The organism is Nonomuraea sp. LPB2021202275-12-8, assembly GCF_037044575.1.
Classification (GTDB): domain Bacteria; phylum Actinomycetota; class Actinomycetes; order Streptosporangiales; family Streptosporangiaceae; genus Nonomuraea.
Map to the genome: position 1 here is coordinate 1 of NZ_JBAHWD010000027.1, position 57,671 is coordinate 57,671.

At 71.3% G+C, this 57,671-nt stretch carries 47 protein-coding genes (1 of these 47 running past the window's edge); 26 read left to right on the plus strand and 21 right to left on the minus strand.

Annotated features, from left to right (window positions below):
- On the minus strand, positions 1-468 hold the full coding sequence (locus V5E28_RS35140; RefSeq protein ID WP_336213477.1) for a pyridoxamine 5'-phosphate oxidase family protein: 468 nt from the start codon (positions 466-468) through the stop codon (positions 1-3).
- Between the two features lie 94 nt (positions 469-562).
- On the opposite strand from V5E28_RS35140, the gene V5E28_RS35145 reads away from it, so the two are divergent.
- The 3 genes from V5E28_RS35145 (at position 563) to V5E28_RS35155 (ending at position 3,677) form a co-directional block, all read left to right on the plus strand.
- Entirely contained in the window at positions 563-1,753 is a 1,191-nt protein-coding gene (locus tag V5E28_RS35145; protein ID WP_336213478.1) for an amidohydrolase, read from the plus strand.
- A gap of 77 nt (positions 1,754-1,830) precedes the next feature.
- Complete coding sequence (locus V5E28_RS35150; protein ID WP_336213480.1) at positions 1,831-2,928, plus strand: PrsW family intramembrane metalloprotease; 1,098 nt, start codon at positions 1,831-1,833, stop codon at positions 2,926-2,928.
- A gap of 122 nt (positions 2,929-3,050) precedes the next feature.
- The gene (locus V5E28_RS35155; protein ID WP_336213482.1) at positions 3,051-3,677 is read left to right on the plus strand and encodes a pyridoxamine 5'-phosphate oxidase family protein; all 627 of its coding nucleotides are present in this window, start codon (positions 3,051-3,053) and stop codon (positions 3,675-3,677) included.
- Between the two features lie 41 nt (positions 3,678-3,718).
- Here the strand turns inward: V5E28_RS35155 and V5E28_RS35160 are convergent, their stop codons facing one another.
- The 3 genes from V5E28_RS35160 to V5E28_RS35170 all read right to left on the minus strand — a co-directional run bounded on the left by V5E28_RS35160 (position 3,719) and on the right by V5E28_RS35170 (position 5,225).
- The gene (locus V5E28_RS35160) at positions 3,719-3,892 is read right to left on the minus strand and encodes a hypothetical protein (RefSeq protein ID WP_336213484.1); all 174 of its coding nucleotides are present in this window, start codon (positions 3,890-3,892) and stop codon (positions 3,719-3,721) included.
- A gap of 357 nt (positions 3,893-4,249) precedes the next feature.
- Positions 4,250-4,696 carry a carboxymuconolactone decarboxylase family protein gene (locus tag V5E28_RS35165; protein ID WP_336213485.1) on the minus strand — a complete coding sequence of 149 codons (447 nt, stop codon included), beginning with the start codon at positions 4,694-4,696 and terminating at the stop codon, positions 4,250-4,252.
- 79 nt (positions 4,697-4,775) lie between these two features.
- Positions 4,776-5,225, minus strand: a complete 450-nt coding sequence (locus V5E28_RS35170; RefSeq protein ID WP_336213487.1) for a hypothetical protein — start codon at positions 5,223-5,225, stop codon at positions 4,776-4,778.
- Positions 5,226-5,301: 76 nt separating this feature from the next.
- On the opposite strand from V5E28_RS35170, the gene V5E28_RS35175 reads away from it, so the two are divergent.
- From V5E28_RS35175 to sthA, 3 genes are read left to right on the plus strand one after another with little or no spacing between them, the layout of a single operon-like run.
- Positions 5,302-5,661, plus strand: a complete 360-nt coding sequence (locus tag V5E28_RS35175) for a hypothetical protein (RefSeq protein ID WP_336213489.1) — start codon at positions 5,302-5,304, stop codon at positions 5,659-5,661.
- A 42-nt stretch (positions 5,662-5,703) separates the two neighbouring features.
- Positions 5,704-5,955, plus strand: a complete 252-nt coding sequence (locus tag V5E28_RS35180; protein ID WP_336213491.1) for a hypothetical protein — start codon at positions 5,704-5,706, stop codon at positions 5,953-5,955.
- Between the two features lie 41 nt (positions 5,956-5,996).
- Positions 5,997-7,403 (plus strand): Si-specific NAD(P)(+) transhydrogenase, encoded by a 1,407-nt coding sequence (sthA, locus tag V5E28_RS35185; protein ID WP_336213493.1) that lies wholly within the window; start codon positions 5,997-5,999, stop codon positions 7,401-7,403.
- A 4-nt stretch (positions 7,404-7,407) separates the two neighbouring features.
- Here the strand turns inward: sthA and V5E28_RS35190 are convergent, their stop codons facing one another.
- From V5E28_RS35190 to V5E28_RS35200, 3 genes are read right to left on the minus strand one after another with little or no spacing between them, the layout of a single operon-like run.
- Entirely contained in the window at positions 7,408-8,550 is a 1,143-nt protein-coding gene (locus V5E28_RS35190) for a lactate 2-monooxygenase (protein WP_336213494.1), read from the minus strand.
- A gap of 24 nt (positions 8,551-8,574) precedes the next feature.
- Positions 8,575-9,297, minus strand: a complete 723-nt coding sequence (locus V5E28_RS35195; RefSeq protein ID WP_336213497.1) for a DoxX family protein — start codon at positions 9,295-9,297, stop codon at positions 8,575-8,577.
- 26 nt (positions 9,298-9,323) lie between these two features.
- A complete protein-coding gene (locus V5E28_RS35200) occupies positions 9,324-10,862 on the minus strand; it encodes an MFS transporter (RefSeq protein WP_336213499.1) in 1,539 nt (512 codons plus the stop codon).
- 262 nt (positions 10,863-11,124) lie between these two features.
- On the opposite strand from V5E28_RS35200, the gene V5E28_RS35205 reads away from it, so the two are divergent.
- The 9 genes from V5E28_RS35205 (at position 11,125) to V5E28_RS35245 (ending at position 24,529) form a co-directional block, all read left to right on the plus strand.
- Positions 11,125-12,825 (plus strand): hypothetical protein, encoded by a 1,701-nt coding sequence (locus tag V5E28_RS35205; protein WP_336213500.1) that lies wholly within the window; start codon positions 11,125-11,127, stop codon positions 12,823-12,825.
- A 15-nt stretch (positions 12,826-12,840) separates the two neighbouring features.
- Positions 12,841-13,737: a haloalkane dehalogenase gene (locus V5E28_RS35210; RefSeq protein ID WP_336213502.1), complete on the plus strand. Its 897-nt coding sequence runs from the start codon at positions 12,841-12,843 to the stop codon at positions 13,735-13,737.
- 64 nt (positions 13,738-13,801) lie between these two features.
- On the plus strand, positions 13,802-16,144 hold the full coding sequence (locus tag V5E28_RS35215; protein WP_336213503.1) for an AAA family ATPase: 2,343 nt from the start codon (positions 13,802-13,804) through the stop codon (positions 16,142-16,144).
- A gap of 88 nt (positions 16,145-16,232) precedes the next feature.
- Positions 16,233-17,222 carry an ABC transporter permease gene (locus tag V5E28_RS35220; protein ID WP_336213504.1) on the plus strand — a complete coding sequence of 330 codons (990 nt, stop codon included), beginning with the start codon at positions 16,233-16,235 and terminating at the stop codon, positions 17,220-17,222.
- Positions 17,219-18,133 carry an ABC transporter permease gene (locus tag V5E28_RS35225; RefSeq protein ID WP_336213505.1) on the plus strand — a complete coding sequence of 305 codons (915 nt, stop codon included), beginning with the start codon at positions 17,219-17,221 and terminating at the stop codon, positions 18,131-18,133. The genes V5E28_RS35220 and V5E28_RS35225 overlap by 4 nt, the downstream gene beginning before the upstream one ends.
- Positions 18,130-20,196: an ABC transporter ATP-binding protein gene (locus V5E28_RS35230; protein ID WP_336213506.1), complete on the plus strand. Its 2,067-nt coding sequence runs from the start codon at positions 18,130-18,132 to the stop codon at positions 20,194-20,196. The genes V5E28_RS35225 and V5E28_RS35230 overlap by 4 nt, the downstream gene beginning before the upstream one ends.
- An 18-nt stretch (positions 20,197-20,214) precedes the next feature.
- Entirely contained in the window at positions 20,215-21,900 is a 1,686-nt protein-coding gene (locus V5E28_RS35235) for an ABC transporter family substrate-binding protein (protein ID WP_336213508.1), read from the plus strand.
- 225 nt (positions 21,901-22,125) lie between these two features.
- Positions 22,126-23,688, plus strand: a complete 1,563-nt coding sequence (locus V5E28_RS35240; RefSeq protein WP_336213509.1) for a phospholipase D family protein — start codon at positions 22,126-22,128, stop codon at positions 23,686-23,688.
- Between the two features lie 13 nt (positions 23,689-23,701).
- Positions 23,702-24,529, plus strand: coding sequence for a PhzF family phenazine biosynthesis protein (locus V5E28_RS35245; RefSeq protein ID WP_336213510.1), 828 nt, complete (start codon positions 23,702-23,704; stop codon positions 24,527-24,529).
- Positions 24,530-24,539: 10 nt separating this feature from the next.
- Here the strand turns inward: V5E28_RS35245 and V5E28_RS35250 are convergent, their stop codons facing one another.
- From V5E28_RS35250 to V5E28_RS35275, 6 genes are all read right to left on the minus strand, one after another.
- Positions 24,540-25,400, minus strand: a complete 861-nt coding sequence (locus tag V5E28_RS35250) for a biotin-dependent carboxyltransferase family protein (RefSeq protein WP_336213512.1) — start codon at positions 25,398-25,400, stop codon at positions 24,540-24,542.
- Complete coding sequence (locus V5E28_RS35255) at positions 25,397-26,017, minus strand: 5-oxoprolinase subunit B family protein (protein ID WP_336213513.1); 621 nt, start codon at positions 26,015-26,017, stop codon at positions 25,397-25,399. The genes V5E28_RS35250 and V5E28_RS35255 overlap by 4 nt, the downstream gene beginning before the upstream one ends.
- Before the next feature lie 37 nt (positions 26,018-26,054).
- The gene (locus V5E28_RS35260; protein WP_336213515.1) at positions 26,055-26,810 is read right to left on the minus strand and encodes a LamB/YcsF family protein; all 756 of its coding nucleotides are present in this window, start codon (positions 26,808-26,810) and stop codon (positions 26,055-26,057) included.
- A gap of 23 nt (positions 26,811-26,833) precedes the next feature.
- Positions 26,834-27,592 (minus strand): thioesterase family protein, encoded by a 759-nt coding sequence (locus V5E28_RS35265; RefSeq protein WP_336213517.1) that lies wholly within the window; start codon positions 27,590-27,592, stop codon positions 26,834-26,836.
- A gap of 10 nt (positions 27,593-27,602) precedes the next feature.
- The gene (locus V5E28_RS35270; protein WP_336213624.1) at positions 27,603-29,102 is read right to left on the minus strand and encodes a hypothetical protein; all 1,500 of its coding nucleotides are present in this window, start codon (positions 29,100-29,102) and stop codon (positions 27,603-27,605) included.
- Positions 29,103-29,225: 123 nt separating this feature from the next.
- On the minus strand, positions 29,226-29,450 hold the full coding sequence (locus V5E28_RS35275; RefSeq protein ID WP_336213519.1) for a hypothetical protein: 225 nt from the start codon (positions 29,448-29,450) through the stop codon (positions 29,226-29,228).
- 153 nt (positions 29,451-29,603) lie between these two features.
- On the opposite strand from V5E28_RS35275, the gene V5E28_RS35280 reads away from it, so the two are divergent.
- From V5E28_RS35280 to V5E28_RS35290, 3 genes are all read left to right on the plus strand, one after another.
- The gene (locus tag V5E28_RS35280) at positions 29,604-30,173 is read left to right on the plus strand and encodes an HhH-GPD-type base excision DNA repair protein (RefSeq protein WP_336213521.1); all 570 of its coding nucleotides are present in this window, start codon (positions 29,604-29,606) and stop codon (positions 30,171-30,173) included.
- 194 nt (positions 30,174-30,367) lie between these two features.
- Entirely contained in the window at positions 30,368-32,461 is a 2,094-nt protein-coding gene (locus tag V5E28_RS35285; RefSeq protein WP_336213523.1) for a SpoIIE family protein phosphatase, read from the plus strand.
- A gap of 242 nt (positions 32,462-32,703) precedes the next feature.
- A complete protein-coding gene (locus tag V5E28_RS35290) occupies positions 32,704-34,347 on the plus strand; it encodes an RNA polymerase sigma factor (protein WP_336213524.1) in 1,644 nt (547 codons plus the stop codon).
- Positions 34,348-34,453: 106 nt separating this feature from the next.
- Here V5E28_RS35290 and V5E28_RS35295 read toward each other — a convergent pair whose 3' ends face one another.
- Positions 34,454-35,167 (minus strand): YaaA family protein, encoded by a 714-nt coding sequence (locus V5E28_RS35295; protein WP_336213526.1) that lies wholly within the window; start codon positions 35,165-35,167, stop codon positions 34,454-34,456.
- A 206-nt stretch (positions 35,168-35,373) separates the two neighbouring features.
- Between V5E28_RS35295 and V5E28_RS35300 the strand changes: the two genes are divergently transcribed.
- The gene (locus tag V5E28_RS35300; protein WP_336213527.1) at positions 35,374-36,069 is read left to right on the plus strand and encodes a GNAT family N-acetyltransferase; all 696 of its coding nucleotides are present in this window, start codon (positions 35,374-35,376) and stop codon (positions 36,067-36,069) included.
- 113 nt (positions 36,070-36,182) lie between these two features.
- On the opposite strand, the gene V5E28_RS35305 is transcribed toward V5E28_RS35300, so the two are convergent.
- On the minus strand, positions 36,183-36,416 hold the full coding sequence (locus V5E28_RS35305; RefSeq protein ID WP_336213528.1) for a DUF7455 domain-containing protein: 234 nt from the start codon (positions 36,414-36,416) through the stop codon (positions 36,183-36,185).
- A gap of 248 nt (positions 36,417-36,664) precedes the next feature.
- Here V5E28_RS35305 and V5E28_RS35310 point away from each other — a divergent pair, with 248 nt between their 5' ends.
- The gene (locus V5E28_RS35310) at positions 36,665-38,731 is read left to right on the plus strand and encodes a DNA gyrase/topoisomerase IV subunit B (RefSeq protein WP_336213530.1); all 2,067 of its coding nucleotides are present in this window, start codon (positions 36,665-36,667) and stop codon (positions 38,729-38,731) included.
- A gap of 511 nt (positions 38,732-39,242) precedes the next feature.
- Here V5E28_RS35310 and V5E28_RS35315 read toward each other — a convergent pair.
- Complete coding sequence (locus V5E28_RS35315; protein ID WP_336213532.1) at positions 39,243-39,734, minus strand: beta-class carbonic anhydrase; 492 nt, start codon at positions 39,732-39,734, stop codon at positions 39,243-39,245.
- Positions 39,735-39,874: 140 nt separating this feature from the next.
- Here V5E28_RS35315 and V5E28_RS35320 point away from each other — a divergent pair, with 140 nt between their 5' ends.
- Positions 39,875-40,234 (plus strand): hypothetical protein, encoded by a 360-nt coding sequence (locus V5E28_RS35320; RefSeq protein ID WP_336213534.1) that lies wholly within the window; start codon positions 39,875-39,877, stop codon positions 40,232-40,234.
- A gap of 243 nt (positions 40,235-40,477) precedes the next feature.
- Here the strand turns inward: V5E28_RS35320 and V5E28_RS35325 are convergent, their stop codons facing one another.
- Positions 40,478-41,041, minus strand: coding sequence for a thioredoxin family protein (locus V5E28_RS35325; protein ID WP_336213535.1), 564 nt, complete (start codon positions 41,039-41,041; stop codon positions 40,478-40,480).
- A 42-nt stretch (positions 41,042-41,083) separates the two neighbouring features.
- Here V5E28_RS35325 and V5E28_RS35330 point away from each other — a divergent pair, with 42 nt between their 5' ends.
- A complete protein-coding gene (locus tag V5E28_RS35330; protein ID WP_336213537.1) occupies positions 41,084-41,458 on the plus strand; it encodes a VOC family protein in 375 nt (124 codons plus the stop codon).
- A 64-nt stretch (positions 41,459-41,522) separates the two neighbouring features.
- Here the strand turns inward: V5E28_RS35330 and V5E28_RS35335 are convergent, their stop codons facing one another.
- Both V5E28_RS35335 and V5E28_RS35340 read right to left on the minus strand, forming a co-directional pair.
- Positions 41,523-44,573 (minus strand): glycoside hydrolase family 3 N-terminal domain-containing protein, encoded by a 3,051-nt coding sequence (locus V5E28_RS35335; protein ID WP_336213539.1) that lies wholly within the window; start codon positions 44,571-44,573, stop codon positions 41,523-41,525.
- A gap of 177 nt (positions 44,574-44,750) precedes the next feature.
- Complete coding sequence (locus V5E28_RS35340) at positions 44,751-47,240, minus strand: DNA gyrase/topoisomerase IV subunit A (protein WP_442945920.1); 2,490 nt, start codon at positions 47,238-47,240, stop codon at positions 44,751-44,753.
- A 138-nt stretch (positions 47,241-47,378) separates the two neighbouring features.
- Here V5E28_RS35340 and V5E28_RS35345 point away from each other — a divergent pair, with 138 nt between their 5' ends.
- Both V5E28_RS35345 and V5E28_RS35350 read left to right on the plus strand, forming a co-directional pair.
- Positions 47,379-48,194, plus strand: a complete 816-nt coding sequence (locus V5E28_RS35345) for a TauD/TfdA dioxygenase family protein (protein WP_336213543.1) — start codon at positions 47,379-47,381, stop codon at positions 48,192-48,194.
- A 193-nt stretch (positions 48,195-48,387) separates the two neighbouring features.
- Positions 48,388-50,475, plus strand: coding sequence for a RecQ family ATP-dependent DNA helicase (locus tag V5E28_RS35350; RefSeq protein WP_336213545.1), 2,088 nt, complete (start codon positions 48,388-48,390; stop codon positions 50,473-50,475).
- Here V5E28_RS35350 and V5E28_RS35355 read toward each other — a convergent pair whose 3' ends face one another.
- Positions 50,476-53,205 carry an ABC transporter substrate-binding protein gene (locus tag V5E28_RS35355; RefSeq protein WP_336213547.1) on the minus strand — a complete coding sequence of 910 codons (2,730 nt, stop codon included), beginning with the start codon at positions 53,203-53,205 and terminating at the stop codon, positions 50,476-50,478.
- Between the two features lie 61 nt (positions 53,206-53,266).
- The gene (locus V5E28_RS35360; protein ID WP_336213548.1) at positions 53,267-54,160 is read right to left on the minus strand and encodes a carbohydrate kinase family protein; all 894 of its coding nucleotides are present in this window, start codon (positions 54,158-54,160) and stop codon (positions 53,267-53,269) included.
- A gap of 169 nt (positions 54,161-54,329) precedes the next feature.
- Here V5E28_RS35360 and V5E28_RS35365 point away from each other — a divergent pair, with 169 nt between their 5' ends.
- Both V5E28_RS35365 and V5E28_RS35370 read left to right on the plus strand, forming a co-directional pair.
- On the plus strand, positions 54,330-57,041 hold the full coding sequence (locus tag V5E28_RS35365) for a bifunctional acetate--CoA ligase family protein/GNAT family N-acetyltransferase (protein ID WP_336213550.1): 2,712 nt from the start codon (positions 54,330-54,332) through the stop codon (positions 57,039-57,041).
- A 97-nt stretch (positions 57,042-57,138) separates the two neighbouring features.
- On the plus strand, positions 57,139-57,671 hold the 5' portion of the coding sequence (locus tag V5E28_RS35370) for a DUF5998 family protein (protein WP_336213551.1). The gene runs 58 nt beyond the window's last position; 533 of the gene's 591 nt are visible here — the first part of the coding sequence; it begins with the start codon at positions 57,139-57,141; its stop codon lies off the right edge, out of view.

Genomic DNA, 57,671 nt, shown 5'->3' on the forward strand with positions numbered 1-57,671 from the left:
TCAGGCGACATCCAGCGCGGTGCCGTACAGGCGAGAGACCCGCAGCCGGATGGTCATCCGCCGGTCGGCCACCATCTGCCGGAGGAACGCCTCCTGGTCCGCGGGATCGTCGAGGCCCTGCTGCATGGCGAGCAGTTCCAGGCCCGCCTCGTCGCCGGGGTCGGTGGTCACGGGCGACAGCTCGGCCTCGCCCTCGGCAACGGCGTAGGACCAGAAGTCGTCGCTGGCCACGTAGAGGGCGCTGTGCGGGTCCTTCTGGAGCTGGCGGACCTTGAGCCGGTCGGCGATGGTGGAGATCCGGATGACCTGCTGCTGAGGGTCCCAGGTGTAGGCCACGGTGGACAGGTGCGGGTGGCCGCTGCTCTTCTGCGTCGCGAGCGCGCCGAAGCGCTGCCTGGCGAGCAGTTGGGCGAGCTCCTCGTCCTTGAGCGCGCGGGGGGCTGGGCCAGCACCAGGTCCATACGTCACATGTCCTCCTTTATGTGGCTATCAACCCACACTAGGGGAGAGCGGAACCCCTGCGCCTCGTGCGGCCGGCGGCCGCGAAGATAGGTTGTGAACCATGAATCTTGCGATCACCAACGGTTACGTGGTGCCTGTAGACGGCGATCCGATCGAGAGCGGCACCGTCCTGATCAGGGATGGGAAGATCGCGGAGGTGGGCCGGGACGTCGAGGTGCCGGCGGAGTTCACGGTCGTGGACGCCGAGGGCGGCTGGGTGCTGCCCGGGTTCGTGGAGGCGCACGGGCATCTGGGCGTGTACGAGGAGGCCGAGGGGTGGGCCGGGCAGGACACCAATGAGATGACCGATCCGAACGGCGCCCGGTTGCGCGCCCTGGACGCCATCAACCCGGCGGATCTGGGCTTCGCCGACGCGCTGTCCGGCGGGGTCACCACGGCGGTGATCAAGCCGGGCTCCGGCAACCCGATCGGCGGGCAGACGGTCGCGGTCAAGTGCTGGGGCCGAACCGTCGACGAGATGCTGGTCAGGGAGCCGGTGAGCGTCAAGAGCGCGCTCGGCGAGAACCCCAAGCGCGTCTACGGCGACCAGAAGAAGCTGCCCTCCACCCGCCAGGGCGTGGCCGCGGTGATCCGCGAGGCGTTCATGAAGGCCCAGGACTACAAGGTCAAGCGCGCCGCCGAGGAGGGCAAGCCGTTCGACCGGGACGCCACGATGGAGGTGCTCGTCCGCGTGCTCGACGGCGAGCTGCCGTGGTGCCAGCACACGCACCGGGCCGACGACATCGCGACCGCGGTGCGGCTGGCAGACGAGTTCGGCTACCGTCTGGTGATCAACCACGGCACCGAGGGGCATCTGGTGGCCGACCTGCTGGCCGAGCGGAACATCCCCGTCATCATCGGCCCGCTGCTCACCAGCCGCTCGAAGGTGGAGCTGCGGCACCGTTCGCTGCGCAACCCGGGGATCCTGGCCCGTGCCGGGGTCGAGCTGGCGATCACCACCGACCATCCCGTGGTGCCGATCCACTTCCTGGTCCACCAGGCCACGCTCGCGGTCAAGGAGGGGCTGGACCCGGCGGAGGCGCTGCGCACGATCACCGTCAACCCGGCCCGCATCATGGGCCTCGACGACCGGGTGGGGGCGTTGCGGCCGGGGCTCGACGGTGACGTGGTCATCTGGTCGGGCGACCCGCTCGACGTGATGAGCCGGGCGCTGAGGGTGTTCGTGTCGGGCCGGGCGGTCTACTCGTACCCGGAGGGGGTCGTGAACCCCTACTACAGCGAGTCCGCCTGACCGGCGCAAGTGACTGTCAAGCACACGTCGATGCGGCCGGGTCATAGTGGGGGCCCGAGGAGAAGGAAGGCCCTGCGATGACCGTTCCGGTGCGAACATCCGTGCTCGATCAGCGCCCCAGCAAGGCGTTGCTGATCGGCTTGGTGATCTCCAGCGTGCTGGCCCTGATCGTGCTGGTGGTGTTGCTGATATCGGGCGGGCCGGCCGGGTTCGGGCTGTCGGCTGCGCTGGCGGTGACGCCCCTGCCCGTGCTGCTGGCCGCGGTGCTCTCGCTCGACCGGCTGGAGCCGGAGCCGAAGCTCCACCTCGCCTTCGCGTTCGCCTGGGGCGCGGGCGTGGCGGTGGTGATCGCGATCGCGCTCACGATCGCCGGGCAGGCGTTGTTCGCCAGGGCGGGTTACGGCTCGCAGGTGGTGGACGCGATGGGCACGGTGTTCCTGGCGCCGGTGATCGAGGAGGCGCTCAAGGGCTCGGCGCTGCTGCTGCTCCTGCGCAGGCGGCGGGAGATCGACGGGCTGACCGACGGCATCGTGTACGCCTCGATGGCCGGGCTGGGGTTCGCGGTCGTGGAGAACGTCGGCTACTACCTGATCGCCTACGGGCAGGACGGAGTGCAGGGGGCCGTCCAGCTCTTCGTGCTCCGGGGGCTGATCGACCCGCTGGGTCACCCGATCTACACCTCGCTGATCGGGGTCGGGGTCGCGTACGCGCTCACCCACCGCAACGCGGCCCGCTACGCCGCGATCCCGCTCGGCTACCTGGGCGCGGTGCTGCTGCACGGGCTCTGGAACGGCGCGGCCACGATGCAGTCGCTGCCGGCGCTCGGCATCGCCTACCTCGTGATCATGGTGGCTCTCATCGTGCTGATCGTGATCACGGTGAGGGAGCGTAAGCACTTCGTCGCCAAGATGACCGTCTATCTGCCCGGTTACGAGCAGACCGGGCTGGTCACGGAGCCGGACATCCGCATGCTGAGCAGCCTGCCCGGCCGCCGGGTGGCCCGCAAGTGGGCCAGGGGAGTGGGGCTCGGCCGGGCGATGAGCGACTACCAGCAGGCGGCCACCGAGCTGACCATGCTGCACCTGCGGGCCGAACGCGAGGGCATGGACCCCGGCCCGTTCGAGGCCGAGCGAGACGCGCTGCTGGGGGCCATGGCGCGGGCCCGGCGCTGGTGAGGGCGAGCGGGCCCGGCGCTGGTGAGGGCGAGCGGGCCGGCCGCGGGGCGGCTCTGGCCGCCCCCTCGGATGCTGGATTCGCCGCCCTGGCACAATTGCGGCAGCCCCCGAAAGGAGATCACATGAGCTGGGTGGAGATCGAGTCCGAGTCCGAGTTGCGCGACCTGCTGGGCGAGGTGCTGCCGCGGGCGGCGACCAAGGAGCGGGTCCGCCTGCACGAGCGTGACAGGGAGTGGCTGGCGGCCTCGCCGTTCTGCCTGATCGCGACCTCCGACGCCGACGGCAACTGCGACGTCTCGCCCAAGGGCGATCCCGCCGGTTTCACGTACGTCGTCGACGACAGCACGATCGCCATCCCGGACCGTCCGGGCAACCGCCGGGCCGACGGCTTCCGCAACGTCCTGAGCAATCCGCACGTCGGCCTGATCTATCTCATCCCGGGCCGCAACGAGACCCTGCGGATGAACGGCCGCGCCCGCCTTGTCAGGGAGGCGCCGTTCTTCGACGAGATGGTCGTCAAGGGGCACCGGCCGCGCCTCGCGCTGGTCGTGGAGATCGAGCAGATCTTCTTCCACTGTGCCAAGGCGTTCATGCGCAGCGGGCTCTGGAAGCCGGGCGCGTGGGCTCCTGACTCGCTGCCCTCGCATGCCGCCCTGGTCAAGGAGGTGCAGGCCACCGCCGAGACGCTGACGGAGCTGGAGGCCTACTACTCCGACGCCTCCTACAGCAAGAAGCTCTACGGCGGCTGAGGCGGGGGGCCCCGGGGGAGGGGCGCCCGTCTGGAACGTTCCTATGCGGCGGGTGTGGGACCGCTGGGGAAGGGGATCACGTTGCGGCCGCTGTAGGCGCGCAGGTCGACGACCTTCGGGTCGGTGGTGGCGGACCTGCGGCGGTGCGCCGAGTGGATGTCGCGGATCTTGTGCCTGGCGATGCGCGGTGTGACCGCGGTCAGCCTCTTCATCATGAGCCCCCCCGTGATAATCCTGTTACCTATGTTATCTACAGATACCCCTGTAAGTTCGGTGTAAGGATCAATTCAGTAGGGAAGGCGGCGGCCCGACGGAGATCGCAGGTCCAGGTCCGCGTCGCGGTCCTGACGCCGCTTGCTCGTCGTCTTGACGATTCTCACGCGTCGCATGGTCTGCCCCCTTTCGGTGCTCGCCCTTGGCTTCCACTCTGCGGGTCGCCGCTTGACGGCGGCTTGGCGAATGGTTGCCATTGCGCGACAACCTAATGGGCGGTGCGGGGGCGCTCAACGCATTTGTACGCGCCCGCGATCGGTGGCGGCGGGCGGCGTGTCGGGACGCCGCCCGCGCCGCCGTCACAGGGAGCCGGGGGTGAGCCGGGTCGTGACGGCGATCCGGTTCCATGCGTTGATCATCGCGATCGCCACGACCAGCGACGCGAGCTGCTGGTCGTCATAGTGCTCGGCCGCCTGCTGCCACACCGCGTCGGGCACGGCCTCGCGGTCGGCCAGCCTGGTCGCCTCCTCGGTGAGGGCCAGCGCGGCCCGCTCCGCCGGGGTGTAGACGGTCGCCTCCCGCCAGGCGGCCACCGACCAGAGCCGCTCGTCGCTCTCGCCCGCCTTCTTCATGTCGCGGCTGTGCATGTCGACGCAGAAGGCGCAGCCGTTGATCTGGCTGGCCCGCAGCTTCATCAGCTCGATCGTGCTGAGCGGCACCCCGCAGTTGTGCAGGTACGCCTCCACGCCGAGAAAGGACTTGTAGGCCTCCGGGGCGAACGCCGCCACATTGAGCCGCTGGGTCATGGGAACCTCCTTGGTGTCGTGCTTTCTCAAGGAGGACGGGACGGGGCCGCCCGGCGTGACGGCTTTCGCGGAAATTCTTCTAGCCGGCGCAGTTACCCCACGAGTTGCGGCCGCCCCACGCCTCGACGCGGTTGTCCGGGTCGCTGGTCCAGCCCGAGTACTTCACGCACTTCCACGCTCCGGACAGGTGACCGGTCTCGGCGTAGTAGCGGTACTTCTGCACGTCCAGCGACTTGCCGCCGCCCCGGACGGCGAGCGCGGCGCCCGTGTTCGTCCGGACTCCGCGGAAGGCCGTCTTGATCGCCGCGACGCAGTTCTTGCCGCTGCGCTTGTTGAACATGAGGTACACGTGCCCGAACACCGCACCGTCGCGGGTCTTCATCGAGCGGTGGCCGTCCTTGACCCGGTGGAATCCGGGGCCGCAGACGCGCTCGGGCGACTGGGTGGCGGAGGCGGCGTAGGCGGGCGCGGGAGTGGCGGCGATCCCGGCGGCGACCAGAGTGGCCGCGATGACCGTTCGCTTGAGCACAAGCTTCCCTTCACAGGGGGACATTCAGGACATCGACGATCTTTACTGTGAGTCGTCCGAAACGCAAGGGGAATGAGTGAAGACGCGTGTCATGCCCCTCATCACCGTCTGCGCGGCCTGGGGTGTCTTCTGGGGTTCCTGGGCGGCGCTGCTGCCCGCAGTCAAGGAGCAGCTCGGGGCTTCGACGGCGGAGCTCGGGCTGGCGCTGATCGGGACGCCGGTGGGCGCGATCCCGGTCATGGCGCTGGCCGGAGGCAGGGAACGCCCCGCGCTGCTCGCCTCCGCGGTGGCCTCCCCGCTGCTCGCCGCCCTGGCCGCCTGGCTCGGGCTGCCCGCCGCCCTGGCCGCCCTCGGCCTGCTGGCGGTGCCCCTCCTGCTGGTGGGCACCGTCCCAGGCCGGAATATGGTGATTTTCTGGGCGGACAACAACCAGTAACCGGGTATCCCCACCGGCGCACCGACTGCAAAGGGGATCACCATGGCCGTCTGCGAGAACTGCGGCAACGACTACGACATGTCCTTCGAAGTGCACGCCCAGGGGGCGGTGCACACCTTCGACTCCTTCCAGTGCGCCATCCAGGCCATGGCGCCGATCTGCGAGCACTGCGGCACCAAGGTGATCGGCCACGGCGCCCAGTCGGGCGAGCACTGGTACTGCTGCGCCCACTGCGCCCGCCAGGAGGGCACGAGGGGGATCGTCGATCGCGTCATGGCCGGCGCCTCGGCGTAGAGGGGCTTTCGCTGATCGCTCCGGGCACGCACACTTGCGGTGTGACCGACTTCGATGTGGTTGTCCTAGGTACCGGGCCGGGCGGGCAGAAGGCGGCCATCGCGGCGGCCAAGCTCGGCAAGCGGGTAGCGGTGGTCGAGAAACGGAACATGATCGGCGGGGTGTGCATCAACACCGGCACGATCCCGTCGAAGACGCTGCGCGAGGCGGTCCTCTACCTCACCGGGCTCAACCAGCGGGAGCTGTACGGCGCGAGCTACCGGGTGAAGGACGAGATCACGGTCACCGACCTCGGGATGCGCACCCAGCACGTGATCGGCCGCGAGATCCAGGTGATCCGGAGCCAGTTGGGCCGCAACCACGTGACACTCCTCCAGGGGACCGGCCGGTTCCTGGACGAGCACACCATCGGGATCACGGGGGACGAGGACGAGAAGAAGGTCACCGCCGAGAAGATCGTGATCGCCACCGGGACCTCGCCGGCCCGGCCGGCCAGCGTGGAGTTCGACGACCGGACGGTCATCGACTCCGACGCGATCCTGCACCTCGACCGGGTGCCCGAGACGCTCGTCGTGGTGGGTGCCGGAGTCATCGGCATCGAATACGCCTCCATGTTCGCCGCGCTCGGCACCAAGGTCACCGTCGTGGAGCGGCGCGAACGGATGCTGGAGTTCTGCGATCTGGAGATCGTGGAGGCGCTGAAGTACCATCTGCGGGATCTGGCCGTGACCTTCAGGTTCGGCGAGACCGTGGCCGCGGTCGAGCGGCGGGCCCGGGGCGCGCTGACCGTGCTGGAGAGCGGGAAGAAGATCCCCGCCGACTGCGTGATGTACTCGGCGGGCCGCCAGGGCAGGACGGCCGAGCTCTGCCTGGAGGCGGCCGGGCTGGCGGCCGACGACCGGGGCCGGATCGCGGTGGACGGCAACTACGCCACCCCGGTCCCGCACATCTACGCGGTGGGGGATGTGATCGGCTTCCCCGCGCTGGCCGCCACCTCCATGGAACAGGGCAGGATAGCCGCGCAGCACGCGTGCGGCGAGCCGGTCGGGGAGATGGACGACCTGCCGCCGATCGGCATCTACACCATCCCGGAGATCAGCTTCGTCGGGAAGTCCGAGGACGAGCTGACCCGGGACAAGATCCCGTTCGAGGTCGGCATCTCGCGCTATCGCGAGCTGGCCAGAGGGCAGATCATCGGCGACTCCTACGGCATGCTCAAGCTGCTCGTCTCCACCGAGGACCGGCGGCTGCTCGGCGTGCACGTGTTCGGCACCGGCGCCACCGAGCTCGTGCACATCGGGCAGACGGTCATGGGCTGTGGCGCGACGGTCGACTACCTGGTCAACGCCGTGTTCAACTACCCCACGCTGGCGGAGTCGTACAAGGTGGCGGCGCTGGACGCGACGAACAAGATGCGGGTGATCGCCCGCTTGACGGCCGAGCTGTGACCGGTCAGCGCGCGAGCAGCGAGCCCGGACCGAGCTCCGCAGGGCTGGAGTAGCCGGAGAGCGCGAGCGTGACGTCCAGCTCGCCCAGCAGGCAGCGCAGCACGTGCTCCACGCCGGCCTGACCGTCCAGCGCGAGTCCGTACAGGATCGGGCGGCCGACGAGGACGGCGCGCGCGCCGAGCGCGAGCGCCTTGACCACGTCCGCGCCCGTGCGGACGCCGGAGTCGAACAGCACCTGGAGCCGGTCGCCCACCGCTTCGGCGATCGCCGGGAGCGCGTCCAGCGCGCCGAGGCCGCCGTCGACCTGCCGCCCGCCGTGGTTGGACACGACGATGCCGTCCATGCCGTGGTCGGCGGCGAGCCGGGCGTCCTCGGCGCTGACGATGCCCTTGAGCACGATGGGCCCGTCCCAGTGCTCGCGCAGGAACGGCAGGTCCTCCCAGGTCAGGCCGGGGTTGGCGAACATCTGCGCCCAGTGCAGGATGGGGTTGTCCACGCCCTGGAAGTGCGGATCGGTCAGATAGTTGGCCAGCCCGGTGCCGTTCAGGAAGGGCAGAAAGCCGCGGTCCAGGTCGGCGGGACGCCAGCCGAGCAGGGCAGTGTCCAGCGTGACCACGAGCACCGAGAACCCGGCGGCCTTGGCCCTGTGCAGGAAGCTGACGCACACGTCCTGGTCGGTCGGCCAGTAGAGCTGATACCAGCGCTCCGCGTCGCCGCCCGCCTCCGCGACCTGTTCGAAGGAGTGCGCCGCGGCGGTGGAGTGGATGTACGGCACGCCCAGCTCGGCGGCGGCGCGCACGGTGGCCAGTTCCCCGTCGGGGTGGGCCAGCGTCTGCACCCCCATCGGAGCCACCATCACCGGCGCGGCCATGCCGGTGCCGAGCACCTCGCAGGACAGGTCGCGCTGCCGGGCGACGCCGCGCAGCATCCGGGGCACGATGCGCCAGCGCTCGAACGCCTCCCGGTTGGCCCGCGCCGTCGAGCCGCTGCCCGCGCTCGGCACCACGTACCCGAACGCCTCTGGCGAGAGCGCCTCGCGGGCCCGCTCCTCAAGGCGGGCGAGGTCCGTGGTCAGCTTGGGCGTCCTGCCCTCGAGCATCCCCGCCAGGTAGATGCCGAACTGATGATCACCGAAATTACGTGACATGCCCGACATCTAACCAGCGGGTGGCTAGTCGCCGGAGGTGGGGCGGCGGGTGCGGGCGGGCGGCTTCTTGCGGCCGGCCACCAGCGTGTCACCCGGAGCCGGCTCGTCGGAGGGAGCGGGATCGGCATCCGTGAGGCGCGGCCGGGCGTGTGGCGCGGTGTCCTCCAGCGAGGCTTCGGACTCGGCCGTCTTGGCGCCCGCGGTGTCCTTCTTCCCGGTCTTGCCGGCGTCCTTCTTCGCGGGCTCCTCCGCCGCGGAGTCCTTCTCCCAGACGTGCGGGGCGGTCGGGTCACGCAGGGAGTTGATGACCGCGTCGGCCTCGTTGTCGGCGGCGAACTCGCTGGCCGCCTCCGACTCCCTGCGCCTGATCACCACCATGTGGTCCACGGAGATCCGGCCCGCGCCCACCACGGCGAGCAGCAGCGCGGCCGCGCCCAGGAGGATCAGCTCGTTGAGGGTGATGGGGTTGAGCGGCGGCGCCACCCACAGGACGGCGACCGCCTCGGCGAACAGGATCAGGCCCGTCACCGACACCATCAGCCCGGCGATCAGCAGCGCGCCGCCGATCAGCTCCGTGAGCATGGTGACCGTGGCCCAGGCGCGCGGGGCGGGTGCGCCCTGTCCCTGAAACTGCACTCCGGTCTGCGCCAGGCCGACCTCTAACTTGCGCCAGCCGTTGGCGAAGAAGATGCCGCCGACGCCCATGCGGGCGACGAGCGCGGCAAGATCACGGAGGGTCTGTTTCACGGTTGTTGTCTGCCCTAATCGGGACATCACACACCTCTATCACGGCGGAGCAGCATGGCCACGGCCAGCGCGGTCAGGCTGAGCAGGACGACGCTCACGACCACGGTCGTGTGCAGGGCGTTGACGAAGGCCCAGCGGGCCGCGTCGAGCAGGGCGCTGCCCGCGCTGCCGCCCACCTGGTCCGCCACGTGGGCGGCGCCGGCGAGGGACTGCCTGGCCTGGTCCATGCCGGGGCCGGGTACGCCGGGCACGGTGGGCAGCGCGGGCGCGTACACGATCGTGGTGATCGTGCCGAGGACGGCGACGCCGAGGCCGGCGCCCAGCTCGTAGGCGGTCTCCTCGATGGCGGCGGCGCCGCCGGCGTGGGACTCGGTGGCCGACGACATGATCGTGTCGGAGGCGGCCAGCAGGGACACCTGCACTCCGAAGCCGATGCCGACGAAGCAGCAGGCGAGCATGACGGGGTGGCTCTCGACGCCCCAGGACAGCGTGGGGGTGAGGGAGAGCGCGACGAGGCCGAGGCCGCCGCTCATGGTGGCGCGCATGCCGATTCTGGGCAGAATGTGCGCCGCCGCGAGCCCTCCGGCGATGGCGGAGATCACCAGCGGCAGCATCCTGAACGCGGCGCGCACCTCGCTGTCGCCGAGCACGAGCTGCAGATACTGCGCCAGCATGAGCTGGAGTCCCACCAGCGCGAACACGCCGAGCAGCACTCCTGCCACCCCGGTCGTGAACTCGCGGCTCCTGAACAGGCCGACCTCCAGCAGCGGCGCGGCCAGCCGCGTCTGCCGCCTGACGAACCAGACCAGCAGCGCCACCCCGCCCAGGAAGACGGCGACGGCGGCGCCGAGCGGCATCAGGCTGCCCGAGCCCGCCTCCTTGAGGCCGAACGCCAGGGCCAGGATGCCGAGCACGGACAGTACGGCGCTCAGCGCGTCCCATGGCCGGCCGCCGCGCTCACGCGACTCCGGAAGCAGGCGCACGGCGGCGGGCAGCAGCACCAGCAGGATCGGCACGTTGATCAGGAAGACCGCGCCCCACCACCAGCCGACGAGCAGGCCGCCGATGAGTGGCCCGAGGGCGGCGCCCGCCGCCGCGACCGCGCTCCAGACGCCCAGCGCGATGGCCCGCTCCCGGCGGTCGGTGAACACCTGGCGGATCAGCGACAGCGTGGCGGGCATGATCATCGCGCCGCCCACGCCGAGCAGCGCCCTGGAAAGGATCAGCGTCATCGGCGTGGTGGAGGCGGCGGCAGCGGCGGAGGCGATGCCGAACAGCACGAAACCTGCGATGACCAGCCGTTTTCGCCCGTAGCGGTCGCCGAGCGTGCCGAACATGATCAGCAGTGGCGCCACGACGAGCGAGTACACGTCGACGATCCACAGCAACTGGACCGCCGACGGCTCCAGGGCGGCGGTGAGGGCGGGGACCGCGATGTGCAGGACGGTGGCGTCGACCGTGATGAGCAACAGGCTCAGGCAGAGCAGGGCCAGGATGGACCAGCGGTTGTCCCGGGGCTCCCGGTCGGGGCGACGTACGAAGAACGCGGCCTGTGTGACGGTCATGGACCTCCTCGCAGGCCGATCCGTTCACAGCGGGCCCACATGAACTTGCGTGGCAGCTTAGGCCATGCCACGCGATGGGTGTAGCGGTATCGAATGATCCAGGGGCGGCTGCCACCTCTCTAGAGAGATACAGCCATATGTCGGGATCTATTCAGCGTCCACCAGCCGACCGATCATGGCTCTCGTGGGGACCGATGGCGCGGATGATAAGAGCGACACATCCGACCGGTCACCGCGTGACTGGTGTGCCCGAGCTGTCACCATGCTATCCGCCGGCCGACCTGACAGCGCCCTGGACGCCGCCCGCACCGCCGCCGACCTGGATCCGGCGGCCGACTGGGCGTATCGCCTGGTCAGCCTCGCGCAGGAGAGGCTCGGCCGGATGCCCGAGGCCGTCGCCGCCGCCGAACGGGCGGTGGGCCTGGCGCCCGGCTCGTGGACGGCCCGGCTGCGCCTGGCAGCCGCGCTGCGCCACCTCCCCGGCCGCTGGGACGAGGCGGCCGAGCAGGCCGCGCTGGCCGCGAGGTTCGCCCCCGAGGAGCCGGACCCACACGTCCTGGTCGCCGACCTCGACCTGCTCCGCGCCGAGCACGCAGGGGCGGCGCGCGGCTACCGGGCCGCCCTGAGCCTCGACCCGCGGCACGTCCAGGCCCGCGTCAACCTCGGCCTGGCGTTGCTGCGCTGGGACCGGCCCAGGGCGCACCACGATCCGGCCTGGCCGATCGATCCGCGAGAGACCGGCCGGGCCAGGCGGGCGCTGGAGGTGTGGTCGCGCCAGGCTTGCCTGCTGGTCGCCGTCGCGACCGTGGCGATCGTCGTGGCCGCGCTCGTCCTCGACCGGGGCGCACCGGCCGGGCTGGGCGGACTGGCCGTACTCGTGCTGCTGGCCGGGCTCACGATCCGGCAGGCGCGCAGGGTCGGGGCCTGGTCCTGGGTGCCCGCCATGCTCGGCCGCGATCCGTGGCTGGGGGCGGCGGTCGCGGGCGGGGTCGTGGCGGTCGCCGCGTTCGCCGGATGGCTGGCGCTGGCGTCGGCGCCCGCGGGGATCGCCGTGGTCCCCGGCCTGCCCGCCGGGGCCGGTGCGCCGCCGGACCGGCCGTGGGCCGGCCCGGTCTGGGCGGGACTCGGTGGCCTCGCGGTGCTCGGCTGGCCGGTGCTGGCCGCCGTGCGCTCGCTGGCGGAGACCTGGCGTGGCCGCCCGCTGCGGGCGCTGGAGCACTTCGGACAGGCCGCGGGCGAGCGCACGGCCGCCCGGAACGCGGGCGTGACCCTCTGGATCCTGCTCGGCCGCACGTGGTGGGTGGTGGTGCCGCTGGTCGGCACGGCCCTGGTGGTGGAGCCGCGGGCCACCGTGCTGGCGGTGGCCGTGCCGTACCCCCTGCTGCGCGCCTACCGCGACACGGGGGGCGGCGCCGACCGCTGGCTGACGGTCGCGGCGGGGCTGCTGGTGGTGGCGTCGGCGTGCTGCGCGGCCGGTGGCGGGCTCGGGCTGGTGTGGGGGTGGCGGCTGGGGTTCGCCGCGCTCGGCGCGGTGGCCGTCGTCTTCGCGCTGCGTGCCGCGCGAGCCTGGTGGAGAGGCGGGCCCGGTCCCTGGCGCGCCTCGCTGATCATGTGCGATCTGCCCGTGGGCGGCCGGCCGTCCGTCGTGCTGAGTCCGGAGGTCCGCCAGGCGTTCGGCTACGCCAGGAGCGTCGTGCTGTCGTACGGCGACGGCCTGGGGCCGCGCGTGGTGGGCGCGGTGGCCACGGTCACCGCCTCGGGCGAGCTCAAGGTGATCGCCGAGGCCGAGGCGTGGGAGGCGATCGAGGCCGACCCGAGAGTGGCCGTGTTCGCGGCCGACCCGCTGCAGCGCAGGTTCTGGGTGGAGGTGCGAGGGATCGCGCTGGCCGACTCGGACGTCCTGCGCGTCACTCCCAAGCAGGTGCTTGTTGGACAGTTTCCCGGGCGGCACCAGCGCCGCTAGCTAGAATCTTGTTCTATGCGAATCCTGCGCACGCCCGAAGAGCGCTTCGCCGGCCTGCCCGGCTTCCCGTACGAGCCCCGCTACGCCGAGGTGCCCGACGGGCTGCGCATGGCCTACGCCGAGGCAGGACCCGCCGACGGGGAGCCGGTCGTCCTGCTGCACGGCGAGCCGTCCTGGTCGTTCCTCTACCGCGACGTCATGCGCGAGCTGGCCGCGGTGGGGCTGCGGGCGATCGCCGTCGACCTCGTGGGATTCGGCCGCTCCGACAAGCCCGCCGACCCCGGCGACCACACCTACGCCAGGCATGTCGAGTGGACCCGCTCGCTGCTGTACGACGCCCTCGGCCTGACCGGCGTCACCATGGTCGGCCAGGACTGGGGCGGGCTGATCGGACTGCGCCTCGCAGCCGAGCACCCCGACCGGATCGCCAGGATCGTCGCGGCCAACACGGGCTTGCCGACCGGTGACATTCCCATGCCCGAGGTGTGGCACCGGTTCAAGGACGCGGTGGTCAACGCCCCCGCCCTGGACATCGCCAGGTTCGTCCAGTCCGGCTGCGTCACCGAGCTGCCTCCGGAGGTCCTCGCCGCCTACGACGCCCCCTTCCCCGACGAGACGTACAAGGCGGGCCCGCGCGCCATGCCGCCGCTCGTGCCCGCCACGCCCGACGATCCCGCCGCGCCCGCCAACCGCGCGGCCTGGCAGATCCTCACCACGCTCGACCGGCCGTTCCTCGTGGCCTTCTCCGACAGCGACCCGATCACCGGCGGCATGGCGCCCATCCTGCGCAGGTCGATGCCGGGTGCGGCGGGGCGCGCGCACCCGGTGATCAAAGGCGCGGGGCACTTCCTCCAGGAGGACGCGGGCGCCGAACTCGGCCGCCACATAGCCGCTTTCGTGACCTCCACCTAGCGTGTCAGGTCCGCCCAATCGACGGTCTGGTGCGGTATAACCAGGGGCGGACCGGGGAGGCGTGATGCAGGAGTCCAGCAGGACCCGAGCCGCGGGACGGGCCGCGATGCGGGATCTGTTCGAACAGGTGCGGCTGCGCTATTTCCGGCTTCCCCCGGCCGTCCGCAGGGTGCTGTACGTGGCGGTCCTCATCGGCGCGGTAGGCATGGCCGCGGCCCTGGGCGGAGACCTGCTCAACACCTTCCTGATCACGGCGACCGTCCTCTGCTTCCTCGCGCTCACCCTGCGCTTCCCGCGTGCCGCCGCCACCGCCCTCGTGATCGCGGGCTGGTGCGCGCTGCTGGCGGTGTTCATGGCGCTCTTCCCGGCCAACTCGCTGGCCCCGACCCTGCTCATCCTGCTGGCCGTGCCGGTCGCCGCCGCCGCCCACCTGATCCGCTGGGTGACGCCGTGGGTGTCCGCGCTGATGGCGCTCGTGCCCGCCGCCGCGCTGGCCGCCGCCCTCTCGCCCGTCTCGGAGAACCTCGCGGTCTGGGCCGCCTACGCCGCCGCCGCCGCGGTCCTCGGCTACCGCTTCCTGCTCGCCCGCCGGGCCAGGTCGGAACTGAGCGCCGAGGAGCAGATCCGCGTACGGGCGCGCGAGGGCAGGCCGGAGACGTCGGCCGACAAGCAGCCGGCGCTGCCGCAGATCTCCGTCGAAGAGGCGCTCGCCGAGCTCGACAGCATGATCGGCCTGGCGCCGGTCAAGGAGCAGGTCCGCTCGATCGCCGCCTCCATCGAGGCGTCCCGGCTGCGCGCCGAGGCCGGCTACACCGCCGGCCGGCCGACCAGGCACTTCGTCTTCCTCGGCCCGCCCGGCACCGGCAAGACCAGTGTGGCCCGCACGCTCGCGAAGATCTTCTACGCGTTCGGCCTGCTGGAGACCCCCTACGTGGTCGAGGCGCAGCGGGCCGACCTGGTCGGCGAGTTCCTCGGCGCGACCGCGATCAAGACCAACGAGCTGGTGGACCGGGCGCTGGGCGGCGTGCTGTTCGTCGACGAGGCCTACGGGCTGATCAACTCCGGCGACGGCCAGCCCGACAGGTTCGGCGCCGAGGCCGTGCAGACGCTGCTCAAGCGGGCTGAGGACGACCGCGACCGGCTGATCATCATCCTGGCCGGCTACGAGCAGGAGATGACCTCGTTCCTGTCCAGCAACCCGGGCCTGGCCAGCCGGTTCGCCACCAGGGTGCGCTTCCCCACCTACTCGGCGGGCGAGCTGGCCGAGATCACCGAGCTGCTCCAGCGGCGCCGCGGCGACACGATGGGCGCCGAGGCGAAGGCCAAGCTGCTCATCCGCTTCGACGACGTGCACCGGCGGGGGCTGGTCGACGAGCTGGGCAACGCCAGGTTCGCGCGCAGCCTCGTCGAGGCCGCCGCCCAGGCCCGCGACGTGCGGGTGGTGGGCGCGGGCGGCACGCCGAGCACCGAGGACCTGGTGACGACCACGACGGCCGACGTGAGCAAGGCGTTCGACGAGCTGACCGCCCGCTTCCGCGGCTACGTCGCCACCCCCACCCTGGAGGAGGCGCTGGCCGACCTTGACGGGATGGCCGGGCTCGCGCCGGTCAAACGGCAGGTGCACGCCATCGCCGCCCAGCTCCAGGTGGCCCGGATGCGGCAGGAGCGGGGGCTGCCCACTCCCGCCCAGACGCGCCACTTCGTGTTCACCGGCCCGCCCGGCACCGGCAAGACCACCGTCGCCAGGGTCGTCGGCCGCGTCTTCGCCGCGCTCGGACTGCTGGCCAGGCCGGACGTGGTCGAGGCGCAGCGAGCCGACCTCGTCGGCCAGCACCTCGGCGCGACCGCGATCAAGACCAACGAGCTGGTGGACCGGGCGCTGGGCGGCGTGCTGTTCATCGACGAGGCCTACAGCCTGGTCAACCCCGGTTACTCCGGCGGCGACGCGTTCGGTGCCGAGGCCGTGCAGACGCTGCTCAAGCGGGCCGAGGACGACCGCGACCGGCTCGTCATCGTGCTGGCCGGCTATCAGCGCGAGATGGACGCCTTCCTCGCCACCAACCCCGGCCTGGCCAGCCGGTTCAGCCAGCGGGTGGCGTTCCCCAGCTACTCGCCGGCCGAGCTGTCGGAGATCGCCGTCCTGCTGGCCCAGGAGGCGGGCGACCGCTTCGACGACGACGCCCTGCGCGACCTCGACGAGGTCTTCGCCTGGGTGTGCGACGAGCGGCTGATCGACGGGCTCGGCAACGGCAGGTTCGCCCGGTCGCTGTTCGAGCGCGCGGCCATGCGCCGCGACGTCCGCCTGGCCGCCCTGGCCTCACAGGGCGAGTCCACCAGCTCCGCGGAGCTGACGACCATCACCAGCGACGACGTCCGCACCGCCGTGGACGAACTTTCCGGACGCTAAGCAGACGCCTCTTTGGCACTTGGGTGCGCCCATGAGCTCACATGGTGTAGCAATATGGCTACACGCCGTGCGCGTCTAAGGGGGGACGATGGCGGGGTTCCTGGCCCGCAGGCTGCTCAACGCCGTTGTGCTGGTGGCCGTGGCCGTCAGCCTCGCCTACCTGCTGGCGGCCAGCGCCCTCGACCCGCGCTCCAACTACGCCGACCGCACCCCCAAGCCGCCGCCCGCCGTCGTCGACGCGCAGCTCACCGCCCTCAATCTGAACGACCGCACCCCGCTGTTCCAGCGCTATCTCACCTGGGCGGGCGGAGTGCTGCGCGGCGACTTCGGCAGGAGCGTGACGGGCTCGCCGGTCAACGAGGACCTCGCCCGCCGCGCGGGCGTCACCTTCCGGCTGGTCGTGCTCGGGCTGGTCTGCGGGAGCGTGCTGGGCGTGCTCGTCGGCGCGTACGCCGCGGTCAGGCAGTACGGCTGGTTCGACCGGCTGTCCACGGGCCTGGCCTTCGTGCTGCTCGCGGTGCCCGTGGTGGTGCTGGCCAACGTGGCGATCCTGGCCGGCACCTGGGCCAACGACCGCGTCTTCGGCCATCGGGTGCTCCTGGTCGGCGGTGAGTACACCGCCGGGCTCGACGCCGGGTTCTGGGGCTCGCTGCTCGACCGGCTCCAGCATCTCGCCCTGCCGACGATCACGCTGTCGCTCGGGCTGATCGCGGTCTTCAGCCGCTACCAGCGCAACATGATGCTCGACGTGCTCGGCGCCGACTTCGTCCGTACGGCCATGGCCAAGGGGCTGAGCAGGCGCAGGGCGCTGATCCGGCACGGGCTGCGGACCGCGCTGATCCCCGTGGCGACCTACTTCGCCTTCACCTTCGGCGCCCTGCTCACCGGGGCCACCTTCACCGAGAAGATCTTCGGCTGGCATGGGCTGGGCGAGCGCCTGATCAGCTCGATCTTCACCAACGACGTCAACACCGTGGCGGCCATCGCCTGCCTCGCCGCGGTCGCGGTGCTCTGCGCCTCGCTGGCCGCCGACCTGCTGCACGCCGCGCTCGACCCCCGGGTGAGGGCCGCCGGATGACCCTGTCGGACGAGGAGCTCGCCGAGGAGCTGACCGGATCCGGCGCGGGGCGGGCCGGCGCTCCGTCCAGGCTCAGGGTGGTGGCGGGCCGGTTCTTCGCCGCCCGGCAGGGGCGGATCGGCTTCGCGGTGCTCGCGCTGATGTTCCTGCTCGCCTTCGTCGGACCGCTCTTCAGCCGGTGGACCTATACCGACAAGGACTTCCTGGCGTTCCTGCAGCCGCCGTCGGCCCGCCACTGGTTCGGCACCTTGCAGACCGGCGCCGACGTCTACGCGGTAACCCTGCGCGGCATGCAGAAGTCGCTGGTCGTCGGCATGCTGGCGGCGTTGGTGTCTACCGCGCTGGCCGCGCTGGTGGGCGCCTTCGCCGGTTACTTCCTCGGCTGGACCGACAGGGCGCTGAGCTGGCTCACCGACCTGCTGCTCGTGCTGCCCGCCTTCCTGATCCTGGCGATCATGTCGCCGTTGTTCGGCTCCGGGCAGTGGCCGCTGTTCGTGCTCATGCTGGCCCTGTTCCTGTGGATGGTCACCTCGAAGGTCACCCGGGGGATGACGATCTCGCTGAAGCAGCGGGAGTTCATCCAGGCGGCCCGCTTCATGGGCGTCCCGCCGGTGAAGATCATATTCACGCATGTGCTGCCCAACCTGTCGTCGCTGCTGATCGTCGACGCCACCCTGAACGTCAGCGCGGCGATCCTCACCGAGACCTCGCTGTCCTACTTCGGCTTCGGCATCCAGCCGCCCGACGTCTCGCTCGGCACGCTCATCGCCGACGGCTCCAGGACCGCCGTCTACGCGCCGTGGACGTTCTGGTTCGCCGCCGGGCTGCTGGTGGTCACCGTGCTGGCGGTCAACCTCATCGGCGACGCGCTGCGCGACGCGTTCGACCCCGCCGCGAGGAGGTCACGATGAGCCCGGTGCTGGAGGTGGAGGGCCTCGACGTCTCCTTCGGCGACGTGCGCGCCGTGCGCGGGCTGAGCTACACCGTGCGCCGGGGCGAGGTCCTCGGGATCGTCGGCGAGTCGGGCTCCGGCAAGTCCGCCGCCGCGGCCGCCGTCATGGGGCTGCTGCCGCGCGGCGCCAGGGTCGGCGGCTCGGTCCGCCTGCACGGCAGGGAGCTCGTCGGGGCGCCGGAGCGGGAGCTGACCGCTTTCCGCGGCACGACCATGTCGATGGTCTTCCAGGACCCGCTCTCCGCGCTCACGCCCGTTTACCGGGTCGGCGACCAGATCGCCGAGGCTGTGCGGATCCACCAGAAGGTGACCAGGGAGCAGGCCGCGGTCAAGGCGGTGGACCTGCTCGACCTGGTCGGCATCCCGGACCCGGGCAGGAGGGCGCTGGCCTTCCCGCACGAGTTCTCCGGCGGCATGCGGCAGCGCGTGGTGATCGCGATGGCCATCGCCAACGACCCGGACGTCATCATCTGCGACGAGCCCACGACCGCGCTCGACGTCACCATCCAGGCGCAGGTGCTGGAGGTGCTCAAGACGGCGCAGCGCCGGACGGGCGCCGCCATCGTCATGATCACGCACGATCTCGGGGTGGTGGCCGGCTTCGCCGACCGCGTGCTCGTCATGTACGCGGGCCGCCCGGTCGAGGTGGGAGACGTGGACGACGTCTACTACCGGACGCGGATGCCGTACACCGTGGGGTTGCTCGGCTCGGTGCCGCGCGTCGACGCGGGCGGACGGCAACCGCTGGTGCCGATCGTCGGCAACCCGCCCGCGCCCGCGGCGCTGCCGCCCGGGTGCCCGTTCGCGCCGCGCTGCCCGATGCGCGTCGAGGCGTGCGACGACCGGGAGCCGCCGCTGTTCGAGGTCGGAGCCGGGCACCAGGCCGCCTGCATCCGCTGGGACGAGGTGCGCCCCTGGGCGGACGACGCGGGCCGGGTGCCCCTGCCGTACGGCTCCGGTGCGGCACGGCCCTGGACGGGGCGGACAGAGGAGACGGACGACGCGCGGACGCGCGGGCGGCGGACGGTGCTGGAGGTCGACGGCCTGGTCAAGCACTATCCGTTGCTGAAGGGGGCGGTGTTCAAGCGCAGGGTCGGCACCGTGCACGCGGTGGCGGGGGTGAGCTTCGACATCCGCGAGGGCGAGACCCTGGGCCTGGTGGGCGAGTCGGGCTCCGGCAAGACCACGGCGCTGATGCAGATCCTGGAGCTGGCCGAGCCGCAGGAAGGCCGGGTCGTGGTGCTCGGCAGGGACACCGCCAGGCTGACCGGCGAGCAGCGCATGGCGATCAGGCGCGACATGCAGGTGGTCTTCCAGGACCCGCTGGCCTCGCTCGACCCTCGCATGACGGTCTACGACATCCTGGCCGAGCCCCTGAGGACCCACGGCCGGCGGGCGCCGGGACGGCGGGTGGGCGAGCTGCTGGACCTCGTCGGGCTGGACCCCTCCCACGCCGCCCGTTACCCGCAGGACTTCTCCGGCGGTCAGCGCCAGCGCATCGGCATCGCCCGCGCGCTGGCCCTGGAGCCCAGGCTGCTGGTGCTGGACGAGCCCGTCTCCGCGCTCGACGTGTCGATCCAGGCCGGCGTGATCAACCTGCTCGACTCGCTGAAGGCCGAGCTCGGGCTGTCCTACCTGTTCGTCGCGCACGACCTGGCCGTGGTGCGCTACCTGGCCGACCGGGTGGCCGTGATGTACCTCGGCAGGATCGCCGAGATCGGCCGCGTCGAGGCCGTCTACGGCACCCCCGCGCACCCCTACACGCAGGCGTTGCTGTCGGCCATCCCGCTGCCCGACCCGGTCCGCGAGCGCTCGCGCGAGCGCATCCTGCTCGAAGGCGACCTGCCCAACCCGGCCGACCCGCCGTCGGGCTGCCGGTTCCGCACCCGGTGCCCGAAGTTCAGGGGCGTGCTGACCGACGCGGAGCGGAGCCTGTGCGTGGACACCGAGCCCGAGGTGCGGGTGCTCGGCGAGGACCAGGGCGCGGCCTGCCACTACGCCGAGAAACTCGCAGTCGTCTAGACCCGGAGGAATTCGCCGATGAAAGCACCTCACCTGGCCGTGGCCGTGGCCCTCGCGCTGTCAGTGGCGGGATGCGGGTCAGGCGGCTCAGGAGGCGGCGGCGGCGGGCCCAGCAAGGGCGACGGGACGATCAAGGCGTCCGACGTCAACCCGCGCCCGCGCGACCAGGTCAAGGACGGCGGGACGCTGCGGTGGGGCATCAGCGAGTTTCCCGCGCAGTGGAACCGCAACCACGTCGACGGCAACCTCGCGATGGCCGCGGTGATCAGCAACGCGCTGCTGCCGTCGCCGTTCGTCTCCGACGACAGGGCCCAGATCTCCGTCAACCGCGACTACCTGCTCGACGCCCGCGTCACGGCCCGGGCCCCGAAGCAGGTCGTCACCTATAGGCTTAACCCGAAGGCCCGATGGTCGGACGGGCAGCCCATCACCTGGGCCGACTACCACGCCCAGTGGCACGCGTTGAAAGGCGACGACCCGGACTTCCGCCTCGTCTCCTCCACCGGCTACCAGGACATCGACAAGGTCCGGCGAGGCCGGGACGACCACGAGGTCGTGGTGACGTTCGCCAGGCCGTTCGGCGACTGGCAGGCGCTGTTCAGCCCGCTGCTGCCCGCCTCCACCAACAAGACTCCCGAGGCCTTCAACACCGCCTGGCTCAACAAGATCCCCGTGACGGCGGGGCCGTTCAAGTTCGGCGGCTTCGACCAGACCGCCAAGACCATCACGATCGTGCGCGACGACACCTGGTGGGGCGACAGGGCCAAGCTCGACCGGATCATCTACCGCTCCTCCGAGCAGGACTCGCTGATCGGCATGTTCGGCAACGGCGAGCTCGACATCACCGACGTCGGCCCGTCGGCGCCCGACTACTCCCGCGCCGGATCCACCCCGGGCGCCGAGGTGCGGCAGGCCGCCGGCCCCGACTTCCGCCACTTCACCTTCAACGGCTCCAGCGACCTGCTCCAGGACGCGCGCGTACGGCAGGCCGTGCAGCTCGGCATCAACCGGCAGGTCATCGCCCAGTCCGACCTGCAGGGCCTCGACTGGCCGATCACGCTGCTGAACAACCACTTCTTCATGAACACCCAGGAGGGCTATCAGGACAACGCCGGCAACCTCGGCGCCTACAACCCCGAGCAGGCCAAGCGGCTCCTCGACCAGGCGGGCTGGAAGCTGAACGGCGCCGTGCGCCAGAAGGACGGCCGCCCGCTCGAACTGCGTTTCGTGGTGCCGTCGGGCGTGCAGCTCAGCAAGTCCGAGGGCGAGCTGGCGCAGAGCATGCTCGCCCAGATCGGCGTGAAGCTCTCCATCCAGGCGGTGCCGAGCGACGACTTCTTCACCAAGTACGTGATCCCCGGCAACTTCGACATCACCCCGTTCTCCTACATCGGCACCCCGTTCCCGGTCTCCAGCAGCTACGGCGTGTACGCGAACTCGCCCGACGGCAAGGCCTGGAACGCCAACTTCGGTCGTACCGGGTCCGAGGCCATCGACGCGGCCATGGACCGGGCCGCCCAGAACCTCGACCCGGAGCAGGCGCGCGCCGACGCCAACGCGGCCGACAAGCTGATCTGGCAGGAGGTGAACGTCCTGCCGCTCTACCAGCGCCCGCAACTGGTGGCGGTGAAGGAGGACCTGGCCAACGTGGGCGCCCGCGGCTTCTACGAGCTTCGCTACCAGGACATCGGCTTCGCCCGGTAGCGGCCCCTCCGCCGGGTGAGGCCGACGTCGGCGCGCCGGACTGTCGGTGACGGCGTGTAGAACTGGGCGGATGACGATCAAGCTGACCTGGCCCCAGATCCTGTCGTGGCGGTTGCGCAGGCAGTTCGTCAGCGGTCCGGGAGCCTCCGGCGCCGTGGAGATCGCCGGCAGGCTCTGCGGCGTGCAGGGGGATTGCGCGCGGCCGAGCGGGGTAGCCGTGGGCGGATGGAGCTGGCGGAGTGGTTTCTCACGGACGAGGAGCGCGGCAATCCCGCGACCAAGCTGGCGCCCTGGACGACCGGCAACCTGGTACGCCCCCTCATCCACGGCGCCTCCTATTTCGCCGACCTTCAGGCCAGGGTGGACCGGTTGGGCAAGGACGACCTGCTGCTGTTCGCCGACTGGCGCGGCGACCCCGACGAACGGCTCACCGACGACGGCCCCGGCGTCGCGCAGGCGATGGCCGAGGCGTCGCGCAGGGGAGCCCTGGTCAGAGGACTGATCTGGCGCTCCCACCTGGACCGGCTGCGTTTCAGCGCCGAGGAGAACCGGCACCTGGGTGAGGAGATCGAGGCCGCCGGCGGCCAGTGCCTGCTCGACACCCGGGTGCGCCCAGGCGGATCCCATCACCAGAAGTTCGTCATCCTGCGGCACGACAGGCCCGAGCGTTTCGCCGACGATGTCGCCTACCTCGGTGGCATCGACCTGTGTCACGGCCGCCGCGACGACGCCGAGCACGGGGGAGACCCGCAGGCCGCGCCGATGCCGCGCGCCTACGGAGAGCGGCCGCCCTGGCACGACGCGCAGGTGGCGATCCAGGGCCCGGCGGTGGCGGAGGTGGAGAAGGTCTTCTGCGAGCGGTGGGAGGACCCCGCCCCGGAGACCCGCCAGCCGATCCGGCGCCTGCGCGACCACTTCGACCGGATGGACGACGTGCCGCCGCTGCCGCAGCCCGGCCCGCCCCCCGGCCCTGCCGGGACCCACGCGGTGCAGCTCCTGCGCACCTACCCCTACCGGCGCTCCGCCTACCCCTTCGCGCCCCACGGGGAGCGCAGCGTGGCCAGGGCCTATCACAAGGTGCTGGGCAGGGCGCGCTCGCTGATCTACCTGGAGGACCAGTACCTGTGGTCCACCGACGTCATCGAGCCGTTCGCCGCCGCCCTGGAGCGCGAGCCGGAGCTGCGCATGATCATCGTGGTGCCGCGCCACGCCGACCAGGACGGCTGGCTGGCCGGCCCCGCCAGCCTCATCGGCCGGGCCGACGCGCTGGCCAGGCTGCACCGGGCGGGCGGCGACCGGGTCGCCGTCTACGACCTGGAGAACCACGCGGGCACCCCGGTGTACGTGCACGCCAAGGTGTGCGTGGTCGACGACGTGTGGGCGACGGTCGGCTCCGACAACGTCAACCTCCGCTCGTGGACGTACGACTCCGAGCTGAGCTGCGCGGTCCTCGACGAGGAGCCCGACCCGCGCCCGCCGGGCGGCGCCCGCAGGTTCGCCCGCGACCTGCGGCTGACCCTCGCGGCCGAGCACCTGGACCGCGACCCGGCCGGCCTCGACGACCTGTGCGATCCGAAGGCGGCCTTCGACGCCTTCGCCGAGTCGGCCGCGAGGCTGGACGCCTGGCATCGGGGCGGGCGTCGCGGGGAGAGGCCGCCCGGCCGGGTGCGCCCGCACCCGCGGGCCGAGCTGAGCCGTCTGGCCAGGACGCTGGTGCTGCCCCTCTACAGGGTCGCGGTCGACCCCGACGGGCGCCCCCCGGAGCTGCGCCGCTCGAAACGCTTTTGAGACACTCACCGATATGTTGCGCCCATTCCGGCAAGTCGACGTGTTCACCGATACGCCCTACCACGGCAACCCGCTCGCGGTCGTGCACGACGCCGAAGGGCTGAGCGGCGAGGAGATGCAGCGGTTCGCCAACTGGACGAACCTGTCCGAGACCACCTTCCTGCTGCCGCCCACCACGCCCGAGGCGGACTACCGGGTCCGCATCTTCACCGCCTCGTCCGAGCTGCCCTTCGCCGGGCACCCCACGCTCGGCACCTGCCACGCCTGGCTGGAGGCGGGCGGCGTGCCGCGCGAGGCGGGGACGGTCGTGCAGGAGTGCGGGGCCGGGCTGGTCCGCGTCCGAGACGAGGGCGCGTCGCTGGCCTTCGCGGCGCCGCCGCTGCTGCGGTCGGGACCGGTGGAGGACGACCTCGTCCAGGACATGGCCGAGGCGCTCGGCATCCCCAGGGGCGAGATCGTCGACGCCGAGTGGGCCGACAACGGGCCCGGCTGGGTGGCGATCCTGCTCCGCGACGCCGAGGCGGTGCTCGCGTTGCAGCCGCAGCGGGTGCCGGTCGACGCCGGCGTCGTCGGCCCCTACCCGCCGGGGTCGCCGCACGCCTACGAGGTGCGCGCGTTCTCCCCGATCCCCGGTGGCGTGACGGAGGACCCTGTCACCGGCAGCCTGAACGCCTCCGTCGCCCAGTGGCTGCTGCGCACCGGCCGCGTCTCCGCCCCCTACGTCGCAAGCCAGGGCACGGCGCTCGGCCGCACCGGGCGGATCCGCATCACCACGGAGGGACAGGACATCTGGGTGGGCGGCTCCGTGATCACCTGCGTCAGCGGCCAGGTCGAGCTCTGACGCCCGGCCGTCAGCGCGCGGGCCGGCTGCTGAAACGTACCTCGTCACCCGGCCTGAGCTGGGCGGCGACCGCCAGGTCGGCCTCCGACACCACCGCGATCACCGGGTAGCCGCCGGTCGGCGGGTGGTCGGTGAGGAAGACGATGGGCTCGCCGCTCGGCGGCACCTGCACGGCCCCCGTCACCATGCCCTCGCTGGGCAGCTCGCCCTCCTTGGCCCGCGCCAGGCCGGGCCCGCGCAGCCGCACACCCACCCGGTTGCTGTCCTGGCTCACCTCGTACGGTCCCGCGCACATCGAGGCGAGGGCGCCGGGCACGAACCAGTCGTCGCGCGGCCCCGGAAGCACCCGCAGCACGGCGGGCCTGGGGCCGCGCGGCGGCGCCAGATCCACGTGGATGCCGCCCGCCCCGGTGGGGGAGCCGACCGGCAGCACCGTGCCCGCCCGCAGCGGCGGCGGCCCGAGCCCCGACAGCGAATCGGTGGAGCGGCTGCCCAGCACCGGCTCCACCGCGATCCCACCGCGAACGGCCAGATAGGTGCGCAACCCCCACGACGGCGCCCCGAGCCGTACCTCGCCCCCCTCGGGGACCCAGAACGGCGCGCCCATCCCCGCCCCGCGGGCCGTGCCGCTCGATACCGGGCACGGCGCGCCGGCCAGCGCCACCCAGGCCCCCGCCAGGAACCGCAGCCGTGCCAGCCCGAACGTCAGCTCGACCCCCGCCAGCCCCTCGGAGTTGCCGACGAGCCGGTTGGCCAGCCGCAGGCTGCCCGCGTCGGCGGCCCCCGAGCTCGGCACCCCCAGATGGGCATGACCGTGCCGCCCCAGGTCCTGGACGGTTGCGAGCGGGCCGGGCGCGAGCACCTCGATCATGCGGCCTCGAACCGCACGCGGGTGCCGGGCCGGAACGGCGTCGGCGGATCGGCGGCGACGTCCCACACCCGCAGCTCGGTGCGGCCGAGCAGCCGCCAGCCGCCGGGGGAGGCCGCCGGATAGACGGCGGAGTAGGGGCCGGCGACGGCCACCGAACCGGCGGGCACCGAGGTGCGCGGCGTCGCCAGCCGGGGCGCGTGCAGCACCGGATCCAGGCCGATCAGATAGGCGAACCCCGGGGAGAACCCCAGCCACCCCACCACCAGCTCACTGCCGGTATGCCGGGCGACCACCTCGTCGGCGGAGATCCCGGCGATCCGCGCCACGGACTCCAGATCCGCGCCGTCGTAGACCACGGGGACCGTCACCACGCCCTGTCCCGCCCCGGGCGCCCGCGCGGGCGCGCCGGTCCCGCACCGGGCCAGCAACTCCCCCAGGCGGGTCCGCAACCTGCCCTGGTCGGCTCCTGGAGCCACCACGAGCACCGTCTCCGGCCCCGGCACCACCTCCACGACCCCGTCCGGACGCTCGGCCCGCAGCGCGGCGTCCAGGCGGTGTGACACGTCGAGCGCCCCGGTCTCCACGAGCAGGCCGTGCTCTCCGGCCCGCCGGATCACACCGCCACCATGCCCGGGCGAGCGCTCACGCGCGTGGTCATGTGAAGGCCTGCAGCACCACTCCGGCCCCGAGCAGCCCGTCGCGAACGGCGCGAGCCAGGCTCATGGCGTCCGGGGTGTCGCCGTGCACACAGATCGAGCGGGCCGAGACCGCCACCTCCTGGCCGTCGACGGAGGTCACCGTGTGCTCGACCGCCATCCGCACGGCGCGGGCGGGGACCTCCGCGGCGTCGTGGATGACCGCGCCGGGCTCGCGCCGCGACACCAGCGCGCCGGCCGAGGTGTAGGCGCGGTCGGCGAACGCCTCGGCGACGGTGGGGACGCCCTCGGCCGCCGCCACCTCGTGCACGACCGACCCGGGCAGCGTCAGCACCGGGAGCGACGGGTCGTAGTCGGCGACCGCGTCGATCACCGCGGCGGCCTGCTCCCGGTCGCGGCAGATCCGGTTGTAGAGGGCGCCGTGCGGTTTCACGTACGAGACCCGCCCGCCCATCGCCCGCGCGATGCCGTCGACGGCGGCGAGCTGGTAGAGCACCTCGGCGCAGAGCTCCTCCGGCTCCATCTCCATCTCCCTGCGCCCGAAGTGGGCCAGGTCGCGGTAGGACACCTGCGCGCCGATCGTCACGCCGCGGTCGACGGCGGCCGCGCAGGTGCGCCTGATCGTCACCGGATCGCCGGCGTGGAATCCGCACGCGATGTTGGCGCTCGTGACGATGTCGAGCAGCGCCATGTCGTCGCCGAGCCGCCAGATGCCGAAGCCCTCGCCGAGGTCCGCGTTGAGGTCGATCACCATGCATCCCATCATGGCGGTAGCGGCTACCTCGGCGCGACGAAGAGCGTCTGAGTCGCGGTGCCCACTTCGCCGCTCTGGTCGTACAGGGTGGTGCGCGTCAGGCCGCGGCCTGACGGGCCGATCACGGTCTCGGCGTCCATGCAGATCCACTCCCCGGCGGGCGACCTGAACAGCGAGATCGTCAGATCGACGTTCACGAACAGGTGGGTGTCGAAGTCCAGGGCGATGCTGATGCCGTTGCCGCTGTCGGCGAACAGCGCCAGCCGCTCGACCGGGGTGATCTCCTCGCCCTCGACCAGAGGCACCCTGACCCGGCCCCAGGCGGTGGCGGGGCCGATCGCCATGGCGCCGCCGCGGGCGAAGCGCCAGTCGGTCGCCCGGCCGTAGCCGAACCCGCTCGACAGCCAGTGGCCGGGCTGCTCGGGCGGGATGGGCGGCGGGGTCCGGACGGAGGTGGCGGGCGTGGGCGCCTCGCGGACGCGCCAGGCCGACGCCCTGGCGTGCTCGCGGCCGCCGCAGAACACCGACGCCGACAGGCACTGCACCCGCTTGCCGTCGCGCACGACGTCGGTGCGCACCTCCAGCTCTCCCACGGGTACGGGCGCGAACACGTCGACGGCCAGTCTGGACAGCTCCAGGCCGGGACGTGGCGCGGTCAGCGCCAGCTCGTGCGCGATCAGCGCGGTGACCGGGCCCATGTGCTGGCTGGCGGGGTCCCAGGGGCCCTGCGTGTGCTCCGACGCCTGATAGCGCCCGGCCCCCAGGCAGGTGTACATCGACATGGGTACGAATCTAGATCTCGTCGGGGATGTCGGCGATGTCGTCCAGGGCCGCGGCCAGCTCGTCCGGGTCGCCGCCGATGCGCTCGGCGATCTCCATGAGCACGTGGAGCACGTCGTGCCGGTCGTGGCCGAGATCCAGCAGGCGCTGCGCGGCCTCCCAGAGCTGGGGCGGATCGCCCTCCCACAGCCTGGTGGCGATCTCCTCGTGCCAGGCCAGATGCTCCTCGTCGAGCGCCCCCGCATGGTCGATCTCCAACAGCATCCGCCTGTCGGCCTCGTCGGCCGGGTTGAGCCGGTCGAGCTCGGCGCCGTTGTGCGTGCCCTGCAGGAACGGGAACGCGAAGGCCCGCCTGGCCAGCGCGGACAGGTCGCCGTCCGGCAGCAGCCGCTCCAGCAGCGGCCTGTCCAGGCCGAACGACGTCGGATCGCGGTAGGACTCGGGGAACTTGCCGATGGCCTCCCACACCGCGTCCAGTGTGGCCCTCAGCCCGGGCTCGGGCAGCCCGGTGCGCTGGGCGGCGAAGCGGACCCAGGCCGCCAGCACGTGCGGCATGGCCTCCTGCTCGGCCACCGACAGCATCACCTTGCGGGGGAGCCAGTCCAGCAGGAACGTCTCGCACTTGGTCGGGCTGACCCGCAGCGGCCTGCTGAAGTCCTGCTCGCAGCCGTAGTCGATGATGTGGTCGGCGCACCGGGAGGCCGACGAGGGGTCCGACAGGTGCTCGGCCGCGTCGGAGGCGAGGAACTCGGCCGCCAGCATGGCCCGCCGCTCACGGCTGTAGGGCGCCTCGATGTGCAGCGGCGCGGGGCGCTTACGGCCCGGCGGCAGCGCTTTCAGCCGGGCCCGGGCGAAGGCGTGGTAGGCGCTGTAGCTGTCGCTGACGGGCGGCGGCGTCTTCGGCTCCTTGGTGGCCTTCATCGCGGATTCGAGCAGCGCCCTGGCCTGCTGGCACTCGATCTGCTCGAACAGCAGCATCGGGTTGCCCGCGGCCTCCGCCCTGGCCTGCTCCAGCAGCTTGTCGACCTGCGAGGAGACCCAGGCGTCGCGCGCCATGCCGGACATGTTGTGATCGACCACCACGACCAGCGCGTGCCGGTCCTGGTGGTGCCTGGGGGTGGTGTCCTCGTTCCACCGGTAGGCGAACGTGCAGATCACCGTGTCCTGGTCGCCGTAGGCGTCGCGGGAGACGTAACAGCCGGTCGGCTTGACCGCGCCGACCCTGTCCGCCCAGCCGGGCCGGGCCACGCCCGACTCCATCATCGCCAGCGCCGCGCCCTCCGCCTTCGCGCCCTGCCGCGCCGTACCGAGATAGGCCAGGCAGATCAGCAGCGTCAGCGACGCCGGCGTGCCTGCCTTGGCCGCGTAGTCGACGAGCCCTTCGCCGAGAACCTGCTCGACGTCGCCGCCCCGCACCCGCCTGCCCCACCAGGCGCCGACCATGTCGGAGACCATCAGCTCCGCGTCGAGCGGGCTGCGCACGGCAAGCAGCTCGCGGGCCGCCTGCACCATCTCCTTGAACACATCGTCTGGCGGGGTGCTCTCCCGGGGGTCTCGTCGGTGTCGGCGCACGCCCTCACTCTCTCGCATTCCAGGCGCAAACGGTGCGTAGAACGCGGCCTGGTGACTCCGATGTTATCGAGGGCTCCGCGGCGGTGGCGCGGAGTTGACGATGGCGAGCAGGTGCTCGCGGGCGATCCGTTCGACGATCTCGGGCGTCGCCGTGATGCCGAGATGGTGCGCGCAGGCGCACACGTCGGCGACACACCTGTCGATCGTGTCCACGGGCACGGTCAGGAATTCCTCGGCCAGCCTGAGACTGACCGGCTCCTTGAGGAAGCGTGTGGCCAGAGCGAGCATAGATGTGAGATTCCTCTGGATGCCCAGGGGCAAACCCCCAGGAATGGACGCAGGCGACTTGCGCTCCCATTTCATCTTTTCTCGCGCCGGTGTCAAGCCTCCGCAACGCCTTTGTTCGCTTCTCCGGAACGGCTTTCGTGCGAAGCTGTTCCCATGCGCATCCAGCTCACCCAGCGCGCCGAGGCCGACGAACTGCTCGGTCGCAGCCCGCTCGCCCTGCTCGTCGGCATGCTGCTCGATCAGCAGGTGCCGATGGAATGGGCGTTCACGGGGCCATACACCATCTCCGAGCGAATCGGGCACGAGCTCACCGCCGAAGAGATAGCCTCCTATGACCCCGAGGCGTTCACCGCGCTGCTCGCCGCCAAACCGGCGGTCCACCGCTACCCCAAGTCGATGGCGGCCCGGGTGCAGCAACTCGCCGCCTACCTGGTCGAGCACTATGAAGGCAAGCCCGAGCGGATCTGGGAAGACGCCGCGGACGGCAAACAGCTGCTTGAGCGCCTGCAGGATCTGCCTGGTTACGGCAAGCAGAAGGCCCAGATCTTTCTGGCATTGCTCGGCAAGCAGTTGGGGGTCCAACCGTCAGGATGGCGTGAGGCCGCCGGTCCCTACGGCGAGGAGGGGTCGTTCCGGTCGGTCGCCGATGTGGTCGACGCCGAAAGCCTGGGCAGAGTACGGGCGGCCAAACAGGAGGCCAAGCAGGCGGCGAAGGCCAAGTAGCCTGATCTTGCTGCGCAACGTGGAGCGATTTTGACAGGATGCGTTGACCGTATGGCGGCCGGGGCTTCCGTCCGCGCATGCCCATCGCCGATGATGTACTGCAGAATCCGGTCGCCCGGAGCTGCGCTACGCCGATACACGATTATGGAGATGTGCCGCGTGGGAGACCCTGGCACGCGACGGAGGTGCCGACCATGAGCGCCGAGACCTCCGTTCCCCGTCCCCGGGAGTCGGATGTGGACATCTCAGACTCCGCCCTCCTTGAGGGCCTGCTGTCCGAGGCAGAGTTCGCCTTTGCCTTCTTCGACGTCGACGGCCGCATCCAGCGGGTCAACGACGTGTTCACCGACGTCGTCGGCGTGCCGGCCGAGCGGCTGCTGGGCCGCGCCCCGGCCGAGGCGCTGGCCCCCGACATCACCCAGATCGTCGTTCACGGCTTCCAGGCCGTCATCGAGAGTGACGCCCCGGTCACCGAGCGGCGCGTGCGCGTGCGCTCGGCGGAGGGCGAGGCCCGTTACTGGTCGATGTCGTTCTCGCCGGTCCACGACGAGTCGGGCGACCTGCTGGCCGTCGCGCTGGCCGGGCTCGACGTGACCGAGAGCCGCCAGGTCGAGGAGGATCTGCGCCGCAGCGAGGAGCGCTACCGCTCGCTGGTCGAGGCGCAGTCGCAGCTGGTCTGGATCACCTCGCCGACCGGCACGGTCGTCGAGGACGCGCCGCAGTGGCGCGCCATCACCGGCCAGGGCCTGGAGGAATACCTCGCCTACGGCTGGCTCGAGGCCGTGCACCCGGAGGAGCGCCAGCACACCGAAGAGGCCTGGAAGGAGGCGCTGCGCGGCCGGACCATGTTCGAGTGGAACTACCGCGTCCGCACCAGGGCCAGCGGCTTCCGCCACTTCGAGGTGCGCGCCGTGCCCATCATCCGGCACGGCCGGGTCGTGGAGTGGGTGGGCGCCAACACCGACGTGACACCTCAGCGCGAGGCCGAGGAGATGCGCGGCAGGCTGACCGACCAGCTCGGCGCCGCCGCGCTGCGCACGGCCAGGCTCCAGGGCGCCACGGCGATGCTCGCCGAGGCGCTGACGGTCGAGCAGGTGGTGCAGGTCATCATCGACGTCGGCCGCACCGCCCTGGCCGCCGACCGCTCCGCCGTGGCGCTGCTCGACACCGATCGCGCGGCACTCAAGCTGATCAACGGCGAGGGCATCCCGGAGGCGTCCGGCGCCTCCGGCGAGGAGATCCCGCTCTCCCACTCCAGTGTGATGACCATGGCCGTCAACAGCCGCCGGCCGGTGTTCGCCGAGTCGCCCGACAGCCTGAAGCTCCAACTTCTCGAAGCGGGCGGCGACCCGGAGGTGCTGGGCAACTACCTCGCCAACAGCGACGAGCGGGCCTGGGTGGGCCTGCCGCTGCTCGCCGCGGGGCGGGCGCTCGGCGCGCTGCGCTTCTCCTTCACCAGGCCGCAGAAGATCTCCCAGGAGGACGGCGTCTTCCTGGAGGCGCTGGCCGGCCAGTGCGCGCTGGCGGTCGAGCGGGCCACGCTGTTCGAGCGCGAGCACCGCACCGCCGAGACCCTCCAGCGCAGCCTGCTGCCCGACCGCCTGCCGGTCATCAAGGGGCTGGAGCTGGCCCAGCGCTTCCGCTCGGGCAGCCGCCACGTGCAGGTCGGCGGCGACTGGTACGACGCGTTCGTGCTGCAGGACGGCCGGGTCGCGGCGGTCGTCGGCGACGTCATGGGCAAGGGCGTCAAGGCGGCGGCCGGGATGGGCCGCATCCGCAACGCCATGCGGGCGCTGGCGCTGACCAACCCGCCGCCCGCGGCCGTGCTGACCGGCCTCGACCGGGTCTTCGACGCCACCGAAGAGGAGGAGCAGGTCACCACGCTCGCCTACATGGTGGTCGAGCCGGTCACCGGCGAGGGCACGCTCGCGCTGGCGGGCCATCCGCCGCCCGTCCTGGTTTCTCCGCAGGGCACGGCGATTCTCTGCGATGCGGAGCCGGGCACTCCGCTAGGCTGGCCGACCAGCCGAAGGCAGTTCCGGTTCGTGGTGCCGCCCGGCCATACGGCCGTGCTCTACTCCGACGGACTGGTGGAAAACCGCAAGCGCGGGCTGGACGCCGGACTCGCAGAGATTTGCAGTGTTGTGACCGAAGCGCCGCCTGAGGTGGTGAGTAGTCCACACATGCTGCTGGACTTCCTGGTTGACCGGATGTTGTCGGGATATGAACAGGATGATGACGTTACCGCCCTGGCCATTCACGTGCCGCCCGCCACGAAGAGTGACTGAATGAAACAGTCATAAGGGTTGCTTTCGGGTATCGGTGCCGCCCTTCGGTACGCACTACTGTCTGGGTCGGCCTAGGGTGGAGGACAACCGCCGGGAGGTGGCCGTATGGAGTGCAAGGTCGTGCCAGAATGCTGGGCAGGTCCGTCGCGGTCCGCACGGCCTCACCGATCTCCGAGAGAGGCAACAGCCCCCCAGCGGGCATCTGGGTCCATTGTCGCCACGCGTTCGTTCGAGAGGTGTTCGTGTCGCCTGCAAGTTCGACTCGCTCGAAGCCACAAGAGCTGAACGAGCCCGTCATTCAGCGACTGCTCGAGCGTGGGCGCTCGCAGGGTTTCCTCGAGTCTGAGGATGTCCGCCAGGCCTTCGAGGAGGCGGACATCCCCATGTCGCACGCCGCCGCGTTCTTGCGGAACCTCAGCAAAGAGGGCGTGACCGTGGTGGTGACCGCCGCGGATTCGGCTGCGCCGAAGAAGTCGCGTCCAGCAAAGCGCCGCACTGCCGCCCCCGTCAAGACCAAGGCGGCCGCAGCCGCCAAGGAGCAGCAGCCCGAGACCGTCACCGCGGTCGTGGGCACCGCCGAAGCCGAGCCGGCGGCCAAGAAGCCGACTCCTGCCAAGAAGGCCGCGCCGGCGGCCAAGAAGGCCAAGCCAGACACTGCCGTGGCCGCCAAGAAGGCCAAGTCGGACAGCGCTGGGCCTGCCGAGACCAAGCCGAAGTCGCCCGAGGGCGTCGACGACGAGGACATCGAGCTCGACGGGGACGTGGAGCTGGAGGACCTCGAGGACATCGACGTCGAGGACGAGGAGATCGTCGCCGAGCCCGAGGCCGAGGCCGAGGGCGACGACGAGACCGAGGACGAGCCCAAGGCCGCGGAGGTGGCCGTGGCGGTCGTCGAGAAGACCGAGGACGAGGTCCTCATCCTGTCCGACGACGACGATGACGCCCCGGTCGCGCAGGTCGCCGCCGCGGGTGCCACCGCCGACCCGGTCAAGGACTACCTCAAGCAGATCGGCAAGGTCCCCCTGCTCAACGCCGAGCAGGAGGTCGAGCTGGCCAAGAGGATCGAGGCCGGCCTGTTCGCCGAGGAGCAGCTCGGCGGCGGTGAGATCGACAGCCTGCCGGTCGACGTCAGAGCCGAGCTGGAGTGGATCGCCGAGGACGGCCGCCGGGCCAAGAACCACCTGCTGGAGGCCAACCTCCGTCTGGTGGTGTCGCTGGCCAAGCGCTACACCGGTCGCGGCATGCTGTTCCTGGACCTGATCCAGGAGGGCAACCTGGGCCTGATCCGCGCGGTCGAGAAGTTCGACTACACCAAGGGTTACAAGTTCTCCACCTACGCCACGTGGTGGATCCGGCAGGCGATCACGCGCGCCATGGCCGACCAGGCGCGGACCATCCGCATCCCGGTCCACATGGTCGAAGTGATCAACAAGCTGGCTCGTGTTCAGCGGCAGATGCTGCAGGACCTGGGCCGCGAGCCCACGCCGGAAGAGCTCGCCCGTGAGCTGGACATGACGCCCGAAAAGGTGGTCGAGGTCCAGAAGTACGGCCGCGAGCCGATCTCCCTGCACACCCCGCTGGGTGAGGAGGGCGACAGCGAGTTCGGCGACCTCATCGAGGACTCCGAGGCCATCGTGCCGGCCGACGCCGTCAGCTTCACGCTGCTGCAGGAGCAGCTGCACTCCGTTCTCGACACCTTGTCGGAGCGCGAGGCGGGCGTCGTGTCGATGCGTTTCGGCCTCACCGACGGTCAGCCGAAGACGCTGGACGAGATCGGCAAGGTCTACGGGGTGACGCGTGAGCGCATCCGGCAGATCGAGTCGAAGACCATGTCCAAGCTTCGTCACCCGTCCCGCTCGCAGGTCCTGCGCGACTACCTGGACTAGGCATCGCGTCGGAAAGGGGCACGGCCGATCGGCCGTGCCCCTTTCCCTTTCCCGAGATGTCGTCCGGGCTCCTCGGAGCCGGCGGCCGTGGTGGGGTGAGACCGCTTCAGATGTGGACGTCCAGCCTGCCCGGCGCAGGCCGCGTCACGTAGCCGAGGTCGTCGAGCACCTTGGCCAGCTCGTCGGGCGTGGACGGGGTCAGCCCGCTCTCCAGCAGCGCCCTGGCGATCTCACCGCGGGTGGCCTTGGCCATGTGGCTGACGACCTTGCCGTCCTTCAGCACCCGCACTGACACGCCGCGCTCGCCGGGCCGCCACGCGCCCGCGTAGGTGGCCGAGCGCATGTCCACGACGAGCCCGGGCAGCCGGTCCAGCTCGGCGGTGATCGCGGGCCGCCAGAACGCCCCCAGCCCGCCCATCGGAGGCAGGTTCACCCCCATGGACAGCCGGTAGGGCGGGATCCGGTCACCGACGCGCAGGACTCCCCAGAGCCCGGAGAAGATCAGCACGCTCTGCTCCGCCCTGGCCCGTGCCTCGGCACCGAGCCCGGCCAGCGACAGGTTGTCGTACAGCACGCCGGTGTAGAGCTCGCTCACGGGAAGTGTGGGCGCCTCCTTGACGGCCAGGTTCTTCGCCAGCTCGGGCGCCAGCCCGGGGGACAGGCCGAGCACCTGGAGGGCGTCGCGGCGGCGCGAGGCCTTGATCAGGGCGCTCATCACGCGCTTACGGGAGCGGTCGAGTGCGGGGAACGACAGCTCTCCCACGGCGGGCCCATCCCCTTCGGACGCCTTGCCCTCCGACGGCGGCAGCAGAATCAGCACAGTGATGCAGCCTATTAGGCATCCCGCCTGGTCACAGTGCCAGGCCCCGGTATTGGCCGGGTGCCGATCCGGGCAGTCCCGGGATCCAGGAATTGCCCCTGATCACTTCCGCCCTGTGGCGGCGATGTCCCGGACGACGTGGCGCCGCCACCCGAACGGGAACGCGTCCCACCGGCCGTGATGCGCACGTCAGCTAGTCTCTCGGGGTGGATTTCGACCTCCTCATGCACGCGGCGTGGCCGGCCTTCGAGCAGCGCTCGCACGACGGCTGGATCCTGCGACACGCCGGTGGGGTGACCAAGCGGGCCAACTCCGTGCTGCCCCTGGGGAGCCCGGCCGATCTCGGCGGCGCGATCGAGGCGGCCGAGGCCTTCTACGCCGGCAAGGAACTGCGCAGCGTCTTCTCCATCGGCCCCGGCGCGCCCCCCGACCTCGACGGTGAGCTGGCCGGGCGGGGGTACGAGCTGGTGGACCCGACCGTGATCATGGCAGGTCCGATCACCTCCGCGCCCGCCCACGAGGTGCGGGTGGAGGGACGGCCGTGGCGCGCCTGGCTGGAGACGTGGTGGGCGGTCGACGGCCGCTACGGCACCGGCCTGGAGGAGGCGGAACGCATCTGCACGGGAGTGCCCGCCTGGTACGCCGCCGTCGAGGAGGACGGCGTGCCGGTCGCCGTGGGGCGGGGTGTGCCGCAGGGCGACACGCTGGGCGTCTACTGCATGGCAACCCTGCCCGAGGCGCGCCGGCGCGGGCTGGCGCGCAGCGTCCTGCGTGCCCTCGCGCGGCAGGCCGGGACGGCATCCGCCTATCTGGGGGTCACGGCAGGCAATAAGGGCGCGCGGGCGTTGTACGGCAGCGAAGGGCTCGCGGTGAAGGGCGATTATCACTATCGCGTGCGGTGAACGTGCGAGATCTTCATGTTGCGGATCTTGGTTTTAAGCAGAACGGCGATCCCGGCATGCCGGGATCGCCGTTCTGTGACGCTATATGTGGTTATGTCATCACGACGAGTGCATCAGCGCTCGTCGTTGGGGGCGGTAAATGAAGGGGTTTCGCTGAGACGTGCCGACTCATCCAGGATGTCGGCGCCCTTTTCGCGCAGCGCCGCGATGTGCTGACGCCCATGGTGGGCGCAGAACAGCAGCTCCCCGCCCACGGGCAGGGTCGCGCGAATGTATGCCTGGGCACCGCAACGGTCGCAGCGGTCGAGGGCCGTCAGCGGCTTAACGGGGGCAAGAGCTCCAGTCACGTATCGCCTTTCGGGTCACCCCCGCCGAAGCGAGGATCTGGCGTCAGTCACTTGGACAACATCTAACCGGACGTGGACGTTCCCAACCGCCCCCTCTCTACGCCCAGAGCAGAATGTGTCCGAAAGTAATGGTGATCAGCCTGCTGGTAACAGCAAACGTGGCGCCATGGCAAGCTTGTACGCGTGCGTAGGGGAAGAACGGTAGGCTACGCACACATGTTCGATGACATGAGACCTGAGGAGCCGGAGTGACGCTAGTGGAGGCGGGTTACACGGCTCGTCACCTGTCGGTGCTTGAGGGCCTCGAGGCGGTCCGCAAGCGACCTGGCATGTACATCGGTTCCACCGACAGCCGTGGGCTCATGCACTGCCTCTGGGAGATCGTCGACAACGGCGTCGACGAGGCGCTCGCGGGCCACTGCGACCGCATCGAGGTCGAGCTCTACCCCGACGGCTCCATCGAGGTGCGCGACAACGGTCGCGGCATCCCGGTGGACGTCGAGCCCAAGAGCGGCCTGGCCGGCGTGGAGCTCGTCTACACCAAGCTCCACGCGGGCGGCAAGTTCGGCGGCGGCTCCTATGGCGCGTCCGGCGGCCTGCACGGCGTGGGCGCCTCCGTGGTCAACGCCCTGTCCGCGCGCCTCGACGTCGAGGTCGACCGCGACGGCAGGATCCACGAGATCAGCTTCCGCCGCGGCGTGCCCGGCGTGTTCGACGGCGACGGCCCCACCGCCAAGTTCAAGAAGAAGTCCGGCCTGCGCGACGGCGGCAAGCTGCCCAAGCGGGTCACCGGCACCCGCGTGCGCTTCTGGGCCGACATGCAGATCTTCCTTCCCGACGCCGAGGTCTCGCTCGACGAGATCCACGTCAGGCTCCGCCAGACCGCCTTCCTGGTGCCCGGCCTCACCCTCGTCGTCATCGACAGCAGGCAGGAGGAGCGCGTCGAGGAGGAGTTCCGCTTCGACGGCGGCATCTCCGAGTTCACCGAGTTCCTTGCCCGTGACGAGGCGGTCTGCGACGTGCTGCGGCTGCAGGGCGTCGGCCACTTCCACGAGACCGTGCCGGTCCTCGACGACCAGGGGCACATGACGTCCACCGAGGTGCAGCGCGAGCTCACCGTCGACGTGGCGGTGCGCTGGGGCAAGGGCTACGAGTCCACCCTGCGCTCCTTCGTCAACGTGATCGCCACCCCCAAGGGCGGCACCCACGTCACCGGCTTCGAGCGCGCCCTGGTCCGCACCATCAACGAGCAGCTGCGGGAGACGCGACTGCTCAAGAACGGCGACGACCCGGTCAACAAGGAGGACATCTCCGAGGGCCTGACCGCCGTCGTCACCGTGCGGGTGCCGGAGCCGCAGTTCGAGGGCCAGACCAAGGAGGTCCTGGGCACCTCCGCGGCCACCCGGATCGTCTCCCACGTGGTCAGCCGCGAGCTCAAGGAGCTGTTCACCAACCCGCCGCGCGGCTTCAAGCAGCCGATGCGCGCCATGCTCGAGAAGATCGTCGCCGCGGCCAAGGCCCGCATCGCCGCCCGTGAGCACCGCGAGAACCAGCGCCGCAAGAGCGCCCTGGAGAACTCCGCGCTGCCGGCCAAGCTCGTCGACTGCCGCAGCGACGACATCGACCGCAGCGAGCTGTTCATCGTCGAGGGCGACTCCGCGCTCGGCACGGCCAAGCTGGCCCGCGACTCGGAGTTCCAGGCCCTGCTGCCGATCCGTGGCAAGATCCTCAACGTCCAGAAGGCGTCCGTGAGCGACATGCTCAAGAACGCCGAGTGCGCCGCCATCATCCAGGTGGTCGGCGCCGGCTCCGGCCGCTCCTTCGACCTCGACTCGGCCCGCTACGGCAAGATCATCCTCATGGCCGACGCCGACGTCGACGGCGCCCACATCCGCTGCCTGCTGCTCACCCTCTTCCACCGCTACATGCGCCCGATGGTCGAGGCGGGCCGCGTCTTCGCCGCCGTCCCGCCGCTGCACCGCATCGAGCTCACCAACCCCGGGCGCGGCAAGGACAAGTACATCTACTGCTATTCCGACGCCGAGCTCCAGAAGGTCCTGCGAGACCTGGAGCGGCGCGGCAAGCGGTGGAAGGACCCGGTGCAGCGCTACAAGGGCCTCGGCGAAATGGACGCCGACCAGCTTGCCGAGACCACCATGGACCCCCGCCACCGCATCCTGCGCCGCGTCCGCATCGAGGACGTCCAGGAGGCGGAGAACATCTTCAGCCTGCTGATGGGCAGCGACGTGGCACCCCGCCGCGAGTTCATCATCAACAGCGCGGCCGAGGTGGATCGCGACCATATCGACGCCTGACGGCTGAGCCACACGGTCCCGCCGGCGCCTTGACGACGCCGGCGCCGGGCCGTCTCCCGTCTCGCCGGAGGAGTGAGGCGGTCTCGCCTCCCACGTGGGCTGGCATGTCGCGCCCGGGGTGGGCCGTGCCGGTCGTATTCGGCGCCGTCGTGGCCGTCGTGCTCGTCGGTTCCTCGGGGCCTGCTTGTCGCCTCGCGCGTGGGTCTGCTCGTCCTCGGGTGGGCCTGCTCGTTGCGTCTTGTGCGGCCGTGCCTGTCGTCTCCTGCGTGGGTCTGCTCGTCTCTGGTGGGCCCTGCGTATCGCGTCCTGCGCTGGCGTGGGGCGGCTCGTCCCTTCCGCGCGGCTGCGGCCCCTGCTCGTCTCCGGCCGCGGCGGTGTGGTGCCGGTCCCGGCCTGCTCGGGGTGGTGCTGCCGTCTCGGCCCGCGGGTGCCATGGTCACCGGGGCCGGGGCGGCGATGGCGGTCGCCGGGGCAGACGAAGGACCGGGCTCGCCCCCGGTGCCGGTGTTCGTCAGTGCACGGGGAGGAGCCTGCCCGTGTGGACGTCGTAGATGGCGCCGCTGACCGGCAGGGCCTCCGGGAGGAAGGGGGAGGACTTGATGCGGGTGAGATCGTGGCGCAGGGCGGCGTCCTGGTCGGGCACGGTGCGGAACTCCAGGCTCCGGGTGTCGACGCCATGGCTCTGGGTGAGGGCGTGCACGTCGGCGTCGCTGACCTTGGCCATGCCGCAGTCGGTGTGGGGCATGATCAGCACGCGTTCGACGCCCAGGAGGTAGACGGCCAGGATCAGGGTGCGCAGGACGTCGTCTGTGACGCGGGCGCCGGCGTTGCGAAGGATCTTGGCGTCGCCCGGTTTGAGGCCCAGCAGGCCAAGGGGGTCGATGCGGGAGTCCATGCAGGTGACGACGGCAAGGCCGCGCGCCGCCGTGCCCGTGAGTCGCGAGTTCTTGAACTTCCTGGCGAATTTCGTGTTAGCGGCAAACAGGTCGTCGAACGCATCCATGTCACAGATGATCCCTCATGCCTCATGGATCGGTTTTTGCGGGGTGGCGACTGGCTGGACTTGGCGAACGTCCCACGATCACTGCTAACTTTGCGTGATGATGTCGTAGCCCAAAGTGTGCGTGATCGAAGAAGGTCGTCTTGAGCAGGTCCGAATCGCTCGCCGCGTATCTCCGTGGCCAGGCCAGGCGCCGCCTGGACCGTGTGGAGTCCAACGACGGCGGCCGCAACGCCCGATGTGCCCTGGGCCTGCTCGACGCCGCGGCCTACGCCGCGAGCCTGCCCGACGACGATCCGCTCATCCTGATGCTCGACCAGGCCGGCTGCTACGGGCCGCTCGGCTGCGAGGACTTCGACCCGGGCGAGGCCGGCAACCGCCTCATCCGTGCCTGGCAGGGCGGCGAGCCGCACGAGCTCCTGCTGTCTCTGCCCGCCGCCATCACCACGTCCTCGGAATGGATGGGCGAGGACCACGGCAGCGCCTCGCCCCGGCCCCTCTGAGCCACTGAGCGTCACGCCCTCGGCGCGCGCCGTGCCGCCATCACGCGGGGTCGTCTCCGTACTCTGAGCGCCGCCCCGGCCTCTCTGAGTGGAGCGCAGCCGCGCCCCGGTCGCCGTGAGTGCCTCCACGCGCCACTCACAGCTCGTCTGAAGGCTTACGGCGCACCCCGCCAGGTCCCCGCCTCAGGCGTCCGTACGGATTCCGTACGGGCGCCTCTGACGGGGGCAGCGGGCCGAGCGGTGTCAGGCGGGCTCGTTGCCGGGCTTCCACTTGATGCCGCAGCCGATGGACGGCGTCTGGTCCGCGGGGACGGGCGCGCCGGACAGCAGGGCGTCGATGGCGGCTCGCAGGGAGGAGCCCGTCACCGGGACGGTGCTGTGCGGGCGGGAGCCGTCGAACTCCCCCCGGTAGACGAGCCTGAACTCCGCGTCGTACAGGAAGAAGTCCGGCGTGCAGGCGGCCCGGTAGGCGCGGGCGACCTCCTGGGTGTCGTCGAGCAGGTAGGGGAAGGTGAAGCCGGCGCGGGCGGCCTGCTCGGCCAGGTGTGTCGGATCATCGTCGGGGTAGTTCACGCTGTCGTTGCTGCAGATCGCGACGACCGACAACCGGGAGCCGTAACCGGCGGCCAGCGCGCCCAGGCTGTGCTCGACATGGCGGACGTAAGGGCAGTGGTTGGACAGGAAGGCCACGAGGGTGGCGGGGGAGCCCTTCAGGTCTTCGAGCGAGACGCTGCCGCCGTCGACGGCGGTCAGGTCGAACGGAGGTGCGGGTGTGCCGAGCGGAACCATGAACGAGTTGGCAGCCATGCCTCCCATTGTTGCCGGTCGTCACCGTTTCGGAGGTGTGTCATGAACGGCATCGCGGAGTTTCGGTCCACCGTGATCGACTGCCCGGACCCGCAGGCGCTGGCCGGCTTCTATTCCAGGCTGCTCGGGTGGCCCGTCGCCGTCGACGAAGGCGACTGGGTGGTGGTCACCGAGACGGGCTCGCCGATGCGGCTGGCGTTCCAGCGGGCGGACGACTATCAGCCGCCGGTCTGGCCGAGCCGGGAGCGCCCCCAGCAGGTGCACATCGACACCACGGTCGACGACCTGGACAAGGCCGAGGAGCAGGTGCTCGCGCTCGGCGCGACCAAGTCGGAGGTCCAGCCGAGCGAGGACGGCAGCTTCCGCGTCTTCCTCGACCCCGCCGGCCACCCGTTCTGCCTGACGGTGGGCGACTGACGGTGAGCGACTGACGGCCCGGCCTCGACGGGCCCGCCACAGGGGCGGGCCCGTCTCGGGCCGCTCAGCGGGCGGACTGGGCCAGCAGGTCCACCGCCTTCCTGAGGTTCCCGGAGGCAAGCTCGTGGTCGGCCTTCGCCTGCAGGTCAGGGCGCTTGCCCGCCGCCTGGGCGACGTCCCTGGCCACCGAGACCACCGCGTCGCCCTGCGCGAACGTGTCCGTTCTGGACCGTTCGAGCAGCGCTGCCGCCGTCTCGATCGCTCCCAGTACGACGCGGGTGTCGCGTACGGCTCCGCCGGCGGTCCAGTTGCGGTCCAGGAGCGCGACCGTCAGCGCCGCCGCCGCGGCCTTGGACGACCCGTCGCCCCTGGCGAGCCCGTCACGCACGGCCTTGAGCCGCTGCCTGCCCGGATCGGTGCGCAGGCCCCAGCCGTAGGGGTAGAGCGGATCGTAGGCGGCGTCGCCCACGTTGATCGGGAGCTGCTCCACCGTGCGGAACCAGGTGAACGGCAGGCGCCCGGTGTAGGGCACGGCGCCGAACAGCGGGTCGGCGACGCCCGCACCCTCGGTGCCCGGCAGCCAGGAAGCCACCACGGCCTCCACCCCGGACACGTCGCCGAGCAGCAGCGGGCGGCCGGAGACGACCAGGACGGCGCACTTCATCGCGCCGCACACCCGCTCGATCGCCGCGCGGTCGGCGGCCGAGAGTTCGAGGGTGCGCCCGGCCCGGCCGACTTCGCCGAACCCCTCGGCGTACGGTGTCTCACCGACGACCACGACGCCCACGTCGTGCCCGTCGAGCGAGGCCGACGCGTCGCGAGAGTAGGTGACGGCGGAGGCGCGCTCGCGGATGGCCGACAGGATCGTGGTGCCGGGCGTGATCGGCCCGGACGAGCCCTGCCAGGTGACCGTCCAGCCGCCCGACTGGTTGCCGATGTCGTCGGCGTTCGAACCGGCCACGTAGATCTTGGCGTCGCCGCGCAGCGGGAGCAGGCCGTCGTCGTTCTTGAGCAGGACCTGCGATCTGGCCGCGGCCGTGCGGGCGACCGCGCGGTGCGCGGCCGAGCCGACGTCGCCGATCCTGGACCGGTCTGCGTAGGGGCGTTCGAACAGGCCGAGCCTGAACTTCTGGGTGAGAATCCTGGAGACCGCGTCGTCGATCCTGGCCATCGGCACCCGCCCGGCCTCGGCCTCGGCCTTCAGCGTGCCGGTGAACTCCGGGTAGGCGTACGGAACCATGATCATGTCCAGTCCGGCGTTGACCGAGACGCGCACGTCGCTCGGATAGTCGCCGGGGATCTGGTCGATGGCCTGCCAGTCGCTGATCACGAACCCCTTGAAGCCGAGCCGCCCCTTGAGCACGTCGGTGAGGAGCTCCCGGTGAGCGTGCATCTTCGTGGGCCCGTCGCCGAAGTCGACGCTGGAGAACGACGGCATGACCGTCGCCACTCCGCGCTCGACCGCCTCGGCGAACGGCGCCAGGTGGATCGCCTCCAACTGGGCCCGCGAGGTCTGCGTGACGCCCTGGTCGATGGTGTAGTCGCCGGTCGTGGAGGAGCCGAAGGTGGTGCCGCCGTCGCCGACGTAGTGCTTGGCGGTGGCCAGCACGCCGTGCTCCTGCAGCCCGTCGATGATCGTCGCCATCCGCTTGACCAGTGCGGGATCCTCGCTGAACGACTCGTACGCCCGTCCCCACCGGTCGTCACGCGACACGCACAGGCACGGCGAGAAGTTCCACGGGATGCCGGTCGCCTTGACCTCGTACGCGGTGATCTTCCCGGTCTGCTCGGTGAGCGCGGGATCGCGGGCGGCGCCGAGTCCCACGTTGTGCGGGAAGATCGTCGCGCCGACCACGTTGTTGTGGCCGTGCACCGCGTCCACGCCGTAGATGAGCGGGATCTGCAGGCGGGTCTGCTGCGCGCGGAGCTGGAAGCCGTCGATCATGTCGGCCCAGGCTCGCGGCGTGTTGGTGGCGGGCGTGGAGCCGCCGCCCGACAGCAGCGAGCCGAGCAGGTAGGTGGCGATGTCGTTCTGGCTGCCGAGCGCGCCGCGCTCGGCCTGCGTCATCTGCCCGACCTTCTCCTCCAGGCTCATGCGTCCGAGCAGGTCGGCGACGCGCTGCTTCACCGGCCTGCGGGCGTCGAGGTACGGCAGGCCGTGCGCGTCGATGACGATGGCCGGGTTCTCGGCCGGAGGCCTGGTGCCCTCGCCGGACAGCACGATCGGAATGATCTCGGCGACCTCGGACTCCTTGTCGCCCAGCGTCCTGACGGTGAACGACCTGACCGCGCCGGAGGCGGTCCCTGCGGGGAAGGTGAGGGTGCCCTCGACCGGCGTGTAGTCCTTGCCGGCGGTCGCCGTGCCGGTGCCGGTGGCGTACCCGACGGACAGGTCGGCGGGCAGGGGGTCACCGGTGGCCGTGGCGGCCGAGACGCGCACCTCCACCGCGCCCTTCTCCTTCACCGGGTAGACGGGCCGGTCGGTGCCGAGCCGCACCGGACGAGGCGGCGCGGTGCCGTACACCTGCACGTCATCCCAGGTGAGGGTGCCCGCCGCGGCGGCGGGCAGCCGCATCGAGTAGCCCCACATGGAGATCAGGTCGAGCTCGCCGTCGGACGGCGCGCCGCCGGGCTGGTAGTCGGCGCGGCGGGTGAAGTCGGCGAACCTTACCCGCACCTGCCGCCAGCCGGCCGTGTCATCGGTGAAGGACGACTCGAACAGCTCGGCGCTGCCCGCTCCGCCTCCACCGTCCTTGACCTCGAAGAAGATCTTCTGGCCGGTCGCGGCGCCCTTGACCCAGAACGAGAAGCCCTCGTACGGGGACCAGTCCTGGGCGGTCGTCAGGTCGTGCGACCAGCCGCCCCACTGGCTGACGTCGTAGACGGTGGTCAGCGCCCGGTTGCCCGCGGGAGCCTCGGGGCGGTCGGCGGCCGGGCCGACGGTCAGCGTGGGGGTGGAGGCCGCGTCGTTGCCCCAGCCGGCCACGCCGGGTGGCAGGGCGTCGGCTTCGAAGTCGGTGACGGTGAGCGGCTCGGCCGCCGCCTGGGCGGGTGGAGCCACGACGAGCGAGGCGACGAGGGCGAATGCCGCGCATAACGGCGTTAATCGGAACACAAGACCTCCCAAGAGAGCGCTCTCTCCAGAGAGATCGGAAGCAACGGACATTTCATAACAGGAAACTTTGACCACTGTGAGCCGCGCCCGGTGAGTCCCGCCTCGCGGCGGGACTCACGCGCCGTCTCCCTCAGATGCTGTATGCGCCCATGGCCAGGGGCGTGGGAGCCCGCGCCGCTACTCCTCCGGCACGGCGGACGGCTCCGCCGTGACCTCGGGGCCGGAGGCGAGGGCTCCGCCGATGGCGCCGATCGTGTGCGTGAGGCGGACGCCGGAGCCGTCCCGGCGCCCGATCTCCTCCGGCAGGGGCACCGGCTTGCCCACCGACGAGACCGCCTTGGCGGGAGCGGCGCCGGCCCAGGCCAGCAGCAGCACGTCCTCGCCCTTGAGGAAGCGCTGGGCCCGCACGCCGCCCGTGGCGCGGCCCTTGGCGGGGAACTCGGCGTAGTCGGAGACCTTGCCGCCGCCCACCTGGGTGCCCGGCAGGGCCGTGGACGAGCCGGCCACCGTGACCACCTGAGCGGGACGGTCCGGATCGACCACACCGAACCAGACCACCCGCGTCCCTCCGTCGAGGCGGATGCCCGCCATGCCGCCCGCCGGCCTGCCCTGGGGCCTGACCAGGGAGGCCTGGAAGCGCAGGAGCTGGGCGTCGGAGGTGATGAAGACCAGGTCGTGCTCCTCGGAGTCGAGCTCGGCCACGCCCACCACGGTGTCGCCGTCCTTGAGGGTGATCACTTCGAAGTCGTCGCGGTTGGCCGGGTAATCCGGCACCACGCGTTTCACCACGCCCTGGGCGGTGCCGAGCGCCAGCCCGGGGCTGTCGGGATCGAGCGAGCCCAGGCCGATCACGGTCTCATCCGGCTGGAGCGAGACGTACTCCGACACCGGATGGCCGCCCGACAGCGACGGCGGGTTGGCCGAAGGCGGCAGCGTCGGCAGGTCGACCACCTCCACGCGGATCAGCCGGCCCAGCGACGTCACCACCCCGACCTCGCCCCGGACCGTCGTGCGCACCACGGAGACGAGCACGTCGTGCGCGGTGCGGTCGCCCTCGCCCGGCAGCGGCGTGGCGTCGGGGGTGCGGGCCAGCAGGCCGGTGGACGACAGCAGAGCCAGGCAGGGGTCGTCGGCGACCTGCAGCGACACCGTGGCGGTGCGGGTGGCGCCGGACGCCTCCAGCAGCACGGTGCGGCGCGGCGTGCCGTACTTCTTCGACACCTCGGCCAGCTCGCCGGAGACGACCTGGCGCAGCCGGGTCTCCGACGACAGGATGGCCGTCAGCTCCGCGATCTCCTCGGTCAGCGTCTCCTTCTCGCGGTCGAGCTCCAGCTTGTCGAAGCGGGTCAGGCGGCGCAGCGGCGTGTCGAGGATGTAGGCGGCCTGGATGTCGGTCAGCTCGAAGACCTCCATCAGGCGCGTGCGCGCCTGGGAGGAGTCATCGGAGGAACGGATGACCTGGATGACCTCGTCGATGTTGAGCAGCGCGACGATCAGGCCGTCGACCAGGTGCAGGCGCTCCTCGCGCTTGCGCCTGCGGTATTCGGAGCGGCGGCGCACGACCTCGATCCGGTGGTCCACGTACACCTGGAGCAGCTCGCGCAGGCCCAGCGTGCGGGGCTCGCCGTCGACCAGCGCGACGTTGTTGATGCCGAAGCTCTCCTCCATCGGCGTCAGCCGGTAGAGCTCGTCGAGCACCGCCTCGGGGATGAAGCCGTTCTTGATCTCGATGACCAGGCGCAGGCCCTTGTGCCGGTCGGTGAGGTCCTTGAGGTCGGCGATGCCCTGCAGCCTCTTGCTTGTCACCAGCTCTTTGATCTTGGTGACCACGCGCTCGGGGCCGACGTTGTAGGGCAGCTCCGTGACGATGATGCCCTTGCGGCGCGGGGTGATCTGCTCGACCACGCACTTGGCCCGCATCCGGAACGTGCCGCGCCCGCTCTCGTAGGCGTCGCGGACGCCCTGCAGGCCGGTGATCGTGCCGCCGGTCGGCAGGTCGGGGCCCGGCACGAACCTCATGAGCTCGTCGAGTGTCGCGTCCGGCTTCTTGATCAGATGGCGGGCGGCGGCGACGACCTCGGTGAGGTTGTGCGGGGCCATGTTGGTGGCCATGCCGACCGCGATCCCGGTCGTGCCGTTCACCAGCAGGTTGGGGAACGCCGACGGCATGACCGTGGGCTCGGTCTCCTGGCCGTCGTAGTTGGGCTTGAAGTCGACGGTGTCCTCGTCGAGCGACTCCACCATGAGCATGGCCGCCGGAGCCAGCCTGGCCTCGGTGTAGCGCATGGCGGCGGGCAGGTCGTCGGGGGAGCCGAAGTTGCCGTGGCCGTCGACCAGGGGCAGGCGCATGGAGAACGGCTGCGCCAGCCGCACCAGGGCGTCGTAGATGGCGGTGTCGCCGTGCGGGTGGAGCTTGCCCATCACGTCGCCGACGACGCGGGAGGACTTGACGTGCCCCCGGTCGGGACGCAGGCCCATCTCGCTCATCGAATACAGGATGCGCCGCTGCACCGGCTTGAGGCCGTCGCGAGCGTCGGGCAGGGCCCGCTGGTAGATCACTGAGTACGCGTACTCGAGAAAGCTCGTGCGCATCTCCGAGGAGACGTCGATATCGACGATCCGCTCCTCGAAGTCCTCGGGCGGGGGTGCAGTCGTGCGTCGGGCCATGTCGAACATTGTGCCGAAGAGAGCCGGGTGCCCGCGACTTCAACGGCGCTTCGTACCGATCAGCGGAGTCTTGACCAAGCAATTGCTTGGGCGTTACCTTGCCCGGGAGGGTCACTTCCTGCTCTTCACGGAGGCGTCATGATCGAGTTCCATCCCGTGACGAAGCACATCGGCGCCGAGGTCACCGGGGTCGATCTGCGCAAGCCGCTGGCGCAGGAGGAGGTCGCGACGCTGCGCCAGGGCTGGCTGAAACACCTGGTGCTGTTCTTCCGCGACCAGCACATCGACGACGAGCAGCACCTGCAGTTCGCGCTCAACTTCGGCTCCCTGAACCATCCGGCGTTCAAGAAGGACGCCGACAGCCCCATCCACGTGCTCGACCAGACCGCCCCCAAGGGCGAGGGCGCCGACGAGTGGCACAGCGACAACACCTTCGAGCCGACCCCGCCGATGGGCTCGCTGCTGCGCTGCGTCCAGCTCCCCAGCGTGGGCGGCGACACCTGCTGGGCCAACACCTACCTGGCCTACGAGACCCTCTCGCCCTCCATCCAGAGACTGTGCGACGAGCTGACCGCGGTGCACGACATCACGATGTCGATGAAGAAGGCGATCTCCAAGGGGCACCCGTTCGACCTGGCGGAGATCCAGGCGAAGTGGCCGCCGATCGAGCGACCGGTGGTCCGCGTGCACGCCGAGACCGGGCGCAAGGCGCTGTTCGTCAACCGCGCCTCCACCACCCGCCTGGTCGGCCTGACGGACCGCGAGAACGAGGCGCTGCTGCCGCTGCTCATCGACCACATCCGCTCGCCGGAGTATCAGGTCAGGCTCCGCTGGCAGGTCGGCACGATGGCCTTCTGGGACAACCGCCCCACCCAGCACTACGCGGTGGCGGACTACACAGAGCGCCGCCGCATGCACCGGGTCACCATCAACGCCTTCCCTGATCATCAGTGATCAGCCGGCCGGACCCGGCAGCGCTGGCGATGTCCCGGCCTGTCGGGACCGAACGCTTCGGTGACCTGCACGCCACCCGGGCCCCACTCCGGCTTCACCGGCAGGAGCAGGGCTCGGTGGTTCCGGCGGTTCCGGGGCTCTTCGGCCGACCGGTGTGCGCGAAGTGTCGGGGAAACCTGGTAACAAGGAGCACATGATTGAAGCCCCGGACGCGGCGATGCTGCGCGAAGAGGCCGAGGCCCGGCTGCGGGCGCTGGCCGGCGACCACGCGAGGCTCCGCGAGGACCAGTGGACGGCCATCGAGGCACTCGTCGTCGACCGGCGCAGGGTGCTCGTCGTGCAGCGCACCGGCTGGGGCAAGTCCGCCGTCTACTTCGTGGCCACCGCGCTGCTGCGTGAGCTCGGCGAGGGCCCCACCGTCATCGTCTCGCCGCTGCTGGCCCTCATGCGCAACCAGATCGCCGCCGCCGAGCGCGCCGGCATCAGGGCCGTCACGATCAACTCCGCCAACCCCGAGGCGTGGGAGGACGTCTACGCCCAGGTCGCCGACGGCCAGATCGACGTGCTGCTGGTCAGCCCCGAGCGGCTCAACAACCCCGACTTCCGCGACAACGTGCTGCCCGAGCTGGCCGAGAGCGCGGGCCTGGTCGTGGTCGACGAGGCCCACTGCATCTCCGACTGGGGCCACGACTTCCGGCCCGACTACCGCAGGCTCGCCACCCTGTTCGAGGAGCTGCCACCGGGCATCCCGGTGCTGGCCACCACCGCCACGGCCAACGCCCGCGTCACCCGCGACGTGGCCGAGCAGATGGGCGAGGACACGCTGGTCCTGCGCGGTGCGCTGGAGCGCGAGAGCCTCCACCTGAGCGTCGTGCGCCTGCCGTCGGCGGAGCAGCGGCTGGCCTGGCTGGCGCAGACGCTGCGCGAGCTGCCCGGATCCGGCATCGTCTACACCCTGACCGTGGCCGCCGCCCACGAGATCGCCGGCTACCTGCGCGAGCAGGGGCACGAGGTGGCCGCCTACTCCGGCCAGACGGATCCGGCCGAGCGGCTGGAGGCCGAGGAGGCGCTGCTCAACAACAAGATCAAGGCGCTGGTCGCCACGAGCGCGCTCGGCATGGGGTTCGACAAGCCCGACCTCGGGTTCGTCGTCCACGTGGGCGCCCCGCAGTCACCGGTCGCCTACTACCAGCAGGTCGGGCGGGCCGGGCGCGGGGTGGAGCGGGCCGAGGTGATCCTGCTGCCCGGCACCGAGGACCGCGACATCTGGGCCTACTTCACCTCGCTGGCCTTCCCGCCCGAGCCGGTCGTGAGGGCGGTGCTGGAGGCGCTGGCTGAGCGGGGCGTGATGTCCACCCAGGCGCTCGAGACCGCCGTCGACCTGAGCCGCAGCCGCCTGGAGATGATGCTGAAGGTCCTCGACGTCGACGGCGCGGTGCGCAGGGTCAAGGGCGGCTGGGAGGCGACCGGCGAGCCGTGGGACTACGACGCCGAGCGCTACTCCCGCATCGCCGCCGAGCGCAAGGCCGAGCAGGACGCCATGCTCGGTTATCTGACGACCACCGAGTGCCGCGAGGAATACCTTCGCAGGCGACTCGACGACGAGGCCGCCAAGCCGTGCGGGCGCTGCGACAACTGCACGGGCCGGCACCGCTCGCCGGAGATCGCCGCCCAGGCCGTGGAGAGCGCCCGCGAGCGCCTGAGCAGGCCGGGCGTCGAGATCGACGCACGCAGGCAGTGGCCGACGGGGCTGTCCGACCTGTCCGGCCGGATCAAGCCCGAGCTCGGCGCCGAGCAGGGCAGGGCGCTGGGGCGGCTGACCGACATCGGCTGGGGCAACCGGCTGCGCGAGCTGTTCAACGCCCCCGACGGGCCGATGGCCGACGACATGTTCAAGGCCATGGTCCAGGTGCTGTCCGCCTGGGAGTGGCGGGAGCGGCCGGTCGCGGTCGTCAGCGTGCCCTCCTCGACGCGGCCGCTGCTGGTGCGCGGCTTCGCCGAACGGCTGGCCCAGGTGGGGCGGCTGACCTACCTCGGCGAGCTCGGCTATCGCGCGGGCCCGCCCGGGCAGCAGTTCAACAGCGCCAAGCGCGTCCAGGCGGTCAGGGGGACGCTGGCCATGCCCAAGGAGCTGAGCGCCGCCGTGGCCGCCTGCGGCGGGCCGGTGCTGCTGATCGACGACCGGATCGACACGGGCTGGACCATGACGCTCGCCGCCGCCCTGATCCGGCACGCGGGCGCGCCGGCGGTGCTGCCGCTGGCGCTGGCCACCACGTCCTGATCAGCGCACGCCCATGGTGACCAGGTCGTAGCGGCCGTAGACCGGGCTGACGTGCACGTTGGCGGCCGCCCGGCCGCGCAGCAGGGGCGTCGACTGCCACAGGAGCGGCACCAGCACGGCCTGGTCGGCGACCTTCTGCTCGATCCGCGTCCACAGCTCGGCCCGCCGGGTCGCGTCCAGCTCCTTCCTGGCCTGGTCGACGAGTTCGTCGACCTCCGCCGAGCGGACGCTCACGTTAGCCGAGAACGTCCGCTCGTTGATCAGCCTGCTGTCGACCAGCAGCGACAGGAACGACTCGGAGTCCGGCCAGTCGGGCAGCCAGGAGCGGGCGATCAGGCCGACGCCGGCGCTCTTCAGGTAGCTCGGGTTGCCGCCGTACTTCTGGCTGAAGTCCCCGATCGGGAAGCTCTGGAGGGTCACGGTGATGCCCACCCTGGCCAGGGCGGCCCGCACGGCCTCGGCCGCCGCGGACTCGCGGGGAAGGTCGCGATGGATGTAGGTGGCGGGGAAGCCGTCAGGTTTGCCGCACCTGGCCAGCGACGCCCGCGCGAGCGCCGTGTCGCCGGCCGGCTGGAGGTCCGGATTCACCGGGTGCCGGCCCGGGATCAGCGGCGGCAGGAGCGAGGTCGGGATCGCGTTCTCGACGATCCCGTCGTCGTAGGCGCCGCGGACCGCGGCCAGGCTCAGCGCCTGGACGACGGCCCGCCGGCAGTTGACGTCGTCGAACGGCTCCACCTGCGGGTTGATCGCGAGGAAGCGGACGTGGCTGGTCGGCGCCTGGTCCACCCGCCCGGAGAGATCGCGGCTGCCCTTGATCGCGCTCAGGGCGTCGCTCCCGATCGGCGGACCGACCTCCACCTGGCCCGAACGCAGCCTGTCGCCTGCCTCGGCCGCCGCGAAGGTCAGCTCGAAACCGTCCGGCAGGGCCGGCCGGTTGGGGTCGGCCGCCGCGTCCCAGTGCGGGTTGCGGACCAGGGTGACCCTGGTGTCCGTGGCTGCCTTGATCATGTACGGGCCTGACGACACGACGGAGTGCCGGTAGTCGGCACGCTTGTCCGCGCTCTCGGGCACCGGCACGGTCTCGGGGAGCTGGACCACGTGGTCGAACGTGGCGAACGGCTCCTTGAGGCGGAAGACGATCGTCCGGTCGTCCGGGGTCTCGATGGCCCGATCGGTGTCCTGCCCGGGTGACTCGTGCGGTCCCCGGTAGTCGGCGGGCAGGTCGAGCAGGGAGTCGAAATGGCTGGAGCCGTAGGCGAGCTCGCTGTCCATGCTGCGGAGCACGGCGTGCTTCACGTCACGGGAGGTGATCACCGTGCCGTCTTGAAATTTCACACCTTGTCGCAGTTTGTAGGTCCAGGTCTTGCCGCCGTCACCTGGCACCCCGAGACTCTCGGCCAGATCGGGCACGATCTGCGTGCCCGCCGCTCCCGGCGCGGGCTTGAACATCGTGAGCGAGCGCCCGTACAACCGGATGAGGTTCAGCGCATCGGGGGTGTAGGCGTTGCCCGGATCCGTGGAGTCAAGAGTGAGATCCGAGGCCACGCGGAGGATGCCACCCCTCCTGGTGGACGGGTTGGCCGTGGCCGTCACCGCCAGACCCGGCTGAGCGTCGGCCGAGGGAGTGGGCGTGGGCCGGCCCGATCCGGTGCCGATGCCCTGCACCACCAGCCACGTGGTGACCCCGACCACCAGCGCCGTGGCCACCGCCCCCGCCGACACCAGCAACCCCCGCCGCGACGAACCCGGCCGCGCGGGAGCGCGCGGCTCGAAGCCCTGAGGTCCCGAGTTCTGCTGCGGAAAGGTCGCGGCGGGACGCTGATGGTTCTGGATCGGCGCGGGTCCCTGGTTCCGGTACGGCGGCGGCACGGCAGGCGCCTGAGCCCGGGAGTGCTGGGGTGACGGCTGCACCGGAGGCGGGGCCGTACCCGCCCTGATGAGCTCGCGCAGCACCTGCTCGGCCGTCGGCCGGCGACGGGGATCCTTGCCCAGGGCGGCCCCGAGCAGGGGCACCAGCTCCGCCGGAACCCCCGACAGGTCGGGTTCCCCGCTCAGGATGCGGTGCATCAGCACCGGCAGCGCCCCGAATCCGAACGCGCCGCGCCCCGTGGCCGCGTACACCATCGTGCCCGCCCAGGCGAAGACGTCGCCCGTCGCCGCCGCCTCCCCGTGGAACTGCTCGGGTGCCATGAAGGCCGGCGTCCCCACGACGCTGGTCGTCAGGCTCTGGCTCACGTCCAGGGCCCGCGCGATCCCGAAGTCGATCACCCGCGGCCCGTCGGGAGCGAGCAGCACGTTACTGGGCTTGAAGTCCCGGTGGATGACCCCCGCGCGGTGGATCGCGGCCAGCGCGGTGGCCGTGGCGATCGCCAGCCTCATCAGGGCGCTGCCCGTCAGCGGCCCTTCGCTGGTCACCTGCCAGTGCAGTGAGGGGCCGTCGACGTACTCGCTGACGATGTACGGCCGGCCGTCGACGGCGCCGACCTCCAGCACGCGGGCCGTACAGAACTCCGCCACCCGGCGTGCCGCCTCGGCCTCCCGCCGGAAGCGCCGTACAGCGGAGGCGTCCTCGGCGAATCTGGCGTGCAGCAGCTTGATCGCCACGCGCTCCCCGGAAGGGGAAGTGCCCAGGTAGACGCTGCCCTGACCGCCCTCACCGAGGAAGGAGGCAAGCCGGAAGGAGCCGGCCGACACCGGGTCGCCCGGCCGTAACGGACGCACACCCGTCATCCAGCTCCTTCAGCGGGCCGAATCTAGAGATCCCACCATAAAGCGCAGAGGAAAGGCCGCACTAGAGGCGCGGGCGCGCACCCAGATGCACGATCGCCTTGGCGGCCAGGCTGCAACCGGACCCCAGGGCCTCCGCCGGAGGCTTGCCCGCCAGCCACGGCGGCAGGAAGCCGGCGCTGAACGCGTCGCCCGCGCCGGTGCCGTCGACGATCCGGTCGACCGGCTCGGCCGCCGCCCGGACCGGCTCCGGCCGGCCGTTGCCGAACCAGAGCGCGCCCTCGGTGTTCATCTTGATCACGACCTGCGGGAACCACGCCGTGAGCACCTTGGCGGCGGCCTCGGGGTCGTCGCGGCCGGTCAGGACCTTGGCCTGGTCGATGTTGGCGAACAGGAGCTTGGCGCCGCTGGTCCACTCGAGGAACGGCTCGGCGCCCGTACGCTCCAGCGGCGCGGACGACGCGCAGTCGACGGAGATCGACATCCCGGAGTGGTGCGCCATGTCGAGCGCGGCCAGCCCGGCGTCGCGCGAGCCCTCGTTGATCAGCGTGTAGCCCGACAGGTGCAGGTGACCACTGCCGTTGAACAGGTCACGCGGCAGATCCTCCGGCGAGAGCGCCGCGTTGGCGCCGGGATCGGACAGCATGGTCCGCTCGCCCTTGTGCGTGACCAGCACCACGCAGGTGCCGGTGGGCCGCTCGGGATCCATGACGAGCCTGGCGTCGACGCCATAGCCCATCAGCTCCATGTCACGGTTTCGCCCGGTGATGTCCGCGCCTCTGCGGCCGATGAAGGCCACCTCCGCGCCTTCGACCGCCAGCCAGGACGCGATGTTCGCCCCGGAGCCGCCACCGTGCATGGTCACGATCGCCGGGGTGTCGCTCGCCCTGGCGAGCGCATAACGGGCGCGAGCGACCGCGTCGGTCATGAGATCGCCCACCACGACGACCCGCGTCATGATGCCACCACCTTGCTGCCTTCAGATCGAGCCTGGCCACGGCAAAGCTAACAGCTTCCGGGCTGCTCGTGGGGCGGACCCCGGACACCGGGCCTGAGTCGATGCACAAGCGTTGCCCAAGAGGCCCTGGGATTCTTGGCATGTGGGATGGGGGTTTACGCTCGTGACTGTGGAGGCACAATATCCGGCCCACTGGGAGGCCGACGTCGTCCTGGCCGACGGTGGCACCGCGCACGTGCGCCCGATCAGGCCCGCCGACGCCGATCGGCTGCGCGCCTTCTACTCCCGCCTCTCCGCCGAGTCGATCTACTTCCGGTTCTTCGGGCCGCGCCCGCGGCTGTCGGACAGGGAGGTCGAGTGGTTCACCAACGTCGACTACGTCAACCGGGTCGCGCTCATCGCCACCATCGGCACCGAGATGGTCGCGGTGATCCGCTACGACAGGACCGGCACCGGCGAGGCCGAGGTGGCCTTCCTCGTGGAGGACGCCCACCAGGGCAGGGGAGTGGCCTCGGTGCTGCTGGAGCACCTGGCCGCCACCGCCCGCGAGCGGGGCATCGAGCGGTTCGTCGCCGACGTGCTGCCCGCCAACATGAAGATGATGGGCGTGCTGCGCCAGGCCGGCTACACCGCCGAGAGCCGCTTCGCTGACGGCGTCGTGCGCATGACGCTCGACCTCACCCCCACCGAGACCGCCACCGAGGTGACCACCTCCCGCGAGCACCGGGCCGAGGCCCGCTCGATCGCCAGGCTGCTCACGCCCGGCTCGATCGCCGTCATCGGCGCCTCCCGCGAGCCGGGCGGCGTCGGCCAGACCGTGCTGCGCAACCTGCTGGCCGCCGACTTCACCGGCCCCGTCTACCCGGTGCACCGCGAGGTGCGCGCCGTGGCGGGCGTGCGCGCCTACCCGAGCGTGACGGCCATCGACGACGAGGTGGACCTGGCCGTGGTCGCGGTGCCCGCCGAGAGCGTGCTCGACGTGGTCAAGGAGTGCGCGGAGAAAGGCGTGCACGGCCTGGTCGTGGTCTCCTCCGGATTCGGCGAGACAGGCGAGCGGGGCCGCGCCAGGCAGGACGAGCTGGCACGCATCGCCCGCGCCTACGGCCTGCGCGTGGTCGGCCCCAACTGCCTCGGCATCGCCAACACCGACCCCGCCGTCAAGCTCAACGCCACCCTCGCCGCCACCGTGCCGGGCAGGGGCCGGGTGGGCTTCTTCAGCCAGTCGGGCGCCCTGGGCACCGCGCTGCTCCAGCGGGTCAAGCAGCGCGGGATGGGCATCTCGTCGTTCGTCTCCGCGGGCAACCGGGCCGACGTGTCGGGCAACGACCTGCTCCAGTACTGGGAGGAGGACGCCTCGACCGAGGTGATCCTGCTCTACCTCGAATCGCTCGGCAACCCGCGCAAGTTCACCCGCCTGGCCAGGCGCATCGCCCGCAGCAAGCCGATCGTGGTGGTCAAGAGCGGCGGCACCCCGGCCGGCCACTCTGCCGAAGAGCTCGGGCTGCCCGACTCGGCGATCAGCTCCCTGTTCGAGCAGGCCGGTCTGATCCGGGTCGACGACCTCATCCAGCTCTTCGACGTCGGCCAGCTCCTGGCCTACCAGCCGCTTCCCGCCGGGCCGCGCGTCGCCCTGGTCACCAACTCCGACGCCCTCGGCCTCCTCGCCGCCGACGCGTGCGTCGCGGCCGGGCTCGAGCCCCGCCCCCCGGCGAACCTCGGCCCTGCCGCCGGGCCCGCCGAGTTCGGTACGGCGCTCGCCGGCGAGCTGGCCTCACCCGAGGTCGACGCGGCGGTCGTCGTCTACACGCCGCCCATCCCCGGCGACGCCGCCGGCGTGGCCGCCCGGCTGCTGGAGGTCTCCCAGGAGTCCGCCAAGCCCGTGCTCGCCACCTTCCAGGGGCACCTCGGCATGCATCCCCGGCTGCAGCTCGGCCCCACCCCCGAACGCGGCTCCATCCCCTCCTACGCCGCGCCCGAGGAAGCGGTCAGGGCCCTGGCGCACGCGGTCCGCTACGCCGCCTGGCGCGCCCGCCCCGCCGCCCCGCCGCCCGAGCTCGACGACATCGACACCGCCTGCGCCCGCGCCCTCGTCCACGACGCTCTCACCCCGGCGGATGCCCAGCCTCCTGGAGCGACCGAGCCGGGCACGTCTCCCGCCGGCCAGGAGACCGACGGGCCGCGCCCGGCGCAGCCTGCCTTCGCCGAAGCCGGGCCGCCGGTCCGCGCCGACGCCTCGGAGCTGCTCTCCTGCTACGGCATCACCGTCTGGCCGGCCGAGGTGGTGCGCTCACCTGACGAGGCGGTCGCGGCGGCCGAACGGCTCGGCCGGCCCGTGGTGCTCAAGGTGGCCGGTCCCGAGGCCTCCCGCCGCGCCGGCACCGTCCGCCTCGGGCTCCAGACCGCCGAGGGCGTACGGCACGCCTTCGCCGAGTTCGCCCAGCAGTTTGGCGAGGACGTCGAGCTGGCCGTGCAGCGGATGGCCCCGCAGCCCGCCGTGCCCACGGTGGTGAGCGTCATCGAGGACCCGGCGTTCGGGCCGGTGGTGTCGTTCGGGCTGGGCGAGGTGACCGCGCGCCTGCTGATGGACCAGGGTTTCCGGCTGGCTCCGCTCACCCGCGAGGACGCCGCCGCCCTGGTGCGCTCCGTGCGTGCCGCGCCGCTGCTGTTCGGCGAGTACGGCTACCCGCCGGTCGCGGTCGACGCCCTGGAGGACCTTCTGGTCAGGGTGAGCCGGCTGGCTCACGACCTGCCCGAACTGGCCAGGCTCGACCTGGACCAGGTGCTGGTGGGGGAGTCGGAGGTGATCGTCCTCGGCGCGAGCGCCAGGCTGCGCACCCCGCCCGGCCCCCGCCTCGACGGCGGCCCTCGCAGGCTCGGCTGAGCTCCTGTCGCCTGGGCGTTCATGCCCCGCCTAAAGACGTTATAGAGCGTTATATCTGTCGGGTGAGTGCACTGCGTGACCCTGGCAAACTGGATCCATGAGGGAAACCCGAGTCTCAGCCGCGGGCCTGCGTGAAGCCATCGAGCGCAGCGGCTACTATCCCGACCTCGTCACCGATGCGGTCGAATCCGCGCTGGGCAAGGAGGCCGTGACCGCGTTCGTGGTCCACCACGAGGCCACCTTCGATCCCGCCATGGAGGTGCGCAGGCACGTCACCGTGCTGGTGCTGTCGACCTCGAGGCTCCTGGTCTGCCACACCGACGAGCACCCCGCGGTCGAGGGGGTCTCGACGGCGCACGCCTCCACGACCACCGAGGCCGTCCGGCTCAGCCGCGTCCAGTCCGTCGCCGTGACCAGGGTGGTCCCCGACCCCGCCACCTACGTCCCCGGCGTCCCTCCCACCGAGGTCACGCTCACGATCGGCTGGGGCGCCATCTCCCACGTCGACCTCGAGCCCGCCACCTGCGGCGACGAGAACTGCGAAGCCGACCACGGCTACACCGGAGCCATCACCGCCGACGACCTCTCCCTCCGGGTCAGCGAGGCGGCCGACGGCCCCGAGGCGGTCAC

Coding starts and splice junctions, on each gene's coding strand:
- V5E28_RS35190 (WP_336213494.1), bottom strand. CDS start 8,550: ATGTCACGTAATTTCGGTGATCATCAGTTCGGCATCTACCTGGCGGGG.
- V5E28_RS35225 (WP_336213505.1), top strand. CDS start 17,219: ATGACCCTGTCGGACGAGGAGCTCGCCGAGGAGCTGACCGGATCCGGC.
- V5E28_RS35350 (WP_336213545.1), top strand. CDS start 48,388: ATGATTGAAGCCCCGGACGCGGCGATGCTGCGCGAAGAGGCCGAGGCC.
- V5E28_RS35210 (WP_336213502.1), top strand. CDS start 12,841: ATGCGAATCCTGCGCACGCCCGAAGAGCGCTTCGCCGGCCTGCCCGGC.
- V5E28_RS35260 (WP_336213515.1), bottom strand. CDS start 26,810: ATGGTGATCGACCTCAACGCGGACCTCGGCGAGGGCTTCGGCATCTGG.
- V5E28_RS35200 (WP_336213499.1), bottom strand. CDS start 10,862: ATGACCGTCACACAGGCCGCGTTCTTCGTACGTCGCCCCGACCGGGAG.
- V5E28_RS35315 (WP_336213532.1), bottom strand. CDS start 39,734: ATGGATGCGTTCGACGACCTGTTTGCCGCTAACACGAAATTCGCCAGG.
- V5E28_RS35330 (WP_336213537.1), top strand. CDS start 41,084: ATGAACGGCATCGCGGAGTTTCGGTCCACCGTGATCGACTGCCCGGAC.
- V5E28_RS35270 (WP_336213624.1), bottom strand. CDS start 29,102: ATGGTGCAGGCGGCCCGCGAGCTGCTTGCCGTGCGCAGCCCGCTCGAC.
- V5E28_RS35240 (WP_336213509.1), top strand. CDS start 22,126: ATGGAGCTGGCGGAGTGGTTTCTCACGGACGAGGAGCGCGGCAATCCC.
- V5E28_RS35355 (WP_336213547.1), bottom strand. CDS start 53,205: ATGACGGGTGTGCGTCCGTTACGGCCGGGCGACCCGGTGTCGGCCGGC.
- V5E28_RS35230 (WP_336213506.1), top strand. CDS start 18,130: ATGAGCCCGGTGCTGGAGGTGGAGGGCCTCGACGTCTCCTTCGGCGAC.
- V5E28_RS35235 (WP_336213508.1), top strand. CDS start 20,215: ATGAAAGCACCTCACCTGGCCGTGGCCGTGGCCCTCGCGCTGTCAGTG.
- V5E28_RS35275 (WP_336213519.1), bottom strand. CDS start 29,450: ATGCTCGCTCTGGCCACACGCTTCCTCAAGGAGCCGGTCAGTCTCAGG.
- V5E28_RS35345 (WP_336213543.1), top strand. CDS start 47,379: ATGATCGAGTTCCATCCCGTGACGAAGCACATCGGCGCCGAGGTCACC.
- V5E28_RS35220 (WP_336213504.1), top strand. CDS start 16,233: ATGGCGGGGTTCCTGGCCCGCAGGCTGCTCAACGCCGTTGTGCTGGTG.
- V5E28_RS35340 (WP_442945920.1), bottom strand. CDS start 47,240: ATGGCCCGACGCACGACTGCACCCCCGCCCGAGGACTTCGAGGAGCGG.
- V5E28_RS35205 (WP_336213500.1), top strand. CDS start 11,125: ATGCTATCCGCCGGCCGACCTGACAGCGCCCTGGACGCCGCCCGCACC.
- V5E28_RS35145 (WP_336213478.1), top strand. CDS start 563: ATGAATCTTGCGATCACCAACGGTTACGTGGTGCCTGTAGACGGCGAT.
- V5E28_RS35285 (WP_336213523.1), top strand. CDS start 30,368: ATGAGCGCCGAGACCTCCGTTCCCCGTCCCCGGGAGTCGGATGTGGAC.
- V5E28_RS35360 (WP_336213548.1), bottom strand. CDS start 54,160: ATGACGCGGGTCGTCGTGGTGGGCGATCTCATGACCGACGCGGTCGCT.
- V5E28_RS35180 (WP_336213491.1), top strand. CDS start 5,704: ATGGCCGTCTGCGAGAACTGCGGCAACGACTACGACATGTCCTTCGAA.
- V5E28_RS35250 (WP_336213512.1), bottom strand. CDS start 25,400: ATGATCGAGGTGCTCGCGCCCGGCCCGCTCGCAACCGTCCAGGACCTG.
- V5E28_RS35165 (WP_336213485.1), bottom strand. CDS start 4,696: ATGACCCAGCGGCTCAATGTGGCGGCGTTCGCCCCGGAGGCCTACAAG.
- V5E28_RS35265 (WP_336213517.1), bottom strand. CDS start 27,592: ATGTCGATGTACACCTGCCTGGGGGCCGGGCGCTATCAGGCGTCGGAG.
- V5E28_RS35325 (WP_336213535.1), bottom strand. CDS start 41,041: ATGGCTGCCAACTCGTTCATGGTTCCGCTCGGCACACCCGCACCTCCG.
- V5E28_RS35155 (WP_336213482.1), top strand. CDS start 3,051: ATGAGCTGGGTGGAGATCGAGTCCGAGTCCGAGTTGCGCGACCTGCTG.
- V5E28_RS35245 (WP_336213510.1), top strand. CDS start 23,702: ATGTTGCGCCCATTCCGGCAAGTCGACGTGTTCACCGATACGCCCTAC.
- V5E28_RS35215 (WP_336213503.1), top strand. CDS start 13,802: ATGCAGGAGTCCAGCAGGACCCGAGCCGCGGGACGGGCCGCGATGCGG.
- V5E28_RS35280 (WP_336213521.1), top strand. CDS start 29,604: ATGCGCATCCAGCTCACCCAGCGCGCCGAGGCCGACGAACTGCTCGGT.
- V5E28_RS35160 (WP_336213484.1), bottom strand. CDS start 3,892: ATGATGAAGAGGCTGACCGCGGTCACACCGCGCATCGCCAGGCACAAG.
- V5E28_RS35150 (WP_336213480.1), top strand. CDS start 1,831: ATGACCGTTCCGGTGCGAACATCCGTGCTCGATCAGCGCCCCAGCAAG.